The sequence below is a fragment of the Ruminococcus sp. MSJ-25 genome, from assembly GCF_018917825.1.
In the GTDB taxonomy this organism is placed as follows: domain Bacteria; phylum Bacillota; class Clostridia; order Oscillospirales; family Ruminococcaceae; genus Hominimerdicola; species Hominimerdicola aceti.
Genome location: NZ_JAHLPI010000011.1, coordinates 1 through 57671 on the forward strand (window position 1 = coordinate 1; position 57671 = coordinate 57671).

At 42.7% G+C, this 57671-nt stretch carries 61 protein-coding genes and 1 pseudogene; 41 read left to right on the forward strand and 21 right to left on the reverse strand.

The features are described 5' to 3' along the window. The 15 genes and pseudogenes from KQH97_RS03055 to KQH97_RS03125 all read left to right on the forward strand — a co-directional run. Positions 1-387, forward strand: a pseudogene (locus tag KQH97_RS03055) (hypothetical protein); the annotation flags it as partial. A 19-nt stretch (positions 388-406) separates the two neighbouring features. After that, the gene (locus KQH97_RS03060) at positions 407-643 is read left to right on the forward strand and encodes a DUF6103 family protein (RefSeq protein WP_216552660.1); all 237 of its coding nucleotides are present in this window, start codon (positions 407-409) and stop codon (positions 641-643) included. Positions 644-996: 353 nt separating this feature from the next. Then, positions 997-1401 (forward strand): hypothetical protein, encoded by a 405-nt coding sequence (locus tag KQH97_RS03065; RefSeq protein ID WP_215650111.1) that lies wholly within the window; start codon positions 997-999, stop codon positions 1399-1401. Positions 1402-1482: 81 nt separating this feature from the next. Next, positions 1483-1947 carry a hypothetical protein gene (locus tag KQH97_RS03070; RefSeq protein WP_215650112.1) on the forward strand — a complete coding sequence of 155 codons (465 nt, stop codon included), beginning with the start codon at positions 1483-1485 and terminating at the stop codon, positions 1945-1947. Positions 1948-1995: 48 nt separating this feature from the next. After that, the gene (gene mobP3 / locus KQH97_RS03075) at positions 1996-4710 is read left to right on the forward strand and encodes a MobP3 family relaxase (protein WP_367614654.1); all 2715 of its coding nucleotides are present in this window, start codon (positions 1996-1998) and stop codon (positions 4708-4710) included. 173 nt (positions 4711-4883) lie between these two features. Then, positions 4884-5624, forward strand: coding sequence for a LytTR family DNA-binding domain-containing protein (locus KQH97_RS03080; RefSeq protein ID WP_216552664.1), 741 nt, complete (start codon positions 4884-4886; stop codon positions 5622-5624). Next, on the forward strand, positions 5625-6944 hold the full coding sequence (locus KQH97_RS03085) for a GHKL domain-containing protein (protein WP_216552666.1): 1320 nt from the start codon (positions 5625-5627) through the stop codon (positions 6942-6944). It abuts the gene before it with no gap. Positions 6945-7406: 462 nt separating this feature from the next. After that, positions 7407-9041 (forward strand): DUF3502 domain-containing protein, encoded by a 1635-nt coding sequence (locus tag KQH97_RS03090; RefSeq protein ID WP_216552668.1) that lies wholly within the window; start codon positions 7407-7409, stop codon positions 9039-9041. After that, positions 9016-10173 (forward strand): hypothetical protein, encoded by a 1158-nt coding sequence (locus tag KQH97_RS03095; RefSeq protein ID WP_216552670.1) that lies wholly within the window; start codon positions 9016-9018, stop codon positions 10171-10173. Before KQH97_RS03090 ends, KQH97_RS03095 begins: the two co-directional genes overlap by 26 nt. Beyond that, positions 10170-11027: an ABC transporter ATP-binding protein gene (locus KQH97_RS03100; RefSeq protein WP_216552672.1), complete on the forward strand. Its 858-nt coding sequence runs from the start codon at positions 10170-10172 to the stop codon at positions 11025-11027. The genes KQH97_RS03095 and KQH97_RS03100 overlap by 4 nt, the downstream gene beginning before the upstream one ends. A gap of 12 nt (positions 11028-11039) precedes the next feature. Beyond that, complete coding sequence (locus KQH97_RS03105) at positions 11040-11294, forward strand: hypothetical protein (protein ID WP_117878661.1); 255 nt, start codon at positions 11040-11042, stop codon at positions 11292-11294. A 129-nt stretch (positions 11295-11423) separates the two neighbouring features. After that, positions 11424-12281: a CHAP domain-containing protein gene (locus tag KQH97_RS03110; protein WP_215650119.1), complete on the forward strand. Its 858-nt coding sequence runs from the start codon at positions 11424-11426 to the stop codon at positions 12279-12281. A gap of 9 nt (positions 12282-12290) precedes the next feature. After that, positions 12291-13262 (forward strand): C39 family peptidase, encoded by a 972-nt coding sequence (locus tag KQH97_RS03115; protein ID WP_216552674.1) that lies wholly within the window; start codon positions 12291-12293, stop codon positions 13260-13262. Positions 13263-13665: 403 nt separating this feature from the next. After that, complete coding sequence (locus KQH97_RS03120) at positions 13666-14100, forward strand: RNA polymerase sigma factor (RefSeq protein WP_117859721.1); 435 nt, start codon at positions 13666-13668, stop codon at positions 14098-14100. A gap of 166 nt (positions 14101-14266) precedes the next feature. Beyond that, positions 14267-14518: a hypothetical protein gene (locus tag KQH97_RS03125; RefSeq protein ID WP_117878540.1), complete on the forward strand. Its 252-nt coding sequence runs from the start codon at positions 14267-14269 to the stop codon at positions 14516-14518. A 53-nt stretch (positions 14519-14571) separates the two neighbouring features. Here KQH97_RS03125 and KQH97_RS03130 read toward each other — a convergent pair whose 3' ends face one another. Continuing rightward, positions 14572-15333 carry a hypothetical protein gene (locus tag KQH97_RS03130; RefSeq protein WP_117878541.1) on the reverse strand — a complete coding sequence of 254 codons (762 nt, stop codon included), beginning with the start codon at positions 15331-15333 and terminating at the stop codon, positions 14572-14574. Continuing rightward, positions 15320-15820, reverse strand: a complete 501-nt coding sequence (locus KQH97_RS03135) for an RNA polymerase sigma factor (protein WP_117878543.1) — start codon at positions 15818-15820, stop codon at positions 15320-15322. Before KQH97_RS03135 ends, KQH97_RS03130 begins: the two co-directional genes overlap by 14 nt. Positions 15821-16056: 236 nt before the next feature. Here KQH97_RS03135 and KQH97_RS08845 point away from each other — a divergent pair, with 236 nt between their 5' ends. From KQH97_RS08845 to KQH97_RS03210, 15 genes are all read left to right on the forward strand, one after another. After that, a complete protein-coding gene (locus tag KQH97_RS08845) occupies positions 16057-17406 on the forward strand; it encodes a recombinase family protein (RefSeq protein ID WP_260647692.1) in 1350 nt (449 codons plus the stop codon). A gap of 55 nt (positions 17407-17461) precedes the next feature. Beyond that, positions 17462-17737, forward strand: coding sequence for a type II toxin-antitoxin system Phd/YefM family antitoxin (locus tag KQH97_RS03145; RefSeq protein WP_242989039.1), 276 nt, complete (start codon positions 17462-17464; stop codon positions 17735-17737). Continuing rightward, positions 17737-18045 carry a type II toxin-antitoxin system RelE/ParE family toxin gene (locus tag KQH97_RS03150; RefSeq protein ID WP_117859717.1) on the forward strand — a complete coding sequence of 103 codons (309 nt, stop codon included), beginning with the start codon at positions 17737-17739 and terminating at the stop codon, positions 18043-18045. Before KQH97_RS03145 ends, KQH97_RS03150 begins: the two co-directional genes overlap by 1 nt. Before the next feature lie 111 nt (positions 18046-18156). Then, a complete protein-coding gene (locus KQH97_RS03155) occupies positions 18157-19086 on the forward strand; it encodes a recombinase family protein (protein WP_216552676.1) in 930 nt (309 codons plus the stop codon). Further along, positions 19034-20647, forward strand: coding sequence for a recombinase family protein (locus tag KQH97_RS03160; protein ID WP_367614653.1), 1614 nt, complete (start codon positions 19034-19036; stop codon positions 20645-20647). The genes KQH97_RS03155 and KQH97_RS03160 overlap by 53 nt, the downstream gene beginning before the upstream one ends. 57 nt (positions 20648-20704) lie before the next feature. Continuing rightward, positions 20705-21634, forward strand: coding sequence for an amidoligase family protein (locus tag KQH97_RS03165; protein WP_216552680.1), 930 nt, complete (start codon positions 20705-20707; stop codon positions 21632-21634). Positions 21635-21644: 10 nt separating this feature from the next. Next, positions 21645-22133 (forward strand): gamma-glutamylcyclotransferase family protein, encoded by a 489-nt coding sequence (locus tag KQH97_RS03170; RefSeq protein ID WP_117859748.1) that lies wholly within the window; start codon positions 21645-21647, stop codon positions 22131-22133. A gap of 13 nt (positions 22134-22146) precedes the next feature. Next, a complete protein-coding gene (locus tag KQH97_RS03175; protein WP_117878553.1) occupies positions 22147-22407 on the forward strand; it encodes a hypothetical protein in 261 nt (86 codons plus the stop codon). Between the two features lie 693 nt (positions 22408-23100). Next, positions 23101-23373, forward strand: coding sequence for a hypothetical protein (locus KQH97_RS03180; RefSeq protein ID WP_216552682.1), 273 nt, complete (start codon positions 23101-23103; stop codon positions 23371-23373). Positions 23374-23386: 13 nt separating this feature from the next. Further along, positions 23387-23638 (forward strand): hypothetical protein, encoded by a 252-nt coding sequence (locus KQH97_RS03185; protein ID WP_118125335.1) that lies wholly within the window; start codon positions 23387-23389, stop codon positions 23636-23638. Positions 23639-23658: 20 nt separating this feature from the next. Next, positions 23659-24342 carry a hypothetical protein gene (locus tag KQH97_RS03190; RefSeq protein ID WP_216552684.1) on the forward strand — a complete coding sequence of 228 codons (684 nt, stop codon included), beginning with the start codon at positions 23659-23661 and terminating at the stop codon, positions 24340-24342. Next, positions 24306-24896 carry a hypothetical protein gene (locus KQH97_RS03195; protein WP_148303547.1) on the forward strand — a complete coding sequence of 197 codons (591 nt, stop codon included), beginning with the start codon at positions 24306-24308 and terminating at the stop codon, positions 24894-24896. The genes KQH97_RS03190 and KQH97_RS03195 overlap by 37 nt, the downstream gene beginning before the upstream one ends. 46 nt (positions 24897-24942) lie before the next feature. Then, positions 24943-25176 carry a hypothetical protein gene (locus KQH97_RS03200; protein ID WP_038670746.1) on the forward strand — a complete coding sequence of 78 codons (234 nt, stop codon included), beginning with the start codon at positions 24943-24945 and terminating at the stop codon, positions 25174-25176. A gap of 43 nt (positions 25177-25219) precedes the next feature. Next, positions 25220-25930: a hypothetical protein gene (locus tag KQH97_RS03205; RefSeq protein WP_216552686.1), complete on the forward strand. Its 711-nt coding sequence runs from the start codon at positions 25220-25222 to the stop codon at positions 25928-25930. A 27-nt stretch (positions 25931-25957) separates the two neighbouring features. Next, entirely contained in the window at positions 25958-26188 is a 231-nt protein-coding gene (locus KQH97_RS03210) for a hypothetical protein (protein WP_117859263.1), read from the forward strand. A 190-nt stretch (positions 26189-26378) separates the two neighbouring features. Here KQH97_RS03210 and KQH97_RS03215 read toward each other — a convergent pair whose 3' ends face one another. Both KQH97_RS03215 and KQH97_RS03220 read right to left on the reverse strand, forming a co-directional pair. Continuing rightward, the gene (locus KQH97_RS03215; protein ID WP_216552688.1) at positions 26379-26834 is read right to left on the reverse strand and encodes a hypothetical protein; all 456 of its coding nucleotides are present in this window, start codon (positions 26832-26834) and stop codon (positions 26379-26381) included. 73 nt (positions 26835-26907) lie between these two features. Continuing rightward, positions 26908-27054, reverse strand: coding sequence for a hypothetical protein (locus KQH97_RS03220; protein WP_181982541.1), 147 nt, complete (start codon positions 27052-27054; stop codon positions 26908-26910). A gap of 94 nt (positions 27055-27148) precedes the next feature. Here KQH97_RS03220 and KQH97_RS03225 point away from each other — a divergent pair, with 94 nt between their 5' ends. Then, positions 27149-27511: a hypothetical protein gene (locus KQH97_RS03225; RefSeq protein ID WP_118160249.1), complete on the forward strand. Its 363-nt coding sequence runs from the start codon at positions 27149-27151 to the stop codon at positions 27509-27511. A 10-nt stretch (positions 27512-27521) separates the two neighbouring features. Here the strand turns inward: KQH97_RS03225 and KQH97_RS03230 are convergent, their stop codons facing one another. From KQH97_RS03230 to KQH97_RS03245, 4 genes are all read right to left on the reverse strand, one after another. Next, positions 27522-28277 (reverse strand): metallophosphoesterase, encoded by a 756-nt coding sequence (locus KQH97_RS03230; RefSeq protein ID WP_216552690.1) that lies wholly within the window; start codon positions 28275-28277, stop codon positions 27522-27524. Beyond that, positions 28274-30040 carry a leucine-rich repeat domain-containing protein gene (locus KQH97_RS03235; protein ID WP_216552692.1) on the reverse strand — a complete coding sequence of 589 codons (1767 nt, stop codon included), beginning with the start codon at positions 30038-30040 and terminating at the stop codon, positions 28274-28276. The genes KQH97_RS03230 and KQH97_RS03235 overlap by 4 nt, the downstream gene beginning before the upstream one ends. A gap of 17 nt (positions 30041-30057) precedes the next feature. Next, complete coding sequence (locus KQH97_RS03240; RefSeq protein WP_216552694.1) at positions 30058-32073, reverse strand: AAA family ATPase; 2016 nt, start codon at positions 32071-32073, stop codon at positions 30058-30060. Between the two features lie 285 nt (positions 32074-32358). Beyond that, positions 32359-33549: an IS110 family transposase gene (locus tag KQH97_RS03245; protein ID WP_038670590.1), complete on the reverse strand. Its 1191-nt coding sequence runs from the start codon at positions 33547-33549 to the stop codon at positions 32359-32361. 358 nt (positions 33550-33907) lie between these two features. Between KQH97_RS03245 and KQH97_RS03250 the strand changes: the two genes are divergently transcribed. The 10 genes from KQH97_RS03250 to hemL all read left to right on the forward strand — a co-directional run bounded on the left by KQH97_RS03250 (position 33908) and on the right by hemL (position 43499). Further along, positions 33908-34963: a YafY family protein gene (locus KQH97_RS03250; protein WP_216552696.1), complete on the forward strand. Its 1056-nt coding sequence runs from the start codon at positions 33908-33910 to the stop codon at positions 34961-34963. Between the two features lie 11 nt (positions 34964-34974). Beyond that, entirely contained in the window at positions 34975-35544 is a 570-nt protein-coding gene (locus KQH97_RS03255; RefSeq protein WP_216552698.1) for a restriction endonuclease subunit S, read from the forward strand. A gap of 132 nt (positions 35545-35676) precedes the next feature. Further along, positions 35677-36597, forward strand: coding sequence for a LysR family transcriptional regulator (locus KQH97_RS03260; protein WP_022287091.1), 921 nt, complete (start codon positions 35677-35679; stop codon positions 36595-36597). A 63-nt stretch (positions 36598-36660) separates the two neighbouring features. Beyond that, complete coding sequence (locus KQH97_RS03265; RefSeq protein WP_216552700.1) at positions 36661-37212, forward strand: DUF3877 family protein; 552 nt, start codon at positions 36661-36663, stop codon at positions 37210-37212. Further along, a complete protein-coding gene (gene hemA, locus KQH97_RS03270) occupies positions 37209-38321 on the forward strand; it encodes a glutamyl-tRNA reductase (protein ID WP_216552702.1) in 1113 nt (370 codons plus the stop codon). The genes KQH97_RS03265 and hemA overlap by 4 nt, the downstream gene beginning before the upstream one ends. A 2-nt stretch (positions 38322-38323) precedes the next feature. Further along, positions 38324-38944, forward strand: a complete 621-nt coding sequence (locus KQH97_RS03275; protein ID WP_216552704.1) for a bifunctional precorrin-2 dehydrogenase/sirohydrochlorin ferrochelatase — start codon at positions 38324-38326, stop codon at positions 38942-38944. Continuing rightward, positions 38941-39801, forward strand: coding sequence for a hydroxymethylbilane synthase (gene hemC, locus KQH97_RS03280; protein WP_216552706.1), 861 nt, complete (start codon positions 38941-38943; stop codon positions 39799-39801). Before KQH97_RS03275 ends, hemC begins: the two co-directional genes overlap by 4 nt. Then, positions 39798-41258, forward strand: coding sequence for a uroporphyrinogen-III C-methyltransferase (gene cobA, locus KQH97_RS03285; protein WP_216552708.1), 1461 nt, complete (start codon positions 39798-39800; stop codon positions 41256-41258). The genes hemC and cobA overlap by 4 nt, the downstream gene beginning before the upstream one ends. Positions 41259-41271: 13 nt before the next feature. Beyond that, a complete protein-coding gene (hemB, locus tag KQH97_RS03290) occupies positions 41272-42240 on the forward strand; it encodes a porphobilinogen synthase (RefSeq protein WP_216552710.1) in 969 nt (322 codons plus the stop codon). Then, entirely contained in the window at positions 42240-43499 is a 1260-nt protein-coding gene (gene hemL / locus KQH97_RS03295) for a glutamate-1-semialdehyde 2,1-aminomutase (protein WP_216552712.1), read from the forward strand. Before hemB ends, hemL begins: the two co-directional genes overlap by 1 nt. A 298-nt stretch (positions 43500-43797) precedes the next feature. Here the strand turns inward: hemL and hypE are convergent, their stop codons facing one another. The 13 genes from hypE to hydF all read right to left on the reverse strand — a co-directional run bounded on the left by hypE (position 43798) and on the right by hydF (position 57627). Continuing rightward, complete coding sequence (gene hypE, locus KQH97_RS03300) at positions 43798-44805, reverse strand: hydrogenase expression/formation protein HypE (RefSeq protein WP_117863068.1); 1008 nt, start codon at positions 44803-44805, stop codon at positions 43798-43800. A gap of 28 nt (positions 44806-44833) precedes the next feature. After that, positions 44834-45886 carry a hydrogenase formation protein HypD gene (hypD, locus tag KQH97_RS03305; protein WP_216552714.1) on the reverse strand — a complete coding sequence of 351 codons (1053 nt, stop codon included), beginning with the start codon at positions 45884-45886 and terminating at the stop codon, positions 44834-44836. Continuing rightward, positions 45883-46092, reverse strand: a complete 210-nt coding sequence (locus tag KQH97_RS03310) for a HypC/HybG/HupF family hydrogenase formation chaperone (protein WP_022287101.1) — start codon at positions 46090-46092, stop codon at positions 45883-45885. The genes hypD and KQH97_RS03310 overlap by 4 nt, the downstream gene beginning before the upstream one ends. A 295-nt stretch (positions 46093-46387) precedes the next feature. Continuing rightward, positions 46388-48667 carry a carbamoyltransferase HypF gene (gene hypF / locus KQH97_RS03315; protein ID WP_216552716.1) on the reverse strand — a complete coding sequence of 760 codons (2280 nt, stop codon included), beginning with the start codon at positions 48665-48667 and terminating at the stop codon, positions 46388-46390. Beyond that, the gene (locus KQH97_RS03320) at positions 48667-49068 is read right to left on the reverse strand and encodes a hypothetical protein (RefSeq protein ID WP_118164219.1); all 402 of its coding nucleotides are present in this window, start codon (positions 49066-49068) and stop codon (positions 48667-48669) included. Before KQH97_RS03320 ends, hypF begins: the two co-directional genes overlap by 1 nt. Continuing rightward, positions 49065-50132 (reverse strand): nitrogenase component 1, encoded by a 1068-nt coding sequence (locus KQH97_RS03325; RefSeq protein ID WP_216552718.1) that lies wholly within the window; start codon positions 50130-50132, stop codon positions 49065-49067. Before KQH97_RS03325 ends, KQH97_RS03320 begins: the two co-directional genes overlap by 4 nt. Then, positions 50129-51430, reverse strand: coding sequence for a nitrogenase component 1 (locus tag KQH97_RS03330; RefSeq protein WP_216552720.1), 1302 nt, complete (start codon positions 51428-51430; stop codon positions 50129-50131). The genes KQH97_RS03325 and KQH97_RS03330 overlap by 4 nt, the downstream gene beginning before the upstream one ends. Beyond that, on the reverse strand, positions 51423-52184 hold the full coding sequence (locus tag KQH97_RS03335; RefSeq protein WP_117863063.1) for an AAA family ATPase: 762 nt from the start codon (positions 52182-52184) through the stop codon (positions 51423-51425). Before KQH97_RS03335 ends, KQH97_RS03330 begins: the two co-directional genes overlap by 8 nt. Before the next feature lie 33 nt (positions 52185-52217). Beyond that, complete coding sequence (locus tag KQH97_RS03340) at positions 52218-53336, reverse strand: nitrogenase component 1 (RefSeq protein ID WP_216552722.1); 1119 nt, start codon at positions 53334-53336, stop codon at positions 52218-52220. Then, the gene (locus tag KQH97_RS03345) at positions 53333-54625 is read right to left on the reverse strand and encodes a nitrogenase component 1 (protein WP_216552724.1); all 1293 of its coding nucleotides are present in this window, start codon (positions 54623-54625) and stop codon (positions 53333-53335) included. The genes KQH97_RS03340 and KQH97_RS03345 overlap by 4 nt, the downstream gene beginning before the upstream one ends. Next, a complete protein-coding gene (locus KQH97_RS03350) occupies positions 54622-55386 on the reverse strand; it encodes a nitrogenase iron protein NifH (RefSeq protein ID WP_216552726.1) in 765 nt (254 codons plus the stop codon). Before KQH97_RS03350 ends, KQH97_RS03345 begins: the two co-directional genes overlap by 4 nt. Further along, positions 55386-56426 carry a [FeFe] hydrogenase H-cluster radical SAM maturase HydE gene (gene hydE / locus KQH97_RS03355; RefSeq protein ID WP_216552728.1) on the reverse strand — a complete coding sequence of 347 codons (1041 nt, stop codon included), beginning with the start codon at positions 56424-56426 and terminating at the stop codon, positions 55386-55388. The genes KQH97_RS03350 and hydE overlap by 1 nt, the downstream gene beginning before the upstream one ends. Beyond that, on the reverse strand, positions 56404-57627 hold the full coding sequence (hydF, locus tag KQH97_RS03360; protein WP_216552730.1) for a [FeFe] hydrogenase H-cluster maturation GTPase HydF: 1224 nt from the start codon (positions 57625-57627) through the stop codon (positions 56404-56406). The genes hydE and hydF overlap by 23 nt, the downstream gene beginning before the upstream one ends. Between the last annotated feature and the right edge of the window lie 44 nt (positions 57628-57671).

Below are 57671 nucleotides of genomic sequence, written 5' to 3' on the forward strand. Positions count from 1 at the left end.
GGATATATGAACGGGTTTATCGGTGAAAGAAACGAAACTGACAGAATACGTTATGCGGATAATGCAGGGCTTGTGCTGGGATATCTGAACTACAGTCCGACCGATAAAAAGTTTGATCCTGCTTACAGCACATTGGTTTATACCGAACAAGGCGGTATAGATACTATGCCTGAAGTTGTCGGGATAGGGGTGTTTGACGGAAGTCAGCACGGAATTTATGTTGGGAACGGAGAGGTGATTTTCTCCTCTGCCGATTGCGGTTATGTCACAAAAGAGCCTGTTTCAAATGGCAGCTGGACAAGCTGGTGCACCTATATGGGGATAGAATATCCTCAGGAGGTGGAGGACGCTATTGAAAGTTTGAGCGGTGAAAGTTCATCAGAATAACAGATTGGAGGTTGATAGAATGAAAAGATCAGTTACGGTAAATGTAAACGAAGAAAAGCTCTCGGCTATTGAAATGTACCTTGAGCAGAAAAGTACAACTCTTGCAGCAGAGCTTGACAAGTACATTGAACAGCTCTACAGCAAAGTAGTGCCGCAGAATGTGAGAGATTTTATTGATATGATGTCGGACAGAAAGCCTGCGAGAAAGCAGAAGATCACTGCTCCCGTCGAAACGGAAAAGCAGTCCGAGCAGTAATTCGCCACGGTTCGCACTGTGTCGCCCTGTGTGGCGTTTTCAGAGCATGGGTGTGGTAACTTTACCCTAAAGGCAGCTGGGGCGAATTTGGGGCGTTTTGTTGCAAAGTTTGAGAATGGCAGGGATCAGATGATTTCGGGTGGGTTTGAGGGAAAATATTTTATTGCAAGTTAAAGTGTCGGGGTTGTAGCCCCGACACAGTCACAGCGGACGGCAAAGCCGACCGCAATTTTGCGAGGTTTGTACAGCTTAGGGCAAAGGGGTTGTAAATTCAGCCTTTTTCAGATTTAGGGGTTGTATCAGCAAAAAGGCACGGAAATACGGCATTTTATCAGGAGTTGGAGGTGGTAAAAGTGAGTTTTCAGAATAAGGTTAAGTTTCCACTATGGGCGTATCCCGAAACGCTGAAAGATGTGGAGGTTCATTACCCAAACGACAACTGCAGATCGCAGAGTGAGTTTATCGAAAAGGCCATTAAATTTTATATTGGCTATCTCGACGAGGAAAAAAGTGTGAACTATATCTCCCCTATGATAACTGAAACAGTCAAAGCTCAGATCAAAGGTACGGAACAGAGACTTGCACGTCTGATGTTCAAGGTCGCTGTTGAACTTGGAAAGCTGTCGCATATGACTGCGGCAATAAATGATGTGGATGATGAAACTCTAAGAAGTCTTCATGCGATGTGTGTAAATGAAGTGCGGAAGATCAACGGTATTATTGATTATGAAGATGCGGTTGAGTATCAGCAGAGTTGAAGTATATCTTATTTATAATTAAATTTGACATGTTATATTTTTTTGCTATAATATTATTAGTGATTTTATGGAGGTAGAATTATGATACTCATTATTTTATTCATAATCTTTGTCTTATTCTTATTACTAATAATGACGTTCAGTCATGCACCAATTTTTAAAATCAGTAAAGATAGGATTGTACAGATTAAAAAATACGGATTATTACATTTTACTTCTAAAGAAAATGCAAAAACAATTATTGAAACAAATAAGTTAATCGGAACTAAATCAAATATGAGTTTTCTTGAGAAACGACTTGGTAAAATGATATGGTTTTACGATAATATGCCAAAACAATTAGAATGTAAACATAATTGTTTGAAAAAAAAATACAAAGCACAAAATCAAAAAGGTGCTTATGATGTATGTCTGTTAGTAACGAACTTAAATGATGATCATTTAAAAAAGTTTCACACAAGAAAAGGTCTGATTAATGATTCACCTTCTGTCTATTTTGGTGACGAACTAAATAATGTAAAAATAACAATTTTAAAAAGATGGTGATATCACATCAAAATAATCAAGTAAGGAGTTGAGACTATAGCAAAGATAATAGTAACAAGCCGCTACCTAAAAAGCGGTTCAAAGAAAAAGCTTGCAAACTATGTAAAATACATCGCAACCCGTGAGGGTTCTGTTCCTACAACAACCAATAACGAAACAGCTCCTGCTACCCAAAATCAGCAGGAGCTTATTTTATCTCTGCTTAAGGATTTCCCCGACAGCAAGGATTTATTCGAGTACGAAGATTACCAGAAGAATCCCACTGTAAAAAACGGTTCTGCACTCATATCTGAAATCTTAGATCGAAACATGGACAGGCTCACTAACCGTGAAAATTACGTTGGCTATCTTGCCAACCGTCCCGGCACAGTCAAGTTTGGCTCACACGGTTTGTTCTCGCAATCGGACGAACCTATTGACCTTGAAAAAGTCGCAAAAGAGATCGCAAATCACGGCGGTAATGTCTGGACTCATGTTGTTTCTCTCCGCAGAGATAACGCTCAGGCAATGGGTTATGATAACTTGAATGCCTGGCGTGAACTTGTCAAGCGGCAGGTCCCCAACATTGCAAAACAGCAGAAAATTGATATGGCAAACCTAAAATGGTATGCAGCTTTCCATGATAAGAAAACCAATCCTCACGTACATATCATTGTTTACTCAACAAACGAACGTGAGGGCTTTTTAACTAATCACGGTATTGAAAAGATCCGCAGCGGCTTTGCAAATGATATTTATTCGGACGAGCTTCATCATCTTTATGCACAACAAACAGATTTACGCAATTTGCTAAAAGCGGACGCGAAAACGCTTATGAAGTCGCTTGCTGAAGAATTAAAATATGACGATTGCGGAGACGACGAACTTTGTAAATTGATTTTTCAACTTCATAGTCAGTTGAAAAGTTCAAAGGGCAAAAAAGTTTATGGTTATATGAAAACCGATATTAAGAAAACTGTTGATGATATTTTTTCAAAACTTGCGGATAACGAATCAATAAAAAAGATGTATGAACTTTGGTGCGAAATGGAACAACAAAAGCATGATGTCTATTCGTCTGCAAAATTAAAATTTCCACCGCTTGTTGACAACAAGGAGTTTAGGTCAGTCAGGAATATGATAATTCGTACAGTACTTAATATGAAACCATTTGATGCAAATACTGAAATTGAAGGATCTGAACCAAATGATGAATACTTTGATAACACACCTCAGAGTATGTCACCTCTGTTTGATGAAGCAGAACCGTTGGCAGAGACAGAAACAGATGAATCGGCTGCGGCAATAAAATACTATATCAAATGGAACGATCAATACAAAAAAGCCTGCAAGCTTATCTATGGCAAAGACGCTAAGCTCAATGATTTTAAGAAAGCTGAACAACTTTTGTTATCTGAATCACAGCGTGGAAATGTTTTGGCTGTTTACGATCTTGGAAAGCTTTATTCTACCGACAAGCTTGGCGAAAGGAACGAAGAAACGTCTATTGCAAAATACACACGGGCTTTGCAGGGATTTTTGCAAATAGAACCAAACTCAAAGAAATTAAAGCCATATGTTCAGTATCGTATAGGTAAAATGTTTTGCTATGGTCTTGGTACGGAGCAGGACTATGAAAAAGCCTTTGAGTGGTTTGAAAGATCGGCAAAACAGAAAAACAAGTTTGCTCAATTTAGCCTTGCAAATCTGTATTACTATGGCAGCGGTGTGGAAAAAGATCTGTCACAGGCTTTTCTTTGGTATCAGAGATCATCCTCTCAGGGTCAGCCCTATGCGGCTTATTCTATCGCTCAAATGTACAGATATGGAGAGTATGTAACCAAAGATAACGATACAGCACAGAGATATTACAAACAAGCTTTGTCGGGATTTTTGAAAATCGAAAGTGATGATATGGCGAACGACGATCTGTTTTACAAATTAGGGCAAATGTTTAAGTTTGGACTTGGAACAGACTCAGACGTTACAAAAGCGATCGAATACTTCAGACGTTCAGCTGAAATGAATAACAAGAACGGCTTGTTTGAGTATGGCAAAGCACTTTTGATAGGTGAACACATTCCGCAAGATACAGATAGTGCATTAAAAATCCTTGAGAAAGCTGTCAAACTTAAAAACAGCAATGCAAAAAGATTCCTTGCCCTTGAATATATTTCAGGAGAGCATTTGGAACAGGACATTGAAAAGGGAATAGCCTTGCTTACTGAGTGTGCGGACAGCAGAGATGTCATTGCTTGTTACAGACTAGGCAAAATTTATTTGCAAGGCGAGATAATGTCTCAAAAGCTGGACAAAGCAGAAAGATATTTGCTCTTGGCGGCAGATAACGAGTACACTCAGTATGCACTTGCAAAGCTGTATTTGCAGGAAGAAAAGTATGATATACAAAAAGCTGTCAATTATTTTGAGAATTGTGCTGCCAAAAATCATTGGGCAAGTTATCAGCTTGGCAGGATCTATCTTTTCGGGGCAGCGGGACTTACAAGGGATAAGGGACAAGCTATCGAATGGTTTACTAAGTCCGCAAACGATGGCAACGAGTATGCACAGGCTATGCTGGCCGACATATCGAAGTTTGAGAATGTTCTGCTTGCGAATACGATATTAAGCCTGTTTGTAAATCTCAGCAGATGCATTGAAGATGATTATGCACAGAAATACAAGTCCTTTAAACAAACAGCAGACTGCAGACTGCGAAGAATGATTAGGCAGAAAAAACTGTCACTGGGTATCAAGGACGAGCAGGCTCAGAACTATGAGTAATCATATTAATTCCGGAATATATAGATGTTTGAATGGCGGATTGTTTGGTGACAATTATTGCAAAGCCAAGCGTTTATATACAGATGTAAGTGATTTTATAACATAATTAATAAAAGGTGTATTGATTTAGTGAAAAATGTTTGATATAATGTCATACAAAGGTGGTGAAGGATATGCTTAAAATCGCAGTTTGTGATGATAATGAGAGCTTTTTAGAAACATTAAAAAAAATAATTTCTGAAAGTGCAAGAGATTATTTTAAAGATATAAATGTTCAATGTTTCAATAATGGTCAACGTTTATTGAATCAGCACAAACGTTTATTTTTTGATGTGATTTTTTTGGATATTGATATGCCTGAATTCACAGGCTTTGGTGTTGCAGAAATATTAAGAAAACAAAGAAGGGATTGTTATATAATATTTGTTACAAATCACAATGAACTGGTGTACGGAAGCATGGAATTTCAACCGTTTTACTTTATACAAAAGTCTAGCGTTTCAAGATTAAATAAAGATGTTGTTAATGTTTTAAACAAGCTTTCTGTTTATTTAAAGCAGCACCAAAAAATAATTTTGAGCGATGAAGAGCATGGGCGAATCTGCATTCAATACAGAGACATTTTGTATATTGAAAGTGACAATCATCATGTGAAATATTGTATCTTGGATGAGTATGGTTCACAGATTCATATTAAAGTACGTGCAGTTATCGGTGACCTTGAAAGTGAGCTTGCGGAATACGATTTTTCGAGAGTTCATAAAAAGTATCTTGTTAATCTTAGTCATGTTTTTAATTTGGATATGAAAAATGACGAAGTTATTTTTAAGCAAGGTTTTAGACTTCCAATGAGTAGAAAGTACAAACACACGGTTGATACCGATTTTTCAAAATATTTGAGGGAAACGATATAAATGAGTATAATATGGATTGCTTTTGAAGTGATTATAAATTTCTATGAAGGTTTTATGGAAACTTATTTTATATATAAGTTTTTGCCTCCGAAAACAGAAAGCACTAAGAAAAACATTATTGCTTTTGCATTGTGTTTCTGTACGCTCGGATTACTGATAACCGTAATGAATTACTTAACGATTTTTGAGGGCATTCTGGGAATTGTCTGCTACTTAACGGCTTTGTTTCTCTATGCCCTAGTGAACAGAAAAGGCAGTATAATAAAAAAACTGTTTGCAGCCACTGTTCCTCTTGTTATGATTTCTTTAATATCTATAATTACGCTTAATTTTGTTTCATCAGTAAATTCAATGTCAATAAAAGAAATAGTTACGGAATCCGGATTTGCTCGTTTTACGGTATTGATTTTTACACAGGCATTATTCTTTATTTCAGTAAAGTTGATGCTGAAATTATTGGCAACGACTTCTGAGAACTTTAATGCAGTTGAGTGGATCGCTATTATATTAATACTTGCAATATCCATTATTATGATGTTCTTACTTCATTTGATAGCTATTGATTCAACGCAGAGACTCTATATAAACTTATTGATTTTAACGATAGTTGCAGTTAACATTATAATCTTTTATATGATTGATTCTATTTCTGTGAAAAATAATCAGAAAAAAGAACTGGAACTTTTAAAGCTCCAAGAGCAATACAGTCACCAATATATAGAGAATGCAAGTCAGCAATATGATTCGATAAGAAAGATTAGGCATGATTTGAAAGATCAGTTGTCCGCTGTATATACAATGATAGTTCAAGGACACGCAGATGAATCAATGAAGTACATAGAGAAATATGTTAACGTTATATCAATCAGTGAAAGCTTTGTAAATACAGACAATTATATTGTAAATGCTATTATAAATTCTAAGTTTGCAGTCGCAGCGACAGAAGGAATCAGAACAAATTGCAGCTGCATTAAGAGCTTTGATGGTATAGATGATATTGATATGCTTCATATTTTAAGCAATACGCTTGACAATGCTATAACGGCTAGTGAAAAAATAACTGACGAGTCAGAAAGGTTCATTAACCTTGACATCAGTAAAACAATGGACATATATAGAATAATAGTCAGAAATGCAATAAATGAGTCTGTTTTAAAAAGAAATCCGAGCCTTAAAACAACAAAATTAAATGCCCATAAGCATGGGTGGGGAATTAAAATAATACGAGAGATTGCAGAAAAATATCAGGGAAGATGTGAATTTTACGAATCGGATAAAATGTTCACATGTTTGATAACGTTAAAATCAACTTTACTGTAAAACGTTAAAATCTCTTTGTATTGGCAAATTTAAGTCATAGCAAATTGAGAGAAACAAGTTAAACTTATAACGAAAAAGAGAGCTGTTACGCCGGTTTTTATATGGTGGACAGTTCTCTTTTTGTATTTCACGACAAAAACTTACACGTCACGCCAAATTGCTTGACTTGAGTGTAAATAAATTGTATATTATAGCAAATAAAAGACTTGGTGGAAGTAATGAAAAGATTAGTATCGATAATTTTGAATTTTATGATATGGTAATGGCAGTGCGACCAGTGGTGTAACGTGTTATTTGACCAATACAAAGGGACATGGTTGGAGCTCGGTCACATCAACACATACAGCAACTGGTTACTCTAAAAGAACATTAAATAAAACAGAATCATATGTGTCTTAATTAGTTTTTATTTGGGCATAGTGAAAGCTATGCCCGAATTATTGAACGAAGGAGTGTTGTATATTGAAAAAATATAGATTTGGACTAACGATAATTCTAAGTTGTTTAATGATAACGGGTTGTGCAAGCAATTCTGATATTTCCTCAATAAGCAAGATCTCAGATTACAGTTCAAATGACAATACAAGTTCTTATGAAACAGATGATACCCTTGATGATGAAGTTGAATACTATTATTCAGACGATACTCCGATTTATAGTTTTGAGAAAAGATACGAAAAAATCAAAGAACAATATCCCAATAAGTCTGTGCTTGTTTGGGTAAGTGACCAAAATATTCGATATGAAGATGAAGTAAATTCGTATTTATCTGAACACAATAAAAATTATGTATTGTGTTTCAAAAATCTTACATATGACGTTGATATGGTAGATGATAACTCTAACTTTATAACCTCATATGCACAACTATTGTCAGATGCGTTTGATAATAGAGAGAAATTCGATATAATTGATACAGGGCTTAAATATCAAGGCTTTGATACATTCTATAATCCATATCAGAATTGTGTCAACAATAATTTTCTCGAACCATTAAATACATACCTTGAAAACACCGAGTGCGGTAAGAAAATTTACGCCGAAATGTCAACAAATTATTGGAAGAGTTTAATGATAAACGGCACAATTTACGGTATCGACGGTTCGTTGTCTTGCTTAAAAGAAGATCTTGGATATGAGCTTAATGCTGATTTAGTTGATAAAAGCAGTATAAATCTTGATGATTTTTTAGGAAAATATGATACATCACTCCAAAAAGTTATTGATCTGTGCAAATCCAGAGGTTGGAAATTTACCACAGGAATGCTCGGATTTATGCAATTATACTCAAATTATGATTTTATAACAGATAATATTTGCATCGATGATAATGGTCACGCCGTGAATATTTACGAAACCGATTATGCAAAAAATCTTTTCAATATCATATCCGACGGTTTCACAAATGACGTTATGGTTAACCCTGTCAATGATAATATAAATGATATAGATACATATTTTGGCTCTATAAATTCTACATTATGCGGAGGCTATACAAACAACAAATTTAAAACGAGCCAAGAATACGGTTTGCAAACGAGCTATGCCTCAACTGAATCATACACTATATATCCGCAATACTCTAATAAAATATATACTTCTTCAAAAGCTTTGGGCATATGTGCGTTATCAGACAACAAGTATCTTGCATTTGACGCTATCTGCGAGGTCATGACAAATAAAGAGTTGAATGATCTCTTGTGTTTTGGTACTGATTATGACATTATAAATGGTTGCATAAAACCATATGGGTATTATAATACAATGGGTGTCGAAAACAGATTGATACGATACCCGTTTTATGGTGTTAATGACCCTAATTCAAATGAAAAGTACCACGAGGCAATAACAGATTTTAAATTATCAAAGAGTGTTGGCTTTTGTTTTGACACTACAAATGTTTCTGATAAAATTTTGGCTGTTGATAAGGTTTTAAAGACTATTGATTCTGATTTTCCTTCTAAGGAATATAAAACAGGTAAAGAATATTTAGATAAATTGAACGATGATCTGAATTCCGCAGGCTTGCAGGATATTCTTGACGAGGTAAACAGACAGCTGGAGGAGTACAATGAAACACACAATACAGATAATTAGCATATTGTCAGCGGCAGCTATGACCCTGACCGCTTGCGGTAAAAGCGATAAAAATAAGGACAGCAACGCCGCACAGGCAGATAAGTGGAGGATAGTTTCTGTTTATGAATGTGCAGACTATGACAATAACATTTGCTTTTCCACGCAGGAAAATTCACGTCTTGACTTTGTGGATATGACAACCCTTGAGGACAGCCCTGTGTGCGACGACCCTTCTTGCAAACATCGTGAGGGTTCTGATTGCACTGCATATGGCAAGGGCGATCACCCTTTTATTTACAATAAAAGGCTCTATTATCTGAGAAGTTCCGATATAATAACCAAAGATGACGGAACATATGCAACAAATACCATGATGTTTTGTTCTGACATAAATGGTGCTAATGAAAAGCAGGTCGCTGAGATTGACGGGCTTAGCTATAATGATTATGATAGAATGGCGATAGTAGGCAGCACAGCGTATCTTGTCATGACTAACCAGCCTTATGACAAGGATTTTAAAGAACTAGAGCCGTCACTGGAGTTGGTTTCGGTGGCTCTTGACAGCGGAAAAGTCAATAATATAGGCGAAGTCACACAGGGATATAGCTGCGGTGCGTGGGTGTATGGCTTGTGGGATAATAAGCTCATTTTCCGTACATCAAAGGCGGCAGATGATCGTCCGTTTATGGAACGTTTGCAGGACTTTGCTGATAAAAACGGACTGTCTGAAAGTGAAGCTATCGAGCAGTATAACGATAAGGCGGAGTATGATTACCAGTATCTTTCCTATGATATTTCAAGAGGTAAAGTTGAGAAAAACGCTTTGTCTGAGCCGTCTGCAATATCAGATAACTGCTATTACTATGTGAAAGACGGCAAGCCATGCTATCTTGACAAAAGCGGCAAAGAGCAGACTATCGAGGGCATTGATGATGGCTCAAACGTGACCAATATCGCAACGATAAACGGCTATGCGCTCATAGACAGCGAGAACAGTCAGTATCTTTTCAAAGAAAGCGACAAGACCATTTCAAAGCTCACGGATACATATGATATTGCCGCCATAAAGGACGGGCAGGCTATTATCAGAACAGGCAGTACGCCTGCATATGAGAAGAAAGCTGTCTCGGAATTGGAGAACTCAAAATGACCCTCACCCTAACAAACCTCACCAAACAATACGGCAACTTCACCGCTCTTGAAAACTTCAATTACGAGTTTACGGCAGGCGTATATGGTCTGCTTGGACCGAACGGCGCAGGCAAGTCCACCCTTATGAATATCATCACCGACAATCTGAAACCCACGTCAGGTTCGGTGAGATTTGACGGCGTTGAAACAAGCACAATGGGCGCAGACTTTCGCAAAATCCTCGGCTTTATGCCCCAACAGCAGGGGATATATCCCAACTTCACGCTCGAGCGCTTCCTCTACTATATGGCTGCCCTCAAGGGTATGAAAAAAGCCGACGCAAAGCCGCAGATAGAAAAGCTAATCAACCTTGTCAACTTGCAGGACAGCCGCGGCAAACGGCTCGGCGGTTTTTCGGGCGGAATGAAACAGCGTGCCCTTATCGCACAGGCAATGCTCGGCGAACCGAAAGTCATTATCCTTGACGAGCCCACAGCAGGTCTTGACCCGAAAGAGCGTATCCGCATAAGAAACCTCGTGGCGCAGATCGCTTTTGACAAGATAGTCATAATCGCGACCCACGTTGTTTCGGACATCGAATTCATCGCAAAAGAAGTTCTGCTGATGAAAAAGGGTGAGATAATCGACAGCGGTGCGCCTCATATCCTCTGCGAAAAGATCGACGGCAAAGTGTTCGAGATAACCGCCGACGAGAGTATGCTGGACGAAATTTCCGCAAAATACAAGGTGGGAAATATCTCAAAGGACGAGAAAAATATCTACGTCCGTGTTATCAGCGAACAGCCGCCAACTTACGAATGCAAAACCTGCAAGCCCGACCTTGAGGACCTCTACCTCTACTATTTCGATTGAGGGGGCGAGCTAATGATCTTCGTAAACGAACTGATAAAAGCGTTCTGCAAACGCACAACTATTGCAATTTTCGCCGTTCTGCTGCTCCTCAACGGCGTTTTGCTGTATATAAACGAAACAAAACAGACGCTGGAATACACCCCCGAACAGTATAAAGTCGCTTATCAGACTCTCGAGGGGCTTGACACTCACGCCGCTTTTGAGCAAATCTCGCAGAAAAAGACAGCGTTGAATAAGATATTGGATTTATTTGTAAGCAAAAATTAAGTCCATAAATGTACAAACAGCTTTTTGACGGTAAAGGTAGGGTGAGTCCGATGCAGCAATAAAATATAGAAATTCGTCACGAACAAGAATAATTCACAATCGTTAACAAAAAGAACTGGATGAATAAAAATGACATATCAGGAGTTTGTAAATAAGTATAATGGAGTTGGAACTGACTACGATGGCGTTGCAGGTGTGCAGTGTGTTGATTTAATCAAGCTGTACTTAAATAAAGTGTTCGGTTTGAATCCAGGTGCTTGGGGAAATGCCTATGAGTACTATGCAAATTGGACTGCATATACGACTGAACTTCAGAAAAACTTTAATCGTATAGCGAATACACCTGATTTTATCCCTATAAAAGGTGACATTATGGTATGGAACACTAACGTAGGCGGAGGATACGGACACGTTGCGATCTGTACAGGTGAAGGTGATACATCGTATTTTTATAGTTATGAACAGAATTCAAATGGTCATAATGAACCTATGATGAAAATCAGACATAATTACACCAATGTTTATGGTGTTTTAAGAGCCAAGGATCAATCAAAAATCACGGGTTCAGGTGGTGGCAGCGGCACAACACCATTGACAATGGGAACTCTTTGGGTTGATAATGATATTTATATATTCAACCAGAATCTTAAGATATATAGCAGCACAAGTATGAGTACCCAAGTTGGAACGGTTAATAAAGGCGAACAAAGAAAGTTTGTGAGCTTTGTTATTAAGAATTCCAACACTTTTGGAAAAATGCAGGACGGCAACTACATTATCGTAAGCAATGGCGGTAATATTACCGTAAATGCTTATGGTACGGTTAATTGTGATGTTTTAAATGTGCGAAAATCCAGTAGCACGAGTTCAGCGATAGTTGGAACAGTTTCTTATGGTACGAAATTGTTGTTTACTAAGGAAAACAAAGATTGGGCATACGCTCCGAGTGTAGGCGGTTGGTTATATCTTGGATATATTAAAGGTTAAAATCGGAAAATGACATCAAAAAACAGACACAAAACGCTTCCGACATTAATGCTGATAGCTGTCATCATTGTTATTCCTTTGATTCTCATAAGTAAATGTACAACGAAAAATAAAACAGAATCAGATAATGTTCAGGCTAATGTAACATCAACAGCATCCGCACTGAATTCGAGCGAAAGTCAAACGGAAATTGCTGATGATGATCAAGAAACGTATTTGTTTTTAGTCAATGACAATACTCCTTTTTACGCTCCGGACGAAAATGAAACGGTGCTTTTCGACTACGCAGACGGTAATATAGGCGGATTATATACCGGCAGATATTCCAAAATATATCAAGGGTATATTGAGATAGATTATCGAGAGGATTACGTCTTGGTAAACGAGGGATATTCATGCGTTATTGATTGCACAAATATTATAAAGTTGGGCGTGATTTCTCAGCTTAACAGTATGGGAGTCGGCTATTCAGCCTGTGGTGTAGCATGTGTGTATATGCTTTCAAACAGCAAAAATATCGGAAGTGATGAATTTTTCAATTACGATAAACTGCTTGATTATTCAGAAGAGAACGGTTACGGTGATCAAGGTACATTGCTTGACACCGGTGGAGGAATGTCGGCTGAGAGTATACAAAAGCTGGCGAAAAATGCATATGGTATAGAGCTAAGCAATGCTTATGACAGTGACCAAAAACCATCGGACATAATCAAACAACTGGTTGATAATGGTCATCAATGCATTGTATTGGTTAAACAACAAGACGGACAAATAATGACACAAAACGGGGTTAGCCATTTTGTGTTAATAACCGGATACATACAGTCAGGCGACGCAATATATTTTGTTTACGGAAACAGCTATTATACTGATAGTATATTATCAGGGCACACTCTGATGCTGGTCAGAGATGAATTATTAAATTCCTCGGTAAGTGCTCACCATGATGAACCAAATGCCATACTATACCCAACTCAGTAAGTGTTTTTGAAGATTTATATCTTATAGTATACGCTTAAAATTCGGATTGGGTTTAGCTATGCAAAGCGGCTTTGTCTGTCAGAATTGTTCAGTAATAATATATAAATGGTTAAAGCTTGTAACGGGTACTATCTTACAGCTTTAACCATTTATTTTAGAAATAAACCCTAGATATCAATAAAGTTTTATAACTATCACCTTAATATAGTTTGAAATCATGGAGTATAACAAAAGCTTTTAAAGCCGAAAGTTATACTCCTTTTTCTTTATAGACCTTTTTGTTTTAAAAGCAGAAAGGTCTATTTTTATGCCAATTTTTAAATACTGGCAGCAATACATAGCCAAATATCCATAAGCCTTCGTTTTGATTCAGAACAAGAAAATCAAAACGGAGGAATAAAGAATGAGTAAAAATACGGTTCGTGTTTATGACACGATAACCAAGAAATACGTTGAAGTCGAGGTGAATGAAACGGTTCGTACATATTACGACAGAACGCAGTGGAATATTGAAGATAATGACAAGTCGTTCTATAAGCACGAGATCCAGTTCTCTGCGTTGAAAGGAAACATTAACGGAGAACTTGAAAATTTCAAGGAGTTTCGTACTGATGATGATTCGGTTGAAAAGTGTATTATCAGACAAGCGGAATATTCGGAGCTGTATAAATGTCTTGCTAGCCTACCTGATGATGAGCACTCAATAATTATCATGATATATTTTTGTGGCAAAACCGAGCAGGAAGTTGCTGATATATTACATACATCACAGCAAAATGTGCACAAAAAGAAACATAGGATTTTGTGCAGACTAAACAAATTTTTAAAATCTCAATAAAAAACGGTTGTTAAACTCCTTGTTTCTTCCCCTATACAAGTGTAAGGGGAAAGAAAAGCTCCTTAAGCATCTTGAAAATTGAATATCAACTCTGCAAGCACGTTAATCACACGGCTGGTATGAAATCTCGGCAGCCAAAGAAACCATACGCCAAGACTCCGAAAGGATGAGCGATAAATATGACGTTTCAAAATTCGATGCAGCAAAGGCAAAACTGGATGAAACGCAGTCGGCGATAACTAAGCGGCAGGCTCAGAGACAGATGATGGAGAACTTCATGAAGGTGCTGCGGTCGCTGCCGGAGCAGGTCGATTACTTTGAGGAAGGCACCTGGTACGCAATGTGCGACTTCATCACGGTCTACGGCAAAGATGACATCCGGGTTACCTTCCATAACGGATTGGAAATCCGAGTATAAAGATTACTCCCCACAACGGCTCACTTTGAACCGATGTGGGGAGCTTTTCTGTCTTACTTTGTAATAGCCGAAAAATCGGGCTCACCTTTTGTTATGATGCTGAAAATCAAATCTGCCGTTTCTTGACTTACCGCATCTGCATCGCTTTTGTCTCCATAACACTCCACATAGACATTCGTATTTCCAATAGAGAACGAAGCGAAGAATATTGCGGATTGCTCACCTCTGCTGTTGGGACTGGTAACAAAGTATCCCGTAGTGACAGGAATTCCGTTTACCGATGAGCTGCTTTCGTTTCCTTCCAGAACCACATCGCTTATTGGAAAATTATCCTGGGCAAATATGATTGTCGCATCACCGAGTTTTCCTTCGACTCGGAGCAGCTCCCCGTTTTCCTCTCGGAAAGTTCCGATGGCTGATCTTCGTTCAGTGGTTTCAGGAAGTATGGCGTCCAATTCTGCATCTGTCAGTTTACGCGATGAAACGGGATAGCCGACATGAATACTTGCCACGTTGGTACTTCCGATGTGATAGACAATGGAGTCACCGTTTGCAAGATTAACAGTATAACCTTTAGAACCAAACCATCCCATATTGCTGCCAACAATTCCTGTTACTGCGACTATGGCTACCAGGCAAGCGGCAACTGGAATCAGGAACTTTTTGAAATTCTTTCTCTGTGACATATAGTTCACCTTATCCTTTCTGTCATGAACAGAACGGTTCTTCTCTAAAATCGCAGAAAGCATACGATCATTTGCAGAATCGCTCGGTTCGATTTTGTCCCAAGAAGTAATGATTTTATTGTTCTTCATCGAAATCATCACCTAACCTTTCTTTGAGGATGGCACGAGCCTCGTGCAAATAATTACGGATTGTCGATTGCGGCTTTTTCAGGATGCCTGCGATTTCCACGCTGGTATATCCTTCATAATAATACAGATAGACCACGGTCTTATACTTTTCGGGGAGTTCCATAACCACTTGGAAAATATCATCTGTTTCGATATTTTCTGAGCTGGGGAGATTGTAGAAATCCTCGATGTTCTCGTGTCTGCGCCACCAATGCCGCAGGACATTTTTGCAAATGTTCGTGGCAGTTCTGATAAGCCATGCCTTTTCGTGTTCTTCGCTTTCAAAAGCGGGACCGCTCTTGATTAGCTGGAAGAATGTATCCTGAACTGCATCCTCGGTATCAGCAGGATTTTTCATGTAAGCAAAGCAGACGCGATAAACAGTTTTACTGTGGCGTTTGTAGATCTCCGCAATCTCTTTGTCCGTACGCAACAAAGATTTTGACATCTTGCCTTGCCCTCCTTTCACTACTAATACAATTGAGAACGCCAAAGTGTCGGATAAAAAAGAAAAAATATCAGAAACCATTATAACGCCAGTTTCTGATAGCAATATGATAAAATTGAAAATTCCGAGCCTTATCTACGGAAAGGTTACAAAATTTGAACCCGTCCGAGAAATTTGAACCCGTTTTTCTGTAAAAATAAAATTGTATCAGAGACGGCTTTTAGATAGATGAGGGAATAACAGGTACTCGTGAGGACAAGCGTGATGAATTTCAGCGAATGATAAGCGACTGCCGGAAAGGCAAGATAGACAGGATATATACAAAGTCTATCAGCCGATTTGCCCGAAACACCAAAGACTGCCTAAAAAGCGTCCGAGAACTTAAAGCTCTTGGGATTACAATATTTTTTGAGAAAGAAAATATCGATACTGCCAATATGACCGACGAAATGATGATCACCATCATGGGCGGTCTGGCGCAGGAGGAGTCCACTTCGATTTCACAGAATATGCGGTGGAGCATAAAAAAGCGAATGGAAAACGGTACATTTGAGCTGTCATGCCCTCCATACGGATATATCAAAGAAAATGGAAAGCTTGTGGTCGATCCTGCTCAGGCACAAACTGTTCAGAATATATTTTCATGGTATTTAAGTGGTTATGGAATAATATCAATAGTAAACAGACTAAATCACTTTAATACTCCTTGCTGTAAAAGGAGCAACAAATGGCATATGTTTGGGGTAACATACATACTTACAAATGAAAAATATACCGGAAATACAATGTTTCAAAAAACATATTCAGGCACTACCCTGCCCATTCAGCGGTATAAGAATAATGGTGAGCGTAACAAATACTATGCAGTCAATACTCATCCTGCGATAGTATCACAAGATGATTTTGACAAAGTACAAGCTCTTATGTCAGAAAAAGGCGAGATATTCTACAAAACTGAAAAACAGAAATGTGTTCTGAGAAAAATAATGAAGTGTGGGCAATGCGGCAGTACTTATATACGAAAGAAAAGCCGTGATAAGTATTACTGGTCATGCCGAAAACATGATTTGAAAGCCAGTGAATGTTTTTCCAAACGCATACCCGAAAGCGATATTTATTATGCGTTTATCAGAATATGCAATAAGCTGATAAGTAATTATACTCAAATTCTCATACCTCTTCAAACAGCATTACAATACTTAAAGCTGAAAAAATTCAGCGGTCAAACTCAGGTTATGGATATACACAAAGAAGTAGCCAAGCTCAAAGAACAAACTCACGTCCTTGCAAGACTTAAAACAAAAGGCTTTCTTGACGAGGCTAAATACATTGAGCAGACTACTGAGCTTACGGCAAAGATCAACAAACTGCAAGCAGAACTGAAAAAGCTTACACGCTCAGACGATGAGGACGAAACACTTGATCAGATAGATATGCTGATCGACTTCTTTGAGAAAAGAGAAAATCCTATGACAGAGTTTGAAGAAACGGCATTTGAGAGTATAGTTGAGAAGATTGTGGTTATAGATCAACATGAGTTGGAGTTTCATTTGATCGGCGGATTAAAATTCAAAGAAAATGTATAAAGCACATTGACAATTTAGCATAATTATGATAAAATATATTCAGGAGGCGATGATTATGGATATGAATATGATAAGACCCGTTTCGGATCTAAGAAACAATTTTGCGGATATTTCAAAAACCGTGCATGAAACTGAACAACCCGTCTTCCTCACTAAAAACGGATATGGCGATATGGTCGTTATGAGTATGGAGGCTTTTGAGAAAATGCAGTTTGAAAGCGACGTGTATTTCAAGCTTGCAGAAGCTGAAAGAGAAGCTGAGGAAACAGGCGAACGTTTTTCTTCAAAGGATGTTCTCAGCGCAATGAAAGCGGCGGCGAGAGGAGAATAATGTATACGATTGAATATTTACCGATTGCCAGACGCGATATGGTCGATATTGCAAAATATATCGGCGTAAAGCTTGCAAATCCGGATGCCGCTGAAAGACTTGCGGAGAAAATGGCTGAATCTGCCGAAGATTTGGCAAATATGCCGTATAAGTGTCCGATGTATATTCCGGTCAAGCCTTTGAAGCATGAGTATCGTAAGCTTATAGTTCATAATTATATTATGTTTTACTGGATAGACGAAGATAAAAAGCTTGTAACGATAGCGAGAGTTGTGTATTCCGGACGAGATTATGAAAAGTTGTTATAACTGAATCTAAATGCCTTGCAAGTCAAATCGCAAGGCATTTTTTTGTTGCTATTGGTAATAGCTTTTCAGGGAAAAATGTGATATTCTTGTAGTCTGAAAGGAGGCAACGTCATGGCAAAGAATCGTACAATCCCATTCGGTTACTGTATGAAAAACGGTGAGATAACAACCGAACCCAAAGAAGTATACGCAGTTGTTACAATATTTGACGAGTATCTGAAAGGCAGAAGTTTGTCTGAGATTGCAAAGCTTATGCAAACAGAGAAAATTCGCTACAATGCTGTTTCGGATAAGTGGAACAAAAATATGGTCAAGCGGATCATTGAAAATGATAAGTATTTAGGCAATGATACATACCCGCAGTTGATCACCGAGGATATTTTCAAGAGAGCAAACGAAAAGCGAGTAAAGAAATCAACAACCATAAATTTGATATCCGATGATTTACAGAAAATCAGAAATCGTACATACTGTACCGAATGCGGTCACAGACTTTCACGGATAGGCGGCAATTCAAAGTATGAGCATTGGGATTGCAGAAATCCAGATTGTTACAAGCTTGAATATAGGCTTACAGACCAAATGATAATAGGGGCAGTTCTGACTGTTCTGAACTCGGCAATAGCTAATCCGAGTTTGTTGGAATCCGGCGGCGAGATAAGCACATATTCACCTACTGCGGATATAGTCCGTAAGCAAAATGAGATCAATCAGATGACAGATTCTTCGCAGATTGATTTTGACAGAGTAAAAGCAGAGATCTTCAAGCTTGCTGAAATGAAGTATGACTGCTGCACTTACAATGACAGTCCGCAGAAAACAGAGAAACTAAAAGAATTACTTCAAGGTCATGAACAATTAAACAGCTTAGATATTGGCTTATTCAAAGCGTGTGTTTCACGAATCTGGATAAGCCATTTTTGCACCATTGAGGTTGAGTTTATCAACGGAGTACACATCAAAAACATTACTGAAAGGAATGACAAAAATGTCCACAGCGCCGAATGTAACGGTTATACCTGCGAAAGTGCAGACAGCTGAAAGTCGCAGTAAATACCACCAGTTAAGAGTAGCGGCATACTGCCGAGTATCTACGGCTCAGGAAGAACAGCAGAACAGCTATCAGGTCCAGATCGCATATTACACCGATCTTATCAACAGAAAAAAGGAATGGACGCTTGCGGGGATATTTGCAGATGAGGGTATAAGCGGAACTCAGACAAAGAAAAGAACCGAGTTTAACCGCATGATAAGAATGTGTAGGAACAAAAAGATAGATCTTGTGATCACCAAGTCAATATCAAGATTTGCACGAAATACCGTGGATTGCCTTGAATATGTCAGACAGCTTAAAGACTTAGGGATCGGCGTTATCTTTGAAAAAGAAAACATAAACACCTTAACTATGACATCGGAATTTATGATAGCTCTGTATGGAAGTTTTGCACAGGCAGAATCGGAATCCATAAGCAAAAACGTAAGCTGGGGCAAAGAAAAAGCCTACCGTGAGGGCAAGGTGCAGTTTCAGTATAAATATCTGCTCGGATACCAAAAAGGTGAAGACGGAAAACCGGAGATAGTACCCGAAGAGGCTGAAACAGTAAGGCTGATATATACGCTGTTTCTCGACGGATACAGCATGAGCAGGATAAAAAAGCTCCTCGAGAACAAAGGCATTTTGACTTCACAGGGAAATAAAGTATGGAACGAATCACTTATCCGCAGCATTCTGAAAAATGAAAAATATGTAGGTGACGCACTCCTGCAAAAGACATATACGCTTGACTGTATTACGCATAAGGTCGTAAAAAATTACGGCGAACGCCCGATGTATCTTGTGACAGATCATCATGAACCCATAATCGACCGTGACACATACAATAGAGTTCAGCAGGAGCTTGCAAGGAGAAGTTCAAAAAGAAAGGTATCAGATAAAACTATCACCGAACAAGGAAAATACAGCAGTAAATATGCACTTACGGAACTGCTTATCTGCGGAAAATGCGGCACGCCTTACCGCCGTACAACGTGGACTTCAAGAGAGAAAAAGTTAATAGTTTGGCGATGTATAAGCCGGCTGGAACACGGCAGAAGATACTGTCCCGATTCGCCAACGATAAAGGAAGAACAGCTCCACAAAGCTATAGTACGAGCGATAAATAACTACTATTGTGGTAACGACGTTGAAAAGATCTTAAAAGCGAATATCAGCAATGTGCTTGAATGTCATGGGCAGGAAGAGATCGCAGCGATCGAAAAAAGGCTTAAAGAGATCGACAAGGCAAGAAATGATCTGATAAGCCTCATAGCAACAGGCGGCTGTGATGAGGACAAGCTGGACAGCGAGTTTGAAAAGCTATATGAGGAAGAGCAAAGCCTGAGTGAAAGACTTGCAATGCTGAAATCAAAAAATCAAACTTCCGCCGAAACTCAAGCCAAGCTTGATAAGATAATAGATATGATAGAGCATGAAAAGTTTGAGTTAGAAACATTTGATAATGTGCTTATCAGAAAGCTGATAGAATGTGTGAAGGTTCTGAACAAGGCGGAGATACTGGTGATCTTTAAAGGTGGGTATGAGGTCAGAGAGGAAATTGAATGATATGAAAAAAACGGCTTGCGATATATTCGCAGGCTGTTTTTGTTGGGAGGTGTAACATTGTCATCAAACTTTGACGGCATAAAAACGAGGAAATACGGCATTGAGATCGAAATGACTGGACTTACACGAAGTCAGGCGGCAAAAGCTATGGCAAATGTCCTTGACGGGCGTGTTGAACACGAGGGCGGGTACTATGATAAATATATTGTGACAGACTCAAAAAACAGAAAATGGGCGATAGTTTATGACGGCAGTATCAACTGCTATAACTCAAACGGAGACAGAGCGTCTACGTCTTACAGCGTGGAGATGAACTCTCCTGTGTTGGAATATGAAGACATACCGCTTTTGCAGGTATCATCTGCCCGTGAAAGCTACTGTCACAAGATGAATAAGCAGTTCATAGAGGACATAAACCGCAAGAAGCCCAAAGATATGGAGGAGATAAAAAGGCTTTGGTATCGTGGAAGAATGAGCGAGCAGTTTCAGCATTATTCAAACAGCCGATATGTGATCTGCAATCTGCACAGCTTTTTTCAGCACGGACATTATGAGATAAGAGCGTACAACGGTTCTCTTCACGCAGGAGAGGTAAGAAGTCAGATAGTGCTTGCGTTAGCCATAAGCAATGCGGCAATGACCAAGAAATACTGCTCTCCTCACGTTTCGCAGAGTGATAATATGCGGTACAGCTTTAGGGTATGGCTTTTGAATCTTGGACTGATAGGTGAAGAATTCAAGAATTGCAGGACACATCTTCTGAAACATCTTGAGGGCGATATTGCCTGGCGGCACCCTGAGGATGGAATTGCTGCAAGGGCAAAGCTGAAAGAAAAACGTGAGCTGGAGCGGCAAGCCGCCCGTGAGCAACGTGTCGAGCTTGTAAGCGACAACAGCACGCAAGTCGAAAATGTACCCGAAGAACACATTGAGCCGTCAGAAAGTGAATGTGACGAATTTGAAGAAGAATTTGAAATGAGTATGTAAGGAGGAAAACATGGAATACAAAAGATTATACATTGCCTATGGCAGCAACATCAACCTTGAACAGATGGCGCATCGCTGTCCGAATTCAAAGGTTGTAAGCACAGAAATGATGCAGGGCTATGAACTTGAATTTCGTGGTGTGGCAACGATCGTACCGAATGAGAAGTCGGAAGTACCCGTTCTGATATGGGAGATAGACGGACGTGACGAACACAGTCTTGATAGGTATGAGGGATTCCCGAATCTTTACCGCAAGGAGTTGTTTGATATAGAAGTCAACGGCGAAAAGAAAGAGTGCATGGCGTATTTGATGAACAAAGGACAGATCTCTCCGCCAACCAGTTATTATTACAATGTTATAAAGCAGGGATATGAGGCGAACGGTATGGACACAAGCTATCTGAGGGCGGCACTTGAAAGGTCGGTTTGCAGTCAGCATTTTGATGATGAACCGGACGAGGATTTTGAAGAAGATAATGATTTTCAGATGAAGTTTTAAGGAGCGTGGTCAAATGAGATACAAAGGATTTTACATAAAGATCTCACCCGACATAAACATTAGCAGGGTCGACAAGAACGGCAGAGATGTTCTTTGCGAAGGATTTTTAATACAGGTTTTCGCAGACGAGACCGAACGTGTTGAGATCGACAGCTTTTCTGCGGCTGTGGGGTTTGAGATACTGGAGAACAGCTTTGCGGAGGCGGAACAGTTTGCCAAGGATTTTGTTGATTGTGAGGGGAAGGAATATATAAAACGACAGCTGACTCGGTAGGATAAGACCGCTTGATAGATGACGTCAAATTGGCATTTTTATTGTCATCTATTTTATAGTAGCAACACAAAAAGCTCGCAGACTTCTGCGGGCTTTTTTTGTTTTATCTTGACAGTTTTGGCTATGGTATGATATAATCGAAAAAAAATCAGAATGTCATAGGGTGGTAGAGTTTATGAAAAGGCACGTTTTGATACTTTTTGCGGTTGTCATTTTCACGCTTACACTTGCCGGCTGCTCGTCTAAATATGATGCTGAGGACTTTATCGGAAGCATTCCTAGTTTTTTCATAACCCTGTAAAGACTTTCAAGACAGCGTGTATACCCTTGTTTCCTGAGACGATGCCATAGTTCGGGAAGCTCAAGTGTCGGGTTCCGTTTGTGATACCTTTTGATAAGATCTATTTCTTCCTTGGTATGCTCATTGGGATGATGATGCGGTCGGCGTGATTTAACTGCAAGGGACTCCACACTTCCGTCCCAGCGTTTCAGCCAGAAATATATATATGAACGTGATTTATTGTATTTTCTGCTCGCTCGGCTCACTCCATATTTCTTTGCGTAATTCATTAAGGATTGACGAAACTTCATATCTTGTGTTATAGTTTAGATATTAGAGTGATTGTTGAACCAGGCGGTGAAGGGATAGTAACTGGCTTTCCTATTAATCGCTAATTATGAGAGGAGATTAAAATGGTAAAAGACGCATATGATATGTTCTTCAAAAATATCTCTATGCAATTTCATGACGACTCTCTTGTGAATGCTCTTGTGCAAGATGCTGAAGAACTGGCGAAATATGGAGAAAAACGGGTGGCTCTTGAAAATTTTTTGGAGAACGTTTTAGCTAATGAGGTTACGATTTCAAAAGAAGCTGTCACTTTAGCAGAAAAAGCATTCAGTGATGCTCCAAATGATTATGATATAGAGCTAATAAACGAACTGAAAAAAACCGATGTTACGTAAGGGGATGATTTGGATGCCAATGGACAAAAAAGATCAACTTGCAGAATTAATTTCAAATGCGGAAACTTCCTTTTATAATGGGCAATTACAAGAGGCGTTCAGTCTTTCTTTATCAGCTATAAAACTCGATGAGAACTGTGCAGATGCGTATCAGTGTGCTGCAAATGTTTGTATGTCACTCAGCAGATACGAAGATGCAATTGAGTATTATCAAAAAGTTCAAATATATATAATGTTAATAACGCAAATCGAAATGAACTTATAGTTAGTAATATTGTAGACTCAATGTCGGATTCAGATATTATGAGCTTTTTGACCTACCAGAATGCTGGTGGAATGAACACCGATTTTACGAGTGTCAAAAGTGCGTTGAAATGGGATCCGATTTATTACAGCAGAACTGCTAATGCTAGTTATGGAATTGGTTTAGCAGCAGTTATACTCAATGATGAGGCTATGGGGTATAACTCTAAAATTATTTTTATTACTGACAGCAGTGTATCAGTTGACAGTAGATTTCTTAAGCTTGCAATTAATAACAAGATACCTATTTACTTTTTCTGTATTGGTGATTTTAATACAGCTGCATTGATAGGTTATGCACAGCTGACAGGCGGCAAGGTATACTCTGCTAAAACCGCTGCTGAAATAAATCAAAGCTGCAATGAAATAGGTCCTAAGACCTTTGTTGGAGAAACAGACACTGATGGTGACGGTTTTACAGATATTGAAGAAATGAGCGGACTTATTGTAAGCTCAAATTGCAAAATTGTTAATACCGATTATATGAAAGCTGACACGGATGATGACGGCCTTGATGACAATGAAGAAGTCGATGTTGAACTTACGAAGGTTGAAGTACCTGGAAAGCAGGGCAATCCTTCAACGTTCAAATATGTGTTATGCATATTAACTAATGTGGGGGTGTTGATATGTTTGCACCAAGATGTCCATGGTGTGGAGAAATAATTCCAATAAACTTCAAAAGAAGAGAACTTCGTTTTATGACGGATTTTTGTTCAAAGTGCGGACACGAGATCAAACTAAAAAAAGACAGCAGGCAATTCTGGTTAAATGCCTTATGCAATGCATCTTTGGTCGCACTGCCAGCTATTAAATATGAAAATACAGTTTCTTCACATATAGGTATCCGTACTATAAGAAGTTTCGACCACCCATATGTTAAAGTCAGCAAGCATTATGTTCCCGAAAAAAGAGCAAAATATAAAATAGTATGGGATCAGAAGAATGTCAAACACCCTAATTTTTGGATCATAGAAGATACTGTCATAATACTGTGTTTTGTAGATAAAAATGATATCGCAATTTCGCCGATGATAGCCGCAGCTTTATACACTATCGAAAAGGTCGATAAATGCACCTCGAAAGGGATACTTTCTTTTGTAAAGTATGGACTGCTTGACAAGGACTATGCTGCGGGGACAAATTTTCTTGTATACTGTGAAAATAAAGTTGTCGGCAGAGGTGTTCTTGAAGATGATATACATTATCCGTCATTTTGAAATCACAGTAAATATATAACATAAATAGTGCATAGGAGAAATGAATATGAGAGTATACTGTCGATGTGGAAATATGCTTACAAATCAGCTTGACCCTAACGATACGGAATATTATGTTTATTCAGACAGAGAATGGTGTGAGATACAGAAAAACGAATACATACACGTTTTGGACATTCCCTATCCTCGCTATAATGTTTGGCATTGCGAAAAATGTGGCAGAATAACTTTGTTTGATGATTCTTACAATTTAGTAAAAGTATATAAGCCGGAAGAATAGTCGTTTAAGATCATAACACAAACTTTGCCCTCGGAGAACAACATTGAAACAGCTTTTAAATTTCGAGATACAAATTTACGATATCATAAAAACGTCCTGCACAAACAGCACGAACACCCCCTCGCCTGCCTGCGATAACCTTTACAAGACTAGGTTTATTTTTGCTGACGGCGAGACGATATTTTCCCCTGCACATTTTTGTCAAAAACTTAAAAGCCGTGGTTTGCAGGGCGTTTCGATTGTCCGAAACGGCGATCAACTTGCCCTGCCCGAAAGCGCATTTGAGTTTGATAAGATTTGCTTTTTTGAAACAAAATTCAAAAGCAAGCATAGCATTTGGACGATCAAAAGAGTTTGGCAAGACACCCATTGGTATGTAACATACCGTGAGATAAGCGGAGTGAAGAAAGCGCTTTTTTACAAGGTCTGCCCAAGCAGTCCCGATATCAAACAATGTATATCCGATCTGAAAAATGCGATACAAAGCGCACAAAAGCTTTGCGATACTATCGGCTATCACGGCTTTGAAGAAGATTTTCAAGAAGCCCACCGTCTTTTGAATGATACCGACCGCCTTGACAACGTGCTGAACGGCGCTTTGTCCGCCTGCGTTTTCGCAGGAATGGGAAGCTGGAACGACGAAGTTGCGGCGATATGCGAGGATAAAAATATCCCCCAGCACCAATACACCGAGGTCACAAACGCCCTGTTTTCGGCAATTTTGAATGTTGTATGCGGAATATGCAGCTACTAAAAATATACAATTTATAGGAGAGATAATATGAGATTTGTATGTCGATGTGGGAATATGCTCACAAATCAGCTTGACCCTAACGATACAGAGTATTATGTGTACTCTGATCGTGAATGGTCTGAATTTGAAAAAAAGGGGTGGATATATTTTTTAGATGTTCCATATCCTCAATATGATGTATGGAGATGTGAAAAATGTGATAGAATATATTTATTTAAAGAGAATAAGGTTGTAAAAGTTTATAAGCCGGAAGAATAAAAGTTATTTGATTTCTGCTTTGTTAACAATGCTATTAATTGGATACCTTTAAAAAGCTTTGTCATTAAAATTAGAATATAAAGACAGCCGTACTCATAAAGTGAAAGTCAAGGGCGGGGGATTTTTTAGTCAAGCACACCAAATCCGGTGGGCTTCTCTCGCGGGTGATCGTCACGATGCTGTCACCTCCCTACCATAGTCCTATGCTGTCGAACAAATGCCGTTGTGAGATGTTTTCGGCAACTCTTATCATTACTTTGTCATAGTCTGACATAAAGCTGTCCACATCTTCTATGGCGGTGAAGCCGCTGTTGTTCAGGACTTCTGTGAGCTTTTGTTTATCCTTGGTATAGGCTATATAGGCAGTTTGCAAGGACCTGTTATTTTGCACTGTGATAAGCTGTGAATATGGTATCTTGCTGTTTTGCAACTGCTTTTCTATGGCTTCACTATCGCCCGAAAAGACTTTGAGGGGCTTCCCTTTTGTGGCTGTGATAAGATAGCCTTGGTAGGTGAACTTTTTCTGAGCAGACTTTATGTGAGATATCACAAAGCTTGCGTCTGTGCGGTACGAGCGTTCAAATATCTGCACGGTTTTGTTGTACCATTCTTCGTTGTTCTTTTCAACTGATTCTGATGTTACCATAGACACTTCCTTTCGTTATTCGGTCAAGCAAGGGCGGAGTGTTTTACACTCTGCCCCTGACCGACCGAACAAATCAGAGCTTTGTTACACCCCATATAACGATCTTTGCGCCGATGTATCGTGCTTCGATTATTTTTCTCGCATCATTGGTGTTGTATGCTGACACGATCTCCTGCGTTCTGCGACCGTCAATGGAAAACTGTACATTGTATTGTGCCATAACTTTCACCTCCTTTGTCTGATATAATCATAGCACAACCTATGTGTGCAATTTTGGACATAGGAAGCGGTATTATCATATTGAGTTGAATAATATGATATACAAGGGAATATTCTGGCTTATCGAGGGTGAATTATATACAAAGAAGTTAGAGTGCGACAAATCGGGAAATGTTATTGGTGACGGCAGTGGACTTAACTCAAAGTCGGGGGATAATTTCAATCACAGGCTGACTTGGGAGGGACTGCCGAAAAACGTAACACATGGGCAAGAGTACAATTATTATCCTCGGGGCAGAGTGGAAATAAAGGGCGGCAAGGCTGTGATATATCTTAATCCTGCGCTGAACAGTGAGGAGATGTTGGCGGAGCTTACAAGGCTGTTCGGGCTTGATGAACTTGATTTTGTGAGGGTCAAAAATGACGGAAGCAGGCACTACAGGGCGTATGCTCCATAGTGCCTGCGCTTTATTTTATCTCATAGATATCGTCATAGAGAAATCTCACGTTGCCCACAGTACGATCTAAATGGAAATGTCCGCAGAGCCACATTTCATAGACAAGCTTATTTCTTATTTTGGAAAGAAACTTTTCGTTATCATAATGCCGTTTGAAGCACTTGGCGGTGTTCAGGTCGGGGATATAGCGGTCTGTTGGTCTATACTCATAGGGGCAGGTATGGGTTACAGCATAGTCCACTTTCCAGCCATACTGCTCGAGATTGAATTTTGCTTTATCTTTGACCACTTTTTGAGGCTTATCGGGGATAAACTCTATGCCAAAGATATCTGACCGCCACTGTTTATTCTGCATACAAGCTCCGCCTATGGTGAGGATAGCTTTATCCTCGATAACAAATATCTCGCCGTCATTGGCATAGAGGATATTGGGATAGGCTTCTTCATAATCACCTTTGCCACAGTTCCATATTTTCTGTTTATAGCTGTTATCGTGTATCTTGCCATTTGTTATATGAAGATGCCAACGCTCTGATTCTGTATAGGTTGTGTAATTCAGTGCGTCAAATTCTCCTCGGACGCAGAGAAAATTTGTGGGGATAGCCGCAAGCTGTTTTTTAAGGCTTGTGGCAAACATTTCATATGTGCTTGATAGTCCGGTATCTCCGAGGAGGATAACTGTATCGCTTTTACTAAGCTTCTTATCCTCATGGAGCTTTTTTATTTTTGAAAGATCTCCGTGGAGGTCGCCAACTACATATATCATCTTTTACGCTCCTCACATAGTCTAAGTCTGGTGATAAGGTTCATTGGAAGTTCTTTAAGGCTGGGAGCGTATTTTCTCATAAAGAAAGTGTCCTCTATATTATAGGCTACATCGTCCTGATCGCAATCGAACTCCTCATCGTCACAGTAAATACAGTACATATCCACATCAGGCAGGTATGTTTCTATGAACGAAAAGAGTATGCCCTCTCGGTGGGAAAGAATATATTCAAGCTTCTTTCGGGTGTTTCCGCCAATGGTGAAATGGTGATAAGATTCACCTACATGGTCGCCTGCAGGGAAGCTTGAAACATATACATCTTTATAAAAAGCTGTTATATGCCAATATCTGTTCATTTCATCATCATATTTTCTGTCGGGGTTGCCTTCCTCATACCTTACAGCTCTGTTATAAAGCTCTTCTATTTCTTCAAGCATTTCTTCGGTGGTGAAATATTTTATTTTTGCAGGGTTGTTGCCTCCCTCAGGAAAACACTTGCCTATATCCAGCTTGCCGTCCTTATAGCTTTTGATATGATAGCCTTTTGGTATTTTCCAATCCTCGTGGCCTTTGAATATTATTTCGGTCACTTCTCCTGTTTTGCCTGTATTAAGTCCTATGTCCCAGCCATTTTCAAGGGTCTTTATGGTGGTAGGGAGAACGAGTTTTTTAAGGCTTTTGCAGTTGTCAAAGGCATTACACTTTATTTTCTCAACGCCCTCGCTTATCTCGATATTTTTTAAATTGATGCAGTTGTCAAATGTATAGCTTGTGATCTCTTTGATACAAGGCGGAATGGTTATGCTTTCAAGGCTCAGGCAATTATCAAACCACGCATCCATTTTGGATATTTTGTCGCTGTTCATGGTAACTTTTTCAAGAAATTCATTACGGGCAAATGCAAAACGGTCGATACTCTCAACGTTTGGTGGGATAACTATTTCTGAGATATTAGTGTTTGAGAAGCTTTCCTCGCCGATAGCTTGAAGAGAATTTGGTAATATCACCTCGTCAACAGGCATATTCTGAAAAGCATTATCGCATATAAACGTAACGCCCTCGGGTATTCTTGCAATAAAATCTTCATATGGGTCTTTTCGGTTAAGGATATAATCTGCGTAAAGCTCTTTGGCATTATATCCAGTAAAAACATATCTTTCGCCGCCATACTGCTCATTGGCACTTATTACGCCATACTCTACGAAGTGTTGTGCTGTTGGCTTCGTGGCAAAGGCAGAAAGGTCTATAGGCTCGTGGGCGTAGCAGCAGTCGATCTTTATATCAGGGTTTGAGAGTATAGTCAAGTCAAGGTGTTCGTCTTCATAAAAGCTCTCTGAACGTGCAAAAGCGTCTCTGCCGATATATTTTACGCTCCTCGGTATTTCGATGCTGTATATGCTGTTAGGGTCAGGCAGACTTATGCAGTTATAGAAAGCACGGTCGCCTATATATTCTATAAGGTCATACTCAAACTCGACATTGTGGAGGGATACACAATCCTCAAAGGCACTGTTGCCTATGTATCTGACCTGTTCAGGAAAACGCACCTCTCGCAGGCTGCAGCTTTTAAAGGCGTTATCCTCGATAACTTCCAGGGACGCAGGGAATATTACATTGTCGATATCCATATTTTCAAAGGCGCTTTTTCCTATCGTTGTAAAGCCCTCCGGTATCATAAATACTTGATAGCCCGAGTTATAGGAAGTCTTTATCTGATGAGCTACCATTCTTTTTGCCATATCCTGTGTAAAAATTTTTGCCATAAAAAATTATCCTTTCTTTATCTGTTAAATCCTATATGCTTTGGCTCTTCTTCGAGGGTATCGTCCTCGGTGAGGTCAAAGTCACGGGCTTTTAGGGTCACGATATCGTCCATTGTCATGGTACTGAAATTCTGCCTTGTGAGCCTGAGTGCCTGACCAAACAGTGCTCCCTCTATAAGATTTCTTGCAAACCTGCCGTTGCCGAAATTCGGCTTCTTGCAGACCCTTTCAAGAAAAGGCAGGAGCGTTTCGTCAACGTCGTCGGCAAGCTTATGTTCATTGTTTTTTGCCATAAGATGGACGATACTAAGAAGCTCCTCGGCGGTATAGTCCTCAAAATTGACATGGAACGCTATCCTTGACCTCAGGCCAGGGTTGCGGTCGAGGAAGTCGTTCATTTCCTTTGGATAGCCTGCGAAAATGACTACCATATCGTCACGGTTGTTCTCCATTTCCTGCACGATAGTGTTTATGGCTTCATCGCCATAAGAGCCAGAGCGATCATCGCAGAGGGAATAGGCTTCGTCGATAAAAAGCACTGAGCCTTTAGCTTTCTTGAACATATTCTTCACCTGAACGGCTGTCCAGCCAACATATTTTCCAACAAGGTCGGAACGTCCGCACTCGATAAGGTCGCCTTTGGAAAGCACACCGTTTTCTTTGAGTATTCTTGCAAACAGCCTTGCAACTGTGGTCTTTGCTGTGCCGGGATTGCCTGTGAACACCATATGCATGGCTGTTCGGCTTTCTTTCATGCCCTTATCGGCAAAAATTTTCTGCGCCTTTGAATATGTTATCGCCTTTTCGATAACGCTCTTGGCGGAATCAAGTCCGATAAGCTCCTGAAGCTCGCTGTAGGCAGAGCCTTTTATTTCCTTGGCTTCTTCCCTGTCATAAAGCTTTTTGAAGTTTGAATACTGGGGATAGATCTTTGTTTTCAGGACATTTGAATACCAAGTATCGTACATACCCATAAGCTCGCTTGCTCTATATGGGGTATCCTTTGCGCACAGGGAAAGGAGGTCTTTATCGCAGGAGGTATTCTCTTCTCTGCAAAGCTTTCTGAGATATTTATGTGCATCTTCGTTTTCTACAGTATCGTCCGCAAGCTTCACGAATGTGATAGCGCCGAGCTTTTCTTCCACGGCGTCAGGGAGAGAAGGTCCGTCATTTGAAAAGGTAAAAATAAACTGTATCTCGTTTTTGTAGGCATTGATGAGGTCAAAGAGGATATCAGGGATAGTTTCATCGGCTGTACAATTATCGCTGTTGGTACACTTTAAACCACAACAATTCATTATGATGGTAGAGCCGCTGCAGACACGGAACAGTTCACGGATATCTGAGCTTCGGGCTGATAAATTATAAAGGTCGAGGACGGTATATCTTGCACAGCCTAGTCTGTTATTTGAATACAGGACGCTTACAAGGGTATCGGCAAGCCTATGGGCATTATCGCTTTGGATCAAATAATGTACCGGTATGCCTTTTGTCACACCGACGCTGTTCTTTCTGAATATTCTCTTAAGCTCAGGTTCAAAGGTATCTGAGCAGAGATATTTTTTTGCTACGGCGAGAGCGTCTTTTTTATCAATGGACTTTGTGATATTTTCGCTTATGTACGATCTTCTATAGTTACTGAACAGGTCGTCCAGTTCATAATCATTCAGCAGGTCTTCATCGAACTTGAAATTATCATGATAGCCGTTGGGGATCATTCTTTTGAACGTTTCCACTGTTATTTCCTCGAAGCTTATATCCACGCACTCAAGCTTTATAAATGAAAAGAAGTTCTTTACATAGGCTTTTACGTCGGCCTCAATGTCTGTCATCATTACCCCTATGATCGCCTGATCTTTTACGGCGCTTGATATAAAGGCACAGCTTCTGTTGGACATGGTACGTGCCATTTCATTGAACTCGTTTATAAGCTGGTTTTTCTCATCAAAGAATGTATCGTACTCTTCTTCATTATCTCTTGTTCTTCTGATAATAGACTCTTCGAGTATACATCTTGCTCTGTAACAACGCATAAAAATCCGCCTCCGTGGTCTTTTCTCATTCTTGTTTTTCGTCTGTATCTGCATTATAGCACCTGGAATGTTCAAAAATGTGGACATAGCGGAAGTTTTTAATATCCGAAATTTTACTCATGGTGGGTGGTATGATAAGAGCAACACAAAAAGAAACCTGCTAAGAAAAATCAATAGGCAAAATGAACAAAGTTGAGAAAAGAAGCAAAGGAAAAAACGATATAGCAAAGCTGACGTTTGAAGGAAGTATTCAAACGCCCGATGAGTATGTACCTGAGACTACAATCAATGTTCGGAGTAAAACTCCATAACCTTGCCGTAGTAAACTCGAAGGAATTTGTTAAGCCCCGCAATCATTGCTTCTTTGCCGCATTTCCCTTCGCTGCGTTTCTTCTGAATAAAGTCATAGACAGCATTGTCGGCAGGTTTGTGTTTGATTAAGGATTGCATGATCTCGTAGCCTGTTTTTCGCAGATAACTGTTTCCACGCTTGGATATATGACGCTCAGAAGCGTGGAATGCACCCGACTGATAAGGCGGAGCGTCAATGCCTGCATAGGCAATGAGAGAGTGCTTGTTTTTGAATCTGCGTACATCGCCAATTTCAGCAATGATACGTGGAGCAAGTGTATCTCCGATACAATCCATTTCCTTGACAACAGAATATTCAGGCAAGGTGTTGCAAAGATCCTGCATTTGTGCTAAAATGGTATTGCGTGATTCCTCTATTGAGTGGATCAGCTTGACGGCTTCACTAACGGCAATTTTGACGGATTGGGAGTTAGGAAGCGTAGGGATACCGTTTTGAGCAAGGGCAAGGATTTCCGCTGCCTTACGCTCGTTTAAGCGGTATCCCTTTTTCTTTGCCCATTTGCAGTAATCAGATGTAAATTTCATTTCTCCCATATCGAGAATATTCTGAAAATGAATATATCGACTGACAAACTCGGTCAGCTTGTGATTTTCACCTTGATTTGAAAGAACATCATTGATTTTGGGCATAACTTGGTCAAGAAGATTGGAGAAGTTCACCTTTGATTTAACAAGCATACCTGTAACCTGATAATACTGACGTGCAAGAAATTTAAGTTCATCGTATATAACGTTAGAGGGATAAGCCTTAACAAGCTCGTTCCAGTATGTAATACCGAAAGATGCGATTTTAATCGAATCAATTTTATCGGTTTTTGCTCGTCTTATGCTTTGCGAGCAGAACTTCTTCATACGCAAGGCATTTACACAGCATACAAAAATGTTGTGAGAAGATAAATAGGTCGCAACAGGAAGATGATAGTGACCTGTATCTTCCATAACAACACGGGTTTCTTCATCGAATGATTTGATGAGAGAAATAAGAGAATCCAGTTCATCGGCAGTATGACCAATGTCAAAGGGTGATTCAAGTATTTCGCCGCAAGGTTTCATAATGCAAACAGTACTTTTTCCTTTTGATACATCAATTCCTACACTAATCATGATAAATCCTTCTTTCTGATATTTTGTAATGTTTCCGCTCAGGAGCTTATTAAAATTCATTTTGGTTAGTGATGCGAACGCTGCTGTAAACACAGCAGGTACAACCTGCTTAATCGAATTTTATAACAAGAAGGCGGCTGACACTTTCTATTACGAACGCTTAGTTCTAAGGGGGTGACCGTCAGTCCATTACCTTCTTATTATATCAAAATAAGCATAGCCTGTCACCACTGTAGTCAGCAGTTTGGACTATGCTAATATCATACCAAAGGGGTATAGGAGTTAAAAGGATACAATTGACAAAATAAAGCAAAAGTGATATATTGAAAGAAAGATATCACAGAACAGGAGGGCAAAAATGTCATATACAAAAACAGATATGCTTTCGCACAAGATCATTGAGATACTCAAAGAACACAGTGATGAAAAGCACCCCCTTACTCAGCAGCAGATCTGCGGTTATCTTGAGGAAAAGCTTGGCATAAAGCCTAACCGCAAGACGGTGGCTCAGCATTTGAAGAGCATAATAGGCGATGAGAGCTGCAATGTTTTCATCGCAGACAATGACAACGATGATGATGATAAAAGCGATAAAAAATACATCACAGATATTTACTACGCCTCTGACATCACCGCTGAGGAATATGAGTTTCTGGCAGACAGCATCATATACTCACCAATGCTCCCTGCGGACTATGTGAGGGATCTGATAAAAAAGATAAACATCTTATCTACGGGTAACACAAAGAGCAAGGAAGCCAATCTCAGAGAGACCTTTCACTATGGCAACAAGAGCATTTTTTTGGTGATAGAAAATATCAAAGAGGCTATGAACACCAACAGGAAGCTTGATGTTACCATAAGCGATTATGACAAGAACGGCAAGCTTCTTACTAAGAGCGACCCACAGAGCGGTATAAAGCTTCAACGTGTTATGCTCAGCCCTTATGGCATCGTTATGGCAGACGGCTTTTACTATCTCCTTGCAAGTGATGTTCGTTACGATGATCTTCGTCATTTCAGGATAGACAAGATCCTAAAGGCGAGTATCTGCGAAGAGGACGGCTCTATGAGAGATGTAAAGACGCTTAGCAATGTTCCGAGGGATCTAAAGCCTGTGCAATACAAAAATCTTAACAGGTATATGCTTGACGGGACTGTGGAGCGTGTACATATCAACATAAAAAAGAAAGACATAAGTCTTGTGCTTGATACATTCGGGAATGAGTTCACCTGCAATAAGGTCATAGGTAATAATGATATCTATGACGTGACGTTCAGGGCAAATATCCAGACGGCTGTACGCTGGGCGATAGCTAACAGAAAAGCTGTGAAGCTGACCTCGCCAAAGAGGGCTGTGGATATTGTAAAAGAAGAGATCTCGGCATTGTCTGAGATGTATGGAAATCAATAGAGGTGACTAAAATGAATGTAAATACAGTTAATTTCGGAGATATCATAAAGGAGATAAGTCATGGACTTATGGCGGAGAGCTACATTTCGGACAATGAGTTTACTAAGCCATGCGAATATCTAAGGCTTGTGGACATTGACGACGGCGTTATTGCAGAAAACTGCATTGAGATAGTTTATGACAGCAATCGTTTTGAGAAATATGCCATAAAGGACGGAGATGTGATACTGTCCACCACGGACAAGAATTTCAAGGTGGTATGTGCAGGCGATATGGGGGACAGAAAGCTTCTTGTTTCACCAACGCTTATAAGGATAGGACTTGACAAGGAGAAGGCTGACCCTTACTATATTGCGGCTTATCTTTCATCGGCAGAGGGAAAGGCTATGCTTGACGGCTGTCGCAGCGGAAAGGTACTAAGGGTATTGCACACAAAGGGGTTAAAGGAGTGTGAGATACCTTTGCCGACTATGGAGGAGCAGAGAGAGATCGGCGAAAAATACCGACATCGTCTTCATGAGATAAGACGGCTGAAAGATGAGATAGAGGGGCTTTATGAGGATATTGAGATGATGAGATAGAAAATTGATCCGCATTGCGTACAAAAAAAGTGCCGCTGTGCGGATCTTTTATATTGTTTGGGAGCGTTCTTCCACTTGAAAATTTCATAAATACGCTATATAATAAGGATATATCTGAAAAGGGGTGGGGATATGACCTTACAGCAGCTTAAATATGTGGTGGCTACGGCGGAGAAAGGTACTGTCAGCGAGGCGGCACAGTCGCTTTTTATTTCTCAGCCTAGTCTTACTAACGCTATCCGTGAGCTTGAAAAGGAAATGAATATCACTATATTCATACGAACAAACAAGGGCATAACGGTATCAAAAGAGGGTGAAGTCTTTTTGGGCTATGCAAGGCAGGTGCTTGAACAAGCGAGCCTTCTTGAAGAAAAATACTGCGGAAAGCAACACGGCAAAAGGCAGTTTTGCATATCCACTCAGCATTACTCCTTTGCGGTGAACGCTTTTGTTGACCTTATAAAAGAGTTTGGCGGAGATGAATATGATTTCAGTATTCGTGAGACGCAGACCCACGAGATAATCGAGGACGTGGCGAGAATGAAAAGCGAGCTTGGCATACTCTATCTCAACGATTTCAACGAGCCTGTGCTTTCAAAGGAGATAAAGTCCAAAGAGCTTAAATTCACGGAGCTATTTTCTGCAAAGCCACACGTTTTTGTAGGCTCTGCAAATCCTCTTGCGCAGAAAAAGTCTGTGACCCTTGACGACCTGCTCCCCTACCCTTATTTGTCCTTTGAGCAGGGGGAATACAACTCTTTCTACTACTCGGAGGAGATACTAAGCACCATAAAGCGGCCAAAGAATATCCGCGTCCGTGACCGTGCGACCCTTTTCAATCTTCTTATTGGTCTTAACGGCTACACCATTTGCAGCGGTGTTATTGACGAAAAGCTCAACGGCAGTGATATCGTGGCTGTTCCCCTTGAAGCGGAGGGGTCGATGCGCATTGGCATAGTTACTCACAAAAAGGTACTTTCTAATCCACTGACGGAATTTTATATCAATGCACTGAAAAAATATATAGGCGAGGAAACAAGGTTGACAACATGAAAAATATGTGATATTATAAAAGCATACAAAGCCTATAGGAATTATGTATAAAGGAGAATTTTCATGACAGAGCTTATAAAGCTTGAACAGAATATAACTGATACTATAAAAGAGTCGCAGATAAAGCTTGGGTTTACCCCTAATGCGGTGACGCTTTTTTATCCTCTTGACTCCCTCAACGCCATAACAGGGGGCGAGCTTACGGCTGAGAAAATGATAAAAGCCATAGACGAATACAAAAGCGAGATACTTTCATGCAAGGCTTCGCTTGCTCAGGACGGCAGGATAGCTGTTACGGTATCAGAGGAGAGCGTGAGGGCTATCCACGAAAAGGTGGAGGCAAGCCCGTTCCTTGTGGAGTTTATCGGAGCGGTAAAAGAGGGGTGTTCTCTTGAAAGAGCGGCTGAGATATTCAGAAAGTACAATAAGAACGCCGTTATAACTGCTGCACCTGACGATGAATTTGACCTGCTTGCATACTTCCCAGACGGAGAGCCTGACGGCTGTAGATACTGTTTGCAGAACGATCTGGGCGGCATAACATATCACAGATTCACCAAGCTTGACTATGACGCACTTTATCCCGAAAAGTCAGGAGATAACACAGAAAAATGAAAAATTTCACCTGCATAAGCATAAATCACAAGCTTTGCGGACAAGCCTTTCGCAGCCTTTTCACATTTGACAGCGCTCAGTGTGAAAAGCTGCTTTTTGACGTAAAGGACCTTTCACCTGTGCTTATATGCACCTGCAACAGAACGGAGCTTTACTTCTGTGGAACACCTGAGGAGGGAATAAGGCTTCTTTGCGAACAAAGCGGAGTGGAGATCGCAAAGCTCAAACGCAAGGTCATGATATTCACAGACAAGACGGCGGTAAAAAGGCTTTACAGCGTATCATGCGGCATAGAGTCGGTGGTCATAGGTGAGGACGAGATACTTGGACAGGTTCGCCGTGCATATGATCTTTCAAGGGAGCGCATTGGGCTTTCCTCTGAGGTGAACATGATATTTCAAGGGGCTATCGCTTGTGCGAAGAAAATAAAGACGGAGACGGAGCTTTCAAAGACTTCTGTTTCCACGGCCACTCTTGCGGCTAAGGAAGCGGCACATTATAAGGATAATGTCAGGGTGATGCTTCTTGGAGCGAGCGGTGAGATAGGCTCGCTGGTCTTGAAAAATCTTCTTTCATACAAGAACGTAACTGTGCTTGCGACGGCACGTTCCCACAGAAATGCACTGGAATATAGTTCAGACGACCCAAAGCTTGAGATTATACCATACGAAAAGAGATATGAGCGCATTGGCGAATGTGACTGCATAATTTCGGCGACTTCAAGCCCCCACTACACTGTTACGGCGGATATGCTCAGTGATAATGAAAACAAGCTTTTTATAGACCTTGCAGTGCCGAGAGATATTGACCCTGCCGTAGAAAAGCTTGCAGGGGCTAGGCTTATAGACATGGACTTTTTCACGGAGCTTGCCAAAGAAAACAATCTCAAAAAACTTGACAGCGTGGAGAGGTCGAAGCTTATCATTGACGAGGAAACTGACGAGCTTGAAAAGCAGCTTATGTTCCATGATTTTCTTCCGCAGTTTGAGAGCCTTGACAGAAGACTTTGCGAAGTTTCGGCGAAAGAGCTGTTTTTCAGACTAAAGTCGGAGCTTGATTCACAGACTTTCGGCAAGGTGATAGAAGTAATAAAAGAATACGGAGAATGACGATGCCATACTTTCCTTTTTTTGCGAATATTGAGAATATGCAATGCCTTGTAGTGGGTGGCGGACAGGTAGCTTTGAGAAAGCTCGAAAAGCTTCTTGATTTTTCGCCTATAATAAAGGTGGTGGCATCAAAAGCCTGCGGTGAGATAAGAGAACTTGCAGACAGGGGCATGATAATACTTTTTGAGCGTGCTTTTAAGGACAGCGACATAGACGGCAGTACATTTGTGATAACTGCCACAGGGGACAGCGGTGTAAACAGGCACATTTCTCAGCTTTGCAGGCAAAGGCACATTCCATGCAACGCAGTTGATGACCCTGAGAGCTGTACGTTCTTCTTCCCTGCCATTGTTACAGAGGGGGACGTGTGCATTGGCATTTCAACAGGCGGAAAAAGCCCTACCCTTGCTTCTCACCTGAGAAAGACGATCCAATCGCAGACAGAGGGCAGGCTTGGGGATATATGCAATGTCATGGGAAAAGTCCGTGACTATGCCCTTGAAAATATATCCACGGAGCAGGCTAGGAAAAAGGCTATGGCAGAGGTTCTGAAAAAGTGCCTTGAAAGTGACGTGCTTCCAACAGAGGAACAGCTTATAGAGATGATAAAGGAGCGAAAATGAAACTGAGAGCAGGCACAAGAAAAAGTCCACTTGCAATGGCGCAGACTTATATGGTACTTGACATGATAAAGGCGGCTTTTCCTGAGTGTGATACCGAGATAGTCACCTTCACCACAAAGGGCGACAGACAGCTTGACAGACCTCTTGACAAGATAGGCGGCAAGGGTGTGTTCGTCACGGAGATAGAACAGGCTTTGCAAAGCGGAGAGATAGACTTTGCGGTACACAGTGCAAAGGACTTGCCTGTTATGCTGGGCGAGGGGCTGGAGATATCGGGAGTTTGCCCTCGTGGGAACTATCGTGATATGCTTGTGACCAAAAAAGGCGTTGCATTTAACGATTCTGACGTTTTCACTGTTGGCACAGGAAGTCAGCGTAGACGCGGGGGCTTTGCAAGGCTTTATCCTAACGCAAAGTTTGCTGATATAAGAGGCAATGTTGGTACACGCCTTAAAAAGCTTTCTGATGGGCTTTATGACGGCATAATACTTTGTGTGGCAGGAACGGAGCGTTTGGGACTTTCCCTTTCGGAATACGAGGTAAAAGAGTTTGAACCTTGGGAGCTTTTGCCTGCACCTTGTCAGGCTATAATTGCAGTGGAATGTGCGAAGGATAGCAAGGCGGCTGAGATAATTTCGCAGGTATCACACAAGGAAACTATGCTCAGGTTTGAAACCGAGCGTGAGGTGATAAAACTTCTGGGTGCGGACTGCACTGTGCCTGTGGGGGCATACAGCGAGATAAATGGGGAAAAAATATCTCTCACTGTTTCAGACAGCAGGGGGCATTTTGCTCAGGGCGAAAAAGAGATAGAAAAAAGATTTGAACTTGTTAAGGAGCTGACTGATAAGCTATGAGCGGCAGAGTTATAATAGCAGGAGCAGGCTGTGGAGATTATGACCTTATCACAATGAGAGGTTATGAGGCTCTGAAAAGCTGTGACGTGGTGATATATGACAGCCTTATAGACAGCCGTTTGCTTGACTTTTGCAAGGACGGCGCGGAGAAAATATGCGTTGGAAAGCGTGCAGGCAGACACAGCTCCACGCAGGAGGAGATAAACACGCTTCTTGTGGAAAAAGCCGCAGAGGGCGGTGTTGTTCTCAGGCTAAAAGGCGGCGACCCTTTTGTGTTCGGCAGAGGGGGCGAGGAAATAACTGCACTCAAAGCCGCAGGCATACCATTCAGCCTTATACCGGGGGTGACTTCCTCGGTGGCAGTGCCTGAGCTTGCAGGTATACCGGTGAGTCACAGGGGGCTTTCAAGGAGCTTTCATGTTATAACAGGTCACACTGCGAACGACCTGCTCCCTGAGCATTTTGAAAGCTATGCAAAATGCGGTGGAACGCTTATTTTTCTTATGGGGCTTAAAAATCTCCCTGAGATAGCAGGCAGGCTCATTGAAAACGGCATGGGCGAAAATACTCCTGCGGCGGTGATATCAAAGGGGGCTACCCCTGAGCAGAGGGCTGTAAAGGGCTGTCTTGGCGACATTGCTGAAAAGGTGAAGAGAGAGGATCTGCCTGCGCCTGCTGTGATAATAGTTGGAGAAACCGCCGGGCTTGATCTTTCGCCTACCTACCTGCCTCCATTGTATGGAGTTTCTGTAGCTGTCACTGCAACAAAGGGGCTTTCAAGGAGGCTCATAAAGTCGCTCAATGCACTTGGGGCGTATGCTCACCGCTGTGGCGGATTTGAGCTTAGGGAGCTGCACGATGAGGTCACGGAAAAAGCTTTTTCACGGCTTTCAGAGGGCTTTTACAGCCATGTTGCTCTTACAAGTCCAAATGGTGCGGAGATATTTTTGAAAAGGCTTAGAGAAAGCCGTATTGACATAAGAAAGCTAAGGGGAGTGAAGATAGCTGTCATAGGCAAAGGCACTGGGGCGAAGCTTGAAAAGGCTGGGCTTTATGCGGACATAATGCCTGAAAAATTCAACAGCGTGGCTCTTGGAAATATGCTCTCAGACACTCTTACTTGTGAGGACAGGCTTCTTATAGTACGCTCCTCGGAGGGGTCAGCGGAGCTTGTTAAGCCATTGGCTGAAAAAGGGCTGAACTTTGATGATGTTCATATTTACGAGCCTGTTTACAGCACAGGCGAGAAGATAGATGATGACTACGCTGTGTTTGCTAGCGCAGGCGGAGTGAGGAGCTTTTTCCGTGGCGGAGGAAGCTTATCAGAGAATACAAAGTGTATCTCCATAGGCGAAGTGACGGCGGCAGAGCTTGAAAAATACGGTATAAGTGACCCTCTGCTTCCAATGGAAAGCACGGCGGAGGGAATAATACAAAAGATACTTTCAGATAAGTGAGAGGAAGATAAAAATGCGAAGATTCAGAAGATTAAGGGCAAACCCAGCAATGAGAAGAATGGTTTGCGAAACAAGATTAAATGCGGCAGACTTTATCTACCCGATTTTTGTGGCAGAGGGCAATAACATCATGAAGCCTGTTGACTCTATGCCAACAGTTTATCAGTATTCTATCGACGATCTGGAGCAGATACTGCCGCAGATAGCAGACAGCGGGATATCGGGCTTGCTTATTTTCGGCATACCGGAGAAAAAGGACGAGCTTGCAACGGAGGCTTACAATGACAAGGGCGTTACACAGCAGGCAATAAGATACATCAAGGAACACTATCCTGATATGCTCGTTATTGCAGACGTTTGTCTTTGCGAATACACCAGCCATGGACACTGCGGAGTTGTAAAGGGCGACAAGATACTCAATGACAGCACTTTGCCGCTTCTGTGCAAAATGGCGGTGAGCCTTGCAAAAGCCGGCGCGGACATTATCGCACCCTCCGACATGATGGACGGCAGAGTTGCGGCAATAAGGGCGGCGCTTGACGAGAATGCTCTTACTGATATTCCTATAATGTCATACAGTGCAAAATTTGCTTCGGGATATTATTCTCCGTTCCGTGACGCCGCTGAGTCTGCGCCATGCTTTGGCGACAGAAAGTCATATCAGATGGATCCTTGCAACGGACGTGAGGCTCTCCGTGAGATAGAGGACGATATTGAGGAGGGGGCTGACATGGTAATGGTGAAGCCTGCGCTTTGTTATCTTGATATCCTCAGAGCCGCCAGGGACAGATATGATCTGCCGATTGCGGCATACAACGTAAGCGGTGAGTTCTCTATGGTAAAAGCGGCGGCACAGCTTGGCTGGATAGACGAGAAGCGTATCGTTCTTGAAAATCTCACTGCTATAAAGCGTGCAGGTGCGGACATTATCATAACATACCATGCTCTTGACGCCGCAAAATGGATAAAGGAGGACAAGTAATGAACACTTCAAGGTCTGAACAGCTTTACAAAACTGCCTGCGGTTTTATGCCCGGTGGAGTGAACAGCCCTGTTAGAGCCTGCAAGGCGGTTGGCACTGTTCCGCTTTTTATCGACCATGCGAAAGGGTCAAGGATATGGGACGAGGACGGAAACGAGTTTATCGACTATGTATGCTCATGGGGGCCGAACATTCTTGGTCACTGCTGTGAGCCTGTGATAAATGCTGTGAAAGCCGCCTGCGACAAGGGGCTTACCTTCGGTGCTTGCCACAAGGGCGAGATAACCTTGGCTGAGCTTATAAAAAAGCACTTTCCGTCTATGGAGATGCTCAGGCTCGTAAACTCAGGCACGGAAGCTGTCATGAGTGCAATAAGAGCCGCAAGAGGTTTCACAGGCAGGGACAAGATAATAAAATTCGAGGGCTGTTACCATGGTCACTCGGACGGATTGCTTGTAAAGGCAGGCTCTGGACTTATGACGCAGGCTATCCCATCGGGTGCAGGAGTGACAGAGGGCTGCACAAAGGACACGCTTCTTGCAAAATACAATGACACCGAGTCTGTGGAAAAGCTTTTTGAGGAATACGGCAGCGAGATAGCCGCACTTATCGTTGAACCATGCGCCGCGAACATGGGCGTTGTTCCGCCTGAAAAGGGCTTTCTTGAATTTCTCAGGGAGATAACGAAAAAGCACGGAACTGTGCTTATATTTGACGAAGTTATAACGGGCTTCAGGCTTTCAGAGGGGGGAGCTTCAAAATATTTCGGAGTTACCCCTGACATGACCACCCTTGGCAAGATAGTGGGTGGCGGAATGCCCCTTGCCTGCTATGGGGGAAAGCTTGAGATAATGCAGTGCGTTGCACCACTAGGCTCTGTTTATCAGGCAGGAACGCTGTCGGGAAACCCATGCGCAGTGGCGGCAGGAATAGAAACTATCAGGCAGATAGAAAGCATACCAAACTTCTATGAGGAGCTTGACAGAAAGTCGTCTATGATAGAGAATGCCATAAGGGAAAAGGGTCTGAACGTGAATCGCTGTGGTTCGCTTATGACGGTATTTTTCAATGACGAGAGAGTGAAAAGCTATGATGAGGCAAGGGCTTGCGACACGGAAAGCTACGGCAGATACTACCGCCATATGCTTCAAAGCGGCATTTACACTGCACCGTCGCAATTCGAGGCGATGTTCGTTTCCTATGCTCACAGTGACGAGGATATAGCAAAGACTATTGAGGCGATAGGGTCTTACAGATAAAAAACGGAACTGTTCAAATCATGCTGAACAGTTCCGCTTTTTTATATTCCATATATGTAGGGGCGAACAGTGTTCGCCCGTTTTGTTTGCCTGACAAACTCATGATATCCACGCAATTTTTGGCTCAATATTCCCAAATGCGGCTTTCAACATAAGTTTGCGAGAAAATCAGGCGGGCGAACACTGTTCGCCCCTACGATGTAACAGTGCAGAAATTCATGGAAAACAGACAAACGCTAAACGGGACGTCGTATTTCTGCAAAGCAGAAATTGCGCTGCTCCCATACATTATTTGATATCAGCAAATTCTAGGGAGAAGCTCTCCGCCCGGCTGTGGAAGAAGGGTCTGTGAGCCTATCTCTGTTTTCATTACAACTCTGCCTGCGTTATCCTCTGTGACCTCGCCTATGACAGCGGCGTTCTCTGAGTTTTTGCATTTTCTCAGGGCTGAAACGATGTCCTCCGCTTTGTCCTTTGGTGCGAATATAACAAGTCTGCCCTCGCAGGCAAGATACAATGGTTCTAAGCCCAGCATACCGCACACGCCTTTCACCTCGTCCGCAACAGGTATTTTCGCTGCATCTAAGGTTATTCCCACACCGCTTTGACCTGCTATCTCGTAAAGAACAGTGCCTACACCGCCTCTTGTTGCGTCACGGATAACGTGGATATCGTTTGTAACGTCGAACATTGCTTTTACGTTTGCCCAGAGGGGTGCACAATCGCTTGTTACGTCTGCCTCTATGCCGAACTCGTCACGAGCTAAAAGTATGGTACAGCCGTGTCTGCCGATATCACCTGACACTATAACAGCGTCGCCTGCTTTGGCAAGCTTGCCTGAGGTGTTGGCGTTGTCCATTATCCTGCCTATGCCCGTGGTGGTGATAAAAACTCCGTCTACCTGACCTTTTCCTGCCACCTTTGTGTCACCTGCACATATCTCGACACCTGCTTCCTTGGCGGTCTTTGCCATGGCGGCGGCTATCTCCTCAAGCTTATCCATTGGAAAGCCCTCCTCGATAACGAAAGCACATGAGAGATACAAAGGCTTTGCGCCCATGCAGGAAAGGTCGTTCACAGTGCCGCAAATACTTAGCTTGCCGATATTTCCTCCTGCGAACTCATAAGGAGAAACTATAAAGCCGTCTGTGGTGAATGCTATCTTGCCCTTTTCCATGGAAAGCACGGCAGCATCGTCTGCGGTCAGGTCAGGGTTAGCGAAATGCTCCTTGAACACACGGTCGATAAGCTCGGAAGTCTGCTTTCCTCCTGCACCGTGGGCAAGGGTAACAAATTTATCTGTCATAATTATTCCTCTTTTCGGATAGTTTATTTTACAAATTGCCATACTGATAATATGCCGAGCAAGCGCCCTCATTTGACACCATGCACGCACCTATAGGGTGCAGCGGTGTACAGACCTTGCCGAAAACTTTACAGTCTGAGGGCTTGCACTTGCCCTGCAAAACATCTCCACAGCGGCAGGCTGGGTTTGGCTTGCCTGTTATTTTCGGCAGGGCGAATTTCTTTCGTGCGTCAAAGTCAGCATATTCGTCACGGAGTATCATGCCTGACATTGGGATAATACCAAGTCCACGCCACTCGCTGTCGCAGGGGGTCATGACCTTTTCCATAAGCTTTATGGCGGCAGGATTGCCCTCGGGCTTTACTACTCTAGGATAGCAGTTTCTGAAAAACGGCTCGCCACGCTGAGAAAGCTCTATGGTAACAGCAAGAGCCGTGAGAAGCTCCGCCGCCGTGAAGCCCGTAACAACGCCTGAAACGCCCTTTTTCACAAGCTCCTCGCACACGGCTGTGCCTGTGATAGCGTTGACATGACCGGGGTACAAAAATGCGTCTGCACTTCCCTCCAAAGCCTTATAGGCGTTTGGCATGGTCTTGTTTGCACCAAGAATAGAAAAGTTTTCAAGCCCCAGCTTTTTCGCTTTTTCTACTGCAAGACAGGCTGAGGGGGTGGTAGTTTCAAAGCCAACGGCGAGAAATACCACCTGCTCATCTCTATGGCTTTCGGCATATGAAACTGCATCAAGGGGCGAATAGACTGTCTTTATCACAGCACCCTTTGACCTTGCTCCTGCAAGGCTCATTTCTGTACCGGGTACTCTTATAAGGTCGCCGAAAGTGCATATCACCGCACCTTTTTCAAGGGCGAGCATACAAGCCTCGTCGATAAAGCCAATAGGGGTAACGCACACAGGACAGCCAGGACCTGAGATAAGCTCAACGCTCTCAGGAAGGAGCTTTCTTATGCCAAGCCTGAAAATCTCGTGGGTGTGAGTACCGCAGACCTCCATTATGCGAAGCTTTTTGCCGTCATCACGTTTGTAGGAGCTTATTATCTCCTTTGCATTTTCTATAGTGTTCATTGGATACTCTCCATTATCTCGTCAGTTTCTTCGCTATCGTCAGAGGTTATCTTTGCGATAGCCACCCCTGCGTGTACCATGACATAATCCCCTACCTCGAGATCGTCGATAAGGTCAGCAGATACCTCTCTTTTTGCACCGCTTGCGTCAATAACAGCAGTGCCCTCGTTTACACTTACTACCTTTGCAGATAAACCTACACACATATCAATACCTCCAAAAAAATTTAATCTATATCACAAAATCAGAAATGAGATACACAGGCGACCCAAGGTCGCCCCAGCTTATTGAAAAAGTTCGACAAAAGCGGGACGTCGAGGGCGCCGTCCCCTACAATTGGCGTAAATACGCTGTTTATATGTAGGGGCGAACAGCGTTCGCCTGTTATTTTGGTATTTTTCAACAGTCTCAGGCGACCAAAGGTCGCCCCTACAGAATAAGAAAATCATCGCCGCAGGCGATACCTTAATTCCTCATTCCTCACTCCTCATTCCTCACTCCTCATTCCTCATTCAGATAAAACGCTTGTCCCAACGCTATACCACCGTCATTGGCAGGCACAAGGCTGTGGATAAGCACTCTAAGCCCCATTTTTTCAAGGCGGCACTTCACCATTTTAAGCAGAAGCTTGTTCTGAAAAACTCCCCCGCTCAAGGCACAGACCTTTACGCCTGTTCTCTCGCTTATGGTCCTGCACGCCTGCACCGTCATATCCGCAAGAAGTGAGTGGAACTCATAGGCAAGGCGGTTTTTGTCCTCACCATTTTGCATACCCTGGCAAAGACGCTTGATAAGAGCCTGAGTGCAGAGCATTATCCTGCCCTCTTTTTCGGCAGTGAGCTTTTCCATAGGCTCGTAAATACCGAAAGGCTCACGGCTGAATTTTTCTGCCGCAAACTGCAACGCCATGGAAGCTTCGCCCTCAAAGGTAGAAGAACGCCTTATGCCAAGCACCGCAGACGCGGCGTCAAAAAGCCGTCCTGCGCTTGTGGAGCTTACTGCGTTTACTTTTTTCTCTGCCATTACGGACAGAAGCTTGTACTCTTTCGCTGTACAAATACCAAGCTTTTCACAGATCTCTCCGCCCCTTTCCCCATAGGCTGAGCCTGCTATCGTTGCGGCAATACGCCAGCCCTCTTTAGAGGAAAGGTCGCCGCCCACCTGCATGAAGGGCTTTATGCTTCCCATACGCTCAAAGCCGGTGCGGTCGCAGAGAAGTATCTCTCCTCCCCATATGGTGCCGTCTGTGCCAAAGCCTGTGCCGTCATATGATACGCCTATGACCTTTTCGCTATAGTCGTTTTCTGCCATGCAGGATAGGATATGAGCATAATGGTGCTGGATTTTTTTCAGAGGCAGGTCAAGCCCCTCGGCAAATGCAACTGTATTGTATTTGGGGTGCATATCGCAGACTACGTTTTGCGGTGTTGCTTCCAGAAGTTCGCACATACGCTTCACGGACTCCTCAAGCGCCTTTACAGTGCGGATATCAGCCATATCCCCCACATAGGAAGAGAGATAATAAAGGCTTTCCTTTCTGATACAGAACGTATTTTTAAGCTCACCGCCTATGGCAAGGGTCTGACCTTTATCACTGCATGATGTCATAACAGGCAATGGTGCATATCCTCTTGAACGCCTTATTATGTAAGGCTTGCCCTCAAATGTATCCATGACAGTATCGTCTGAGCGTATCAAGATACGTCTGTTGTGGGATAATATCAGGTCGCAGAAGCCTGCTATTTCGCTGAGTGCGTCCTCGTCGCTTCGACAGATAGGTGCGCCACGGACGTTTCCGCTGGTCATAACAAGGCTGTCGGTCATTTCCACGCCGTCATCGTAATTAAAAAGAAGCAGGTGCAAAGGGGCATAAGGGAGCATTACTCCCACTGTAGGATTATCGGGTGCAACGCTTTCGCAAAGGCTTCCGCTAGTTTTTTTATCAAGAAGCACGATAGGCTTTTGCCAGCCTGTGAGAAGCTTTTCCTGCGCTTCGCCAAAATCGCATTCACGCCTTGCGGCAGAAATATCCTTCAGCATAACGGCAAGTGGTTTTGCAGGGCGGTTTTTAAGCTTTCTGAGCCTTTTCACTGCGCTCTCGTTTTTTGCGTCACAGCAAAGGTGAAAACCGCCTATGCCTTTGACAGCGATTATCTTCCCTGCCATGACGGCTTCTCTTGCGGCTGTGATAGCCTCAGCACCTTTCTTTTCACTGCCTATGATATAGACCTCAGGGCCGCACTCATTACAGCACACAGGCTGGGCGTCATAACGCCTTGTGGCAGGGTCGGTGTACTCCTCCTCGCAGTCTTTGCACATTGGAAAGTCAGCCATTGTGGTGCGAACTCTGTCATAGGGCATAGAGTCCATAATAGTGAGCCGTGGGCCGCACTGAGTACAGTTTATAAAAGGGTGGTGGTATCTTCTGTTTGTTTTGTCGAAAAGCTCTTCCTTGCATTTTTCGCACACAGCGATGTCAGGGGATACGAAAATATCCCCTTTTTCCTTTTCGCTGTCGATTATCTCAAAGCTGTCAAAAGGCGGTTCGTCGGCATGGGCGGAAATTATCTCCATTATCACCGAACGCTCAGGGGGACGGCTTTCAAGGGCTTTTTTCAGCTCGTCCACAGCCTTTTCACTGCCCTGTGCGTGTATCTCAACATAAGAGCCTTTGTTTGCCACAGTGCCGCAAAGTCCAAGGTCTGACGCTTCACGGCTAACAAAAGGTCGGAAGCCCACGCCCTGAACGATACCATAAACACGAATCATCTCAGTTTTCATCAGATAAGCTCCCTGACGGTATCCTTTATCTCGTCCTCTGCTTCACTGCTGAGAACGTCTATAAGCACGTCCTCAAACTCCTCACCGTCCTGACCCTCATCTATGGCAGCATTTCTGAGCCTGCCTAACATTCTCACAGTATGCACTGTAGGTCTGCGACGAACGGAGTCCATGAGAATGTCCTCGTAACCTCTGCCGTAAAACTGCTCCATATATCTCACCACGGCACTTGTCATGCTGATATCAGCCATGGGGTGTCTTTCGAGAAATCTAAGCAAAGGCAAAACTGCGTTTATGCCCTCGCCGCTTTCGTCAAGCTCCTCCATGCAGTTTTCAGCTTCATATTCAAACTCCTCTGAGCCGAGATATTCTTCAAGACGTTCTATAATTTCTTCTGTCATATCTTTTCACTCTCTCCCTGCAAAAGTCTGCCTGAAAGTCCGAAATGCGGAAAGTCTATAAACTCGCCGCTGAAATTTTTCGTAACACGTCTGAGGGTCTTGTCTGCGATAACAACGTCATAGTTATCACCAACATTGTCGCAAAGGTCGCTTTCGTCTGCAAGGAAAAAATCACTCTGCTGTGAAAGCTCCTTTTTCTGCATAAAAAACGTTGCCGATGTGCAATGACACTTGCCGCTTTTTTCTGTGATAAGCTTTCTCACAGCGTCAGCCGCTGTTTGGTTATGTATCACAAGAACTTTTTTATCCGCAAAGTTATCAGCTTTTTGCACTATCTCCTCAGGCAGACAGCTTCGTGGATATTCTATCTCATAAGGCGTGCCGAACTTTTCTTTGAGATACTCCGCCGCCTTTATTGCCGCCGCTGAACAGACTATGTTCATCTCTGCCGCAGCCGCATTTTTCACATCATCAAGGGTGCTTCCCATGCCGTAGCATATAACATTCTCCCAACCCCTTGCCTTATATTCCGCAACTATCCTCTCGGAGCTTATGATACTAAGCTCCAAAGGCGTTGCACCTATAATGCCAAGCCTGCCTTTCTGAACAGGCTTGCTCTCAGTGGCAAAGGTCTTGAAAAGCTCTATCCACACCGGCTCTGAACCACTGTCATAATAGTTCGTGCCTGTACACTCGGCTGTTATGCAAGGAAGTCCTGTTTTCTTCTCTGCCATTCGTTTCAACGCTCTCATATCTGTTGCGATGACAGCAGGCACAGGTGTGCCTATTATGGCGGTGAAGGCTGGTCTTATCTGCTCACAGGCTTTGGAGAGCTTTTCGATGAGCCTGTCGTCACGTCCTAAAATTGCGTCCATATCACGAAGCCCCGCGCTGAAAACTGCGCTCTTTTTGGTAAACCACCTTGGCTCGTCAAAGCCACAGACGTTGCCTGCACAGCCGCCTGCGTCACATATTACCATTAGTCCTTCAAGCTCGTAAAGCACTGCCGACGCACCTGATTGGTCAGGGGCAAAGGGTGACAAAAGCTTCAAAAGATTTTTCATTTATCCTCCGCTCCTTTCCTGTCAAGTGCCTTTTCAAGGTCGCAAAACAGCTTTTTCACTCCTGCATAGCCGAAAGGCTGTATCTCGTCATTGAAGTCCGCTCCTGCTATGTCAGGGTGGTAATAGGCACAGTCCTTGCCGATATAAACGTTCACACTCTCATCAGGCTCATAAAAGAGCATTGTTGGTGAGAGGTTTGAATATATCTTCGTTTCAGGGGAAAGCTGTGCTATCTTTTTCACAAAGCCGAAATTTCGCTCCCCCACAGTGCCAAATATCTCCGCCACCTGAAAGCCGTATCTTATAAGAGCCAATGCCATTTCTATAGGGTCGCAGTTTGAAAACTCACCCACTGCAAAGCACAGCCCTTTATGCTTTTCTCTGAAATCATCTATAAGAGCCATGGTCTGCTCATAATACTCTTTATCGCAAAGCTCCGCTCCTATGGCCTGACCCAGCAGACGATACTGCGTAGATATCTTGTCAGCCTGAAAAACTCTCGCAAGCTCTATAAAAGGTATGTTAAGCTCCTGCTCCATTTGCTGGGCGGCATATCTTGCTTCCGCATTGAGTACAAGAGAAAAATTTGCCTGCGACATTTTTTCATATTCCTCGAAGGTATCGCACCTTGAAAGCTCCCTTATGGTCTTTACGCCTGCACTTTTGAGCAGGCTGTAAAGCTCGCAATCCTCCTGCAAGGGTGAGAAATAACCGAGGATATTCACCTCGTCAGACTTTCTCTCGCGAGGTTTCAAAAGGGAATACACCGATTTTCGCACTGAAGCCATAGGGGGCAGACGCTTTTCCCTTGTAAGGGCATACATATAGCATGGCACAACAGGCACGCCTGCTCGGTCGCTGGATTTTCTGCACACTCTGTCCATATCAGTGCCGAGGAGAGCGTCAACGCAGGTTATACATATCATCACCGCTGAGGGAGTGTAATCAAGGCTTTGACATACCTCCTCCACGGCTTTTGGTATCTTTGTGAGGTGTCTGCCTGTGACGATATCGGTATCGTCAAGAAGCAGGTAGAAAAATCTGTCGCCATAGCCGCTTTCCGCACTGAGCATAGTGGTGTTTCGTCCACAGCAGGCAGGAGCCACAAGAAGCATAACCGAATTTGGCACTGCAAGTCCTGCTCTTTTTACACCAAAGCCCTGCGCTCCCGGTGAATTGAACGCCAATGTTGCAGGGGAGCTGTAGATAAGGTGCTTTGCCGAAAGAAGCTCGTCAGGGATATTATCTTTTCCCCTTTGGGCAAGCTCCACCGCCGTTATGTAAAACGCTTTAGTCATCGTTGTCCTCCTGCATAAGGGTCTGGGCAAGCTTCAAAAAGCATTTTGCCGCCTGACAATCAGGCTCGCCCTCTATGACGGTCATGCCCTTATCCTCACATCTGATGATATCGTCGCTTCTTGGTATATCCGCAACGATATCAAGCCCTGCGCTTTCTGCAAAGGCTCTGACCTTTTCTTCCTCGCCCTCAACGTTTCGCCTGTTCATGACGATACCACGGACTTTTGCATAGCTTCTGTCGGCAAAGTTTTTCACCGCACTGTTTATATTATTTGCGGCATACAATGCCATTTTCTCGCCTGAGGTGACGATAAGCACCTTTGAGGCGTAGCCCTCTCTGATAGGTGCGGCGAAACCTCCGCACACAACGTCTCCGAGAACGTCATAGAGCACAACGTCAGGCTTATATTTTTCAAATAGTTTCAAGTCCTCAAGCAGGCTGAACGTGGTGATTATACCTCTGCCTGCACAGCCAAGCCCGGGGGTAGGGCCACCTGTTTCGATACAAAGCACTCCGCCATAGCCCTCTTTTGATATCTCCTCTATGCTCTCAGGCTCATCGTCATGTTCTCTGAGATAATTCATCACAGGCATAACAGGCTCGCCGCCCAAAAGATTTATGGTGGAATCAGCCTTAGGGTCACAGCCAATTTGTATAACTCTTTTTCCAAGACTTGCGAATGCGGCGGCAAGATTTCCCGTAACAGTGGATTTTCCTATTCCGCCCTTTCCGTAAACGGCTATTTTTATCATAAAAGTATCCGTGCGAAAGCACGTTCCTCCTTTTTATAGGTTAAGTATTTTGCTTACATCTTTATCTATCAGATCGGGGATATCTTTAAGAAAACATCTTCCCGAAAAAGCAACGTGTGGCAGTGAAATAAAGCTTGCCCCTTTGCATATAGGTCTGAAAAGCGGGTCTGCTATGACGGTCTTATGCTGTGAAAAAAGCTTTTCAAGCTCTGCTTCTTCCTCGCAGAAAATGTCCGTCCCTGACAGCACATCACTGTTTCTTACGCCAACTGTCGCCACAGTTTTTGCGCCAAGTTCAGCCCCAAGGGAAGAAGCAAAAACGCTTTCCCCTGCAACTATCATATGAGCATTCTCTACAGCTTTTTCACCGCAGGAATTTATACAAACGCCCTCTGACACTGCTCTTTTCAGGTCAGCGGAAAGCTTTTTGGAAAAGCTTTTTCCCACAGGCACGCCCACAACATATGGCACTCCATAGGTATCAAAAAGATACTTTGCCGCAGCTATCCCGTCTGAGGATATAACAAGGCTTACAGCCGCCTGTGGTGCGGTAGAGATCTCATCAAGACTGCTGTCCATAGCAAAACAGCTTTGCACTGAAAAGCTGTTATCCAAAAGCCACTTTTTTATAGAGCTTACGCTTGTGTTCACTGAAAAGTCAAGAGGCGTTGCACCAATAATATTCACTGAATTTGCCTTCTTTTCTTTTCCCTCACGGCAGAAAAGCTTTGCGATATTAAGGAAAGCTCCCTCTGCTCCTTGAAGATAGGAATGAGTGCCGTTGGTATCAACGAAAAATGTGGTCAGACCCGTTTGACTCTCTATCTCCTCAGCGGCTGAACTGTAGTCAAAGCCTGTCATTGCAGGCATTGGCGAACCGCAAATGGCTATGAATTTAGGTGAAAGCTCACCTGCCGCTTTTGCCACATCACGAATGAACTTGCCGTCATTGCCCATAACGGCGTCCGCTTCTGTTAGTGCAGAAATATATATCATGCTTTTGCGGTCATACCAGCGTGGCTCGTCATGGGTGGCGTAGGTGGAGTTACAGCCCGAAGCGTCATGGACGACGGTCATTCCACCAAGCTCATAAAGCGCCGAGCATACTCCCGAAGTATCCGCCGCATATATGGATATCACTTTTGCATTCATAGACAGCTTTCACACCCCCAGCCCTTGTGTTGTATCACCTTACGTCTGTCCTTTTTGTTTACTGCTCCCTCAGCTATAAGCTCTGCAAGCCTTTTTATGCCCTCGAAGCCGTATCCCCCGCCCCCTGCGACTATATCAACAAAGTTATCGGTCTGGCAGAAAAAAGCCGCTTTCTGACCTACCGCAAGATATTTTTCTTCGCAATGTGAAAACTCCATTTTCACATTCACAGTAGGGAGAATTTCAAGGTCGTGGCAATGGGCTTTCAGCCACTGAAAGTCTGCCCTTTCCTCCTCTGAAAAGCTGTCGGCGTAGCAACGCTTCACATTGAAGCCTTTCTCTGCAAGAAGTCTGCAAAAGCCAAGGGGTCTTGGCAGAGCAGTATAATCCACGGCTATAGGCATATTTTCCACTATCTCAAGGGCATTTGCAAGAGCCTTGTCGGCGGCTTCTCTGTCAGCAGAAAAGTCAGGCATTTTCACACCAAGCTGGGTGCAAAGCCTGCTGTAATTTTTCTCTATCTCATCATAGCCATAGCACAAGGGCAGATACAAATGCTTTGTGCCAAGTCGCTTTTCAAGTTCCTCTCCTGACGGCTTTGCCGTGGGGATATAGGTGATATTCAAAGAGCTTTCCGCCATGGAGAGATACTCCTCATAGGTCCTGCACTTTGTTATGTCAAGAAGCTCAAAGCCTGCTGAGTTTATTATTTTTACAAGCTCGGAGGCTTCGTCCGTGGCTCTGTCACAGCCTATTATAGCCGCCGTTTTAGGCTTCTTTTCGCACTTTTCAAGCGGCTCGTAAAGCTGTTTTCTCATAAGGCTGTCAGGAGAGATAGACTTTCTCATGGTTGGCGTCATGTAGCAATCTATAAAATGCACCTGCGGAAACAATGCCGAAAGCTCGTCTATTATCATTTTGAAGTCACAGCCTGCAAAAAGGTGGACGCAGCTTAAAAAAAGCAAAACGCATTTTGGCTTTTCCTCAAGCCTGTTTATTATATCCCTCACTCCGTCTATAACGTCCTGCTCCATAGTGCCGTCATACAGATCCTGCTCAGAAACAGTCACCCATGACATTCTATCCATGGCGTTCATTTCTGCCGCCGTGAGGATAACGCCCCTTAAACAGCCCTGTGCACAGACAAATATCTGCCGTGACTCAGGGATAAGCATACCAGTATGGACGATATTCCACACACCTCTTGTGGGAGGATTGTATTCAAGTCCGCTTTGAAATGGTGCAGGAAAATCAGCCTTCGTTATATTTATGCCGCTCTCTTTTATCATTTTTCTTCTCCCATACCGCAAAGCTCGGCTATCTTATCCGCAAGGGTTTTATACTGCTCTGCCACAGTGCTGTCAGGAAAAGCTTCCATGACAGTTTTACGCATATCCTCAGCTTCGCTCACAAGGTCGCTTCGGTCTATCTCTGCTATCACAGAGCTGTGAAAATCAGCCGCAAGCTCTGCCGCTTTCTCCTCCTCGTTTTTTACGTTGCGTTTATTGAGGATAAAACCGCCAAGTGAAGCATATCCACGGCTTTTGAAATTTTCCACCGCCATTGCGATGTTTGCGGCGGCATATACAGACATACTCTCGCCTGATGTGATGATAAACACCTTATCGGCATAGCCCTTTCGCATTGGCATTGAAAAACCTCCGCACACCACGTCGCCGAGGACGTCATAGATAACAACGTCAGGCTGATATTTTTCATATGCGCCCTTTTTTTCAAGCTCCTCCAAAGCGGCGATTATACCTCTGCCTGCACAGCCAAGCCCCGGGACCGGACCTCCTGCTTCAACGCACACAACACCGTTATAGCCTACCCTTACCATATCTTCAAGGTCAAAGCTTTCGCCTTTTCGCACAAGGTCAAGAACGGTGGGTATCCTCTCTCCCCCATGGAGAAATATGGTGGAGTCAGCCTTTGGGTCACAGCCTATCTGCATGACCTTCAGCCCTTTTTGTGCAAGTGCAACACTGACGTTTGATGCCGCCGTTGACTTTCCTATTCCGCCTTTTCCGTAAAAAGCAAGCTTTATCATTATCTGTGATCTCCTCTTGATATCTTTATTTTATAGTCTATGGACTCCATTCGTCTTTCAAGGCAAGCCCTGCACTGTGCAGACTCGTCACCTGTGCATATCTTGTTGTCATAGAGCATATATTTTTTTCTCACTGCCACAGGGGACAAATTCGGCATTATAACGTTCGCACCTGACAGCACCCCTTGTTCTCTCCCTTTGGGGTCAATAGTACCAAGGGCTGTGGTGGCAGGCAAAAGAACGTCGGGGAGCATTATCCTGCAAATGCTTAACAGAAAGAGAGTAAGCTCATATGAGCCTTGCGGACAGCTTCTGAAAGGCGTGTCCTTATGTGGGAGAAAAGGTCCAATGCCTATCATTTCAGGCTTAAAACCGCACATAAACTCCATATCCTCAGCAAGGCACTCCGCCGTCTGATACGGCGAGCCTATCATCATTCCACAGCCTGTCTGATAGCCTATCTCTTTAAGATCTGAAAGACACTCCATTCGGTTTTTCCAAGACATTTCGGCTGGGTGGAGCTTTTTGTAATGCTCCTCGTCGGCGGTTTCGTGCCTGAGAAGATATCTGTCTGCACCTGCATTGAAAAAGGCTTCATAGTCCTCACGGCTTTTCTCACCTAGGGACAATGTCACCGCACAATCGGGGTGGCGTTTTTTTATCTCTCTGACGATACCACAAAGCATTTCTCTGTCATAGAAAGCGTCCTCACCGCTTTGAAGCACAAAGGTACGGAAGCCATAGCCGTAGCCCTCGTCACAGCACTGCAAGATCTCCTCGGCGGTGAGCCTGTATCTGCTGACGTTGCCGTTTGAACGCCTTATGCCACAGTAAAGACAATCATTTTTGCAGATGTTTGAAAACTCCACTATGCCCCTTATGTAGATATCCCTGCCGAACATTTCCTGCGAAATGCCCCTTGCAAGCTCTGCGGCATAGGCTCTGTCGCTCTCGTCATATTCTTTTATAAGCTTCACCCATTCATCGTGGGAAAGCTTTTTCTCGCAGTTTAGTTTATCAATAAGTTCTCTGACCGCCATTGTGATCTTCAAGCTCCTTTACAAGATGTGGAAACACTTCTATGCTACGTTTGAGAATACCTTTCATATAGGCAATTGCAATGCCGTAATTTGTGAACGGCACGCCTGCGTCACAAGCACATTTCATTCTGTAGGTAAGCTCTTTTGAGCCGAGCATACAGCCGCCACAGTGTATGCAAAGCGCAAAGTCTGAAAGCTCCTCCGGAAAGCCATGACCTGAGGACAATGTTATATCAAGTTTCTTGCCTGTGTATTCTTTCAGCCAGTTCGGAAGCTTCACAGAGCCTATATCACCGCACTGTCTGTGATGTGTACAGCCCTCTGAGATAAGCACCTTGTCACCGTCTTTAAGATCGTCGATAGCTTTCACGCCCTTTACAGCGGCGTCAAGAAAGCCCTTATATCTAGCCATAAGGATAGAAAACGAGGTGAGAGGGATATCCCCGGGAGTATCCTTTGAAACTCTTGCGAAAGCCTGACTATCCGTTATAACAAGTGCAGGCTTCTCTATCCTGCCAAGCACTCCTGAAAGCTCGGTCTCTCTTACCACCACTGCACAGGCGTTTGCTTCAAGAACATCTCTTATTGCCTGCTGTTGTGGCAGGATAAGCCTGCCCTTTGGTGCGGCGCTGTCGATAGGGGTGACAAGCACCACCATATCGTCAGGCTTTATAAGGTCACCCACAAGCTTCATTGTCATGGTGTCTGTTTCAGTGAGCTTTGCAACGGCGTTTTTAAGCTCCTCTATGCCTGTTTTCTCTTTTGCACTGACGTACACTGCGCCCTCATCTTTTGGGATATCAGTGAGCAGGTCGGCTTTGTTTTTGGCTATAATAAAGGGTATGTTTTTCTCTTTGAATATTGAGATAAGCTGTTTTTCGCAGTCGCCAAGGGGCAAGGTGCAATCGGTAACAAGAACGGCGCAATCTGTTCTGTTTAGAATCTGCTTAGTTTTCTTCACACGAAGCTCTCCAAGCTCGCCCTCGTCGTCAAAGCCGGGGGTATCTATTATCACAACAGGGCCGAGGGGCAAAAGCTCCATTGCCTTTGTAACAGGGTCGGTGGTAGTGCCTTTCGTATCGGATACCACTGCAAGATCCTGATTTGTTACTGCATTCACAACGCTTGATTTTCCTGCGTTTCGTCTGCCGAAAAATCCTATATGTATACGTTCTCCGCTTGGTGCGTCATTAAGTCCCATTGCAAAAGCTCCTCTCAAAAAAATAAGCCATACCCCTATGGATA

What these genes read in the sequence shown, in the direction of transcription:
- KQH97_RS03130 (WP_117878541.1), bottom strand. Translation starts at nt 15,333, where the DNA reads ATGAAGAACAATAAAATCATTACTTCTTGGGACAAAATCGAACCGAGC.
- KQH97_RS03105 (WP_117878661.1), top strand. Translation starts at nt 11,040, where the DNA reads ATGATCTTCGTAAACGAACTGATAAAAGCGTTCTGCAAACGCACAACT.
- KQH97_RS03160 (WP_367614653.1), top strand. Translation starts at nt 19,034, where the DNA reads ATGTCCACAGCGCCGAATGTAACGGTTATACCTGCGAAAGTGCAGACA.
- KQH97_RS03195 (WP_148303547.1), top strand. Translation starts at nt 24,306, where the DNA reads ATGTTTGCACCAAGATGTCCATGGTGTGGAGAAATAATTCCAATAAAC.
- KQH97_RS03170 (WP_117859748.1), top strand. Translation starts at nt 21,645, where the DNA reads ATGGAATACAAAAGATTATACATTGCCTATGGCAGCAACATCAACCTT.
- KQH97_RS03120 (WP_117859721.1), top strand. Translation starts at nt 13,666, where the DNA reads ATGAGTAAAAATACGGTTCGTGTTTATGACACGATAACCAAGAAATAC.
- KQH97_RS03115 (WP_216552674.1), top strand. Translation starts at nt 12,291, where the DNA reads ATGACATCAAAAAACAGACACAAAACGCTTCCGACATTAATGCTGATA.
- hydF (WP_216552730.1), bottom strand. Translation starts at nt 57,627, where the DNA reads ATGGGACTTAATGACGCACCAAGCGGAGAACGTATACATATAGGATTT.
- KQH97_RS03240 (WP_216552694.1), bottom strand. Translation starts at nt 32,073, where the DNA reads ATGCGTTGTTACAGAGCAAGATGTATACTCGAAGAGTCTATTATCAGA.
- KQH97_RS03325 (WP_216552718.1), bottom strand. Translation starts at nt 50,132, where the DNA reads ATGAAAAATCTTTTGAAGCTTTTGTCACCCTTTGCCCCTGACCAATCA.
- KQH97_RS03110 (WP_215650119.1), top strand. Translation starts at nt 11,424, where the DNA reads ATGACATATCAGGAGTTTGTAAATAAGTATAATGGAGTTGGAACTGAC.
- KQH97_RS03220 (WP_181982541.1), bottom strand. Translation starts at nt 27,054, where the DNA reads ATGGCACAATACAATGTACAGTTTTCCATTGACGGTCGCAGAACGCAG.
- hemC (WP_216552706.1), top strand. Translation starts at nt 38,941, where the DNA reads ATGAAACTGAGAGCAGGCACAAGAAAAAGTCCACTTGCAATGGCGCAG.
- hypD (WP_216552714.1), bottom strand. Translation starts at nt 45,886, where the DNA reads ATGAACACTATAGAAAATGCAAAGGAGATAATAAGCTCCTACAAACGT.
- KQH97_RS03245 (WP_038670590.1), bottom strand. Translation starts at nt 33,549, where the DNA reads ATGATTAGTGTAGGAATTGATGTATCAAAAGGAAAAAGTACTGTTTGC.
- hypE (WP_117863068.1), bottom strand. Translation starts at nt 44,805, where the DNA reads ATGACAGATAAATTTGTTACCCTTGCCCACGGTGCAGGAGGAAAGCAG.
- hydE (WP_216552728.1), bottom strand. Translation starts at nt 56,426, where the DNA reads ATGGCGGTCAGAGAACTTATTGATAAACTAAACTGCGAGAAAAAGCTT.
- KQH97_RS03175 (WP_117878553.1), top strand. Translation starts at nt 22,147, where the DNA reads ATGAGATACAAAGGATTTTACATAAAGATCTCACCCGACATAAACATT.
- KQH97_RS03185 (WP_118125335.1), top strand. Translation starts at nt 23,387, where the DNA reads ATGCCAATGGACAAAAAAGATCAACTTGCAGAATTAATTTCAAATGCG.
- KQH97_RS03260 (WP_022287091.1), top strand. Translation starts at nt 35,677, where the DNA reads ATGACCTTACAGCAGCTTAAATATGTGGTGGCTACGGCGGAGAAAGGT.
- KQH97_RS03255 (WP_216552698.1), top strand. Translation starts at nt 34,975, where the DNA reads ATGAATGTAAATACAGTTAATTTCGGAGATATCATAAAGGAGATAAGT.
- KQH97_RS03215 (WP_216552688.1), bottom strand. Translation starts at nt 26,834, where the DNA reads ATGGTAACATCAGAATCAGTTGAAAAGAACAACGAAGAATGGTACAAC.
- KQH97_RS03200 (WP_038670746.1), top strand. Translation starts at nt 24,943, where the DNA reads ATGAGAGTATACTGTCGATGTGGAAATATGCTTACAAATCAGCTTGAC.
- KQH97_RS03265 (WP_216552700.1), top strand. Translation starts at nt 36,661, where the DNA reads ATGACAGAGCTTATAAAGCTTGAACAGAATATAACTGATACTATAAAA.
- KQH97_RS03235 (WP_216552692.1), bottom strand. Translation starts at nt 30,040, where the DNA reads ATGGCAAAAATTTTTACACAGGATATGGCAAAAAGAATGGTAGCTCAT.
- KQH97_RS03350 (WP_216552726.1), bottom strand. Translation starts at nt 55,386, where the DNA reads ATGATAAAGCTTGCTTTTTACGGAAAAGGCGGAATAGGAAAGTCAACG.
- KQH97_RS03070 (WP_215650112.1), top strand. Translation starts at nt 1,483, where the DNA reads ATGATACTCATTATTTTATTCATAATCTTTGTCTTATTCTTATTACTA.
- KQH97_RS03320 (WP_118164219.1), bottom strand. Translation starts at nt 49,068, where the DNA reads ATGACAGAAGAAATTATAGAACGTCTTGAAGAATATCTCGGCTCAGAG.
- KQH97_RS03230 (WP_216552690.1), bottom strand. Translation starts at nt 28,277, where the DNA reads ATGATATATGTAGTTGGCGACCTCCACGGAGATCTTTCAAAAATAAAA.
- KQH97_RS03275 (WP_216552704.1), top strand. Translation starts at nt 38,324, where the DNA reads ATGCCATACTTTCCTTTTTTTGCGAATATTGAGAATATGCAATGCCTT.
- hypF (WP_216552716.1), bottom strand. Translation starts at nt 48,667, where the DNA reads ATGAAAACTGAGATGATTCGTGTTTATGGTATCGTTCAGGGCGTGGGC.
- KQH97_RS03335 (WP_117863063.1), bottom strand. Translation starts at nt 52,184, where the DNA reads ATGATAAAAATAGCCGTTTACGGAAAGGGCGGAATAGGAAAATCCACT.
- hemL (WP_216552712.1), top strand. Translation starts at nt 42,240, where the DNA reads ATGAACACTTCAAGGTCTGAACAGCTTTACAAAACTGCCTGCGGTTTT.
- KQH97_RS03060 (WP_216552660.1), top strand. Translation starts at nt 407, where the DNA reads ATGAAAAGATCAGTTACGGTAAATGTAAACGAAGAAAAGCTCTCGGCT.
- KQH97_RS03085 (WP_216552666.1), top strand. Translation starts at nt 5,625, where the DNA reads ATGAGTATAATATGGATTGCTTTTGAAGTGATTATAAATTTCTATGAA.
- KQH97_RS03250 (WP_216552696.1), top strand. Translation starts at nt 33,908, where the DNA reads ATGTCATATACAAAAACAGATATGCTTTCGCACAAGATCATTGAGATA.
- cobA (WP_216552708.1), top strand. Translation starts at nt 39,798, where the DNA reads ATGAGCGGCAGAGTTATAATAGCAGGAGCAGGCTGTGGAGATTATGAC.
- KQH97_RS03330 (WP_216552720.1), bottom strand. Translation starts at nt 51,430, where the DNA reads ATGACTAAAGCGTTTTACATAACGGCGGTGGAGCTTGCCCAAAGGGGA.
- KQH97_RS03310 (WP_022287101.1), bottom strand. Translation starts at nt 46,092, where the DNA reads ATGTGTGTAGGTTTATCTGCAAAGGTAGTAAGTGTAAACGAGGGCACT.
- KQH97_RS03225 (WP_118160249.1), top strand. Translation starts at nt 27,149, where the DNA reads ATGATATACAAGGGAATATTCTGGCTTATCGAGGGTGAATTATATACA.
- KQH97_RS03180 (WP_216552682.1), top strand. Translation starts at nt 23,101, where the DNA reads ATGGTAAAAGACGCATATGATATGTTCTTCAAAAATATCTCTATGCAA.
- KQH97_RS03135 (WP_117878543.1), bottom strand. Translation starts at nt 15,820, where the DNA reads ATGTCAAAATCTTTGTTGCGTACGGACAAAGAGATTGCGGAGATCTAC.
- KQH97_RS03095 (WP_216552670.1), top strand. Translation starts at nt 9,016, where the DNA reads ATGAAACACACAATACAGATAATTAGCATATTGTCAGCGGCAGCTATG.
- KQH97_RS03345 (WP_216552724.1), bottom strand. Translation starts at nt 54,625, where the DNA reads ATGATAAAAGAGAGCGGCATAAATATAACGAAGGCTGATTTTCCTGCA.
- KQH97_RS03155 (WP_216552676.1), top strand. Translation starts at nt 18,157, where the DNA reads ATGGCAAAGAATCGTACAATCCCATTCGGTTACTGTATGAAAAACGGT.
- KQH97_RS03190 (WP_216552684.1), top strand. Translation starts at nt 23,659, where the DNA reads ATGTCGGATTCAGATATTATGAGCTTTTTGACCTACCAGAATGCTGGT.
- KQH97_RS03145 (WP_242989039.1), top strand. Translation starts at nt 17,462, where the DNA reads ATGGATATGAATATGATAAGACCCGTTTCGGATCTAAGAAACAATTTT.
- hemB (WP_216552710.1), top strand. Translation starts at nt 41,272, where the DNA reads ATGCGAAGATTCAGAAGATTAAGGGCAAACCCAGCAATGAGAAGAATG.
- KQH97_RS03210 (WP_117859263.1), top strand. Translation starts at nt 25,958, where the DNA reads ATGAGATTTGTATGTCGATGTGGGAATATGCTCACAAATCAGCTTGAC.
- hemA (WP_216552702.1), top strand. Translation starts at nt 37,209, where the DNA reads ATGAAAAATTTCACCTGCATAAGCATAAATCACAAGCTTTGCGGACAA.
- KQH97_RS03125 (WP_117878540.1), top strand. Translation starts at nt 14,267, where the DNA reads ATGAGCGATAAATATGACGTTTCAAAATTCGATGCAGCAAAGGCAAAA.
- KQH97_RS03100 (WP_216552672.1), top strand. Translation starts at nt 10,170, where the DNA reads ATGACCCTCACCCTAACAAACCTCACCAAACAATACGGCAACTTCACC.
- KQH97_RS03080 (WP_216552664.1), top strand. Translation starts at nt 4,884, where the DNA reads ATGCTTAAAATCGCAGTTTGTGATGATAATGAGAGCTTTTTAGAAACA.
- KQH97_RS03340 (WP_216552722.1), bottom strand. Translation starts at nt 53,336, where the DNA reads ATGAATGCAAAAGTGATATCCATATATGCGGCGGATACTTCGGGAGTA.
- KQH97_RS03150 (WP_117859717.1), top strand. Translation starts at nt 17,737, where the DNA reads ATGTATACGATTGAATATTTACCGATTGCCAGACGCGATATGGTCGAT.